Annotated in this window: 59 protein-coding genes and 2 pseudogenes (1 of these 61 only partly in view); 48 read left to right on the forward strand and 13 right to left on the reverse strand. The window is 39.2% G+C overall.

Going from position 1 to position 57,486, the window contains the following annotated elements; genetic code table 11:
- Both QM406_RS00825 and QM406_RS00830 read right to left on the reverse strand, forming a co-directional pair.
- Positions 1-70: pseudogene (locus QM406_RS00825) on the reverse strand (transposase); the annotation flags it as partial.
- 204 nt (positions 71-274) lie between these two features.
- Complete coding sequence (locus QM406_RS00830) at positions 275-517, reverse strand: helix-turn-helix domain-containing protein (protein WP_228111173.1); 243 nt, start codon at positions 515-517, stop codon at positions 275-277.
- 96 nt (positions 518-613) lie between these two features.
- On the opposite strand from QM406_RS00830, the gene QM406_RS00835 reads away from it, so the two are divergent.
- From QM406_RS00835 to QM406_RS00845, 3 genes are read left to right on the forward strand one after another with little or no spacing between them, the layout of a single operon-like run.
- Positions 614-1,525, forward strand: coding sequence for a hypothetical protein (locus QM406_RS00835; RefSeq protein ID WP_414273138.1), 912 nt, complete (start codon positions 614-616; stop codon positions 1,523-1,525).
- An 18-nt stretch (positions 1,526-1,543) separates the two neighbouring features.
- A complete protein-coding gene (locus tag QM406_RS00840; RefSeq protein ID WP_281334805.1) occupies positions 1,544-1,975 on the forward strand; it encodes a hypothetical protein in 432 nt (143 codons plus the stop codon).
- A gap of 47 nt (positions 1,976-2,022) precedes the next feature.
- Positions 2,023-5,745, forward strand: coding sequence for a G5 domain-containing protein (locus QM406_RS00845; RefSeq protein ID WP_414273139.1), 3,723 nt, complete (start codon positions 2,023-2,025; stop codon positions 5,743-5,745).
- A 69-nt stretch (positions 5,746-5,814) separates the two neighbouring features.
- Here the strand turns inward: QM406_RS00845 and QM406_RS00850 are convergent, their stop codons facing one another.
- Genes QM406_RS00850 through QM406_RS00865 form a run of 4 tightly spaced genes read right to left on the reverse strand, consistent with a single transcriptional unit; the run spans position 5,815 to position 8,776 of the window.
- On the reverse strand, positions 5,815-6,681 hold the full coding sequence (locus QM406_RS00850; protein WP_414273140.1) for a cysteine ABC transporter substrate-binding protein: 867 nt from the start codon (positions 6,679-6,681) through the stop codon (positions 5,815-5,817).
- An 18-nt stretch (positions 6,682-6,699) separates the two neighbouring features.
- Positions 6,700-7,458, reverse strand: coding sequence for an amino acid ABC transporter ATP-binding protein (locus QM406_RS00855; protein ID WP_049525881.1), 759 nt, complete (start codon positions 7,456-7,458; stop codon positions 6,700-6,702).
- Entirely contained in the window at positions 7,459-8,136 is a 678-nt protein-coding gene (locus QM406_RS00860) for an amino acid ABC transporter permease (protein ID WP_414273141.1), read from the reverse strand. It abuts the gene before it with no gap.
- Positions 8,096-8,776, reverse strand: coding sequence for an amino acid ABC transporter permease (locus QM406_RS00865; protein WP_000384100.1), 681 nt, complete (start codon positions 8,774-8,776; stop codon positions 8,096-8,098). The genes QM406_RS00860 and QM406_RS00865 overlap by 41 nt, the downstream gene beginning before the upstream one ends.
- Before the next feature lie 217 nt (positions 8,777-8,993).
- Here QM406_RS00865 and lctO point away from each other — a divergent pair, with 217 nt between their 5' ends.
- From lctO to QM406_RS00895, 6 genes are all read left to right on the forward strand, one after another.
- The gene (gene lctO / locus QM406_RS00870; protein WP_075232218.1) at positions 8,994-10,130 is read left to right on the forward strand and encodes an L-lactate oxidase; all 1,137 of its coding nucleotides are present in this window, start codon (positions 8,994-8,996) and stop codon (positions 10,128-10,130) included.
- 272 nt (positions 10,131-10,402) lie between these two features.
- Positions 10,403-10,798: a CopY/TcrY family copper transport repressor gene (locus QM406_RS00875; RefSeq protein ID WP_315639683.1), complete on the forward strand. Its 396-nt coding sequence runs from the start codon at positions 10,403-10,405 to the stop codon at positions 10,796-10,798.
- A 10-nt stretch (positions 10,799-10,808) separates the two neighbouring features.
- The gene (locus QM406_RS00880) at positions 10,809-11,180 is read left to right on the forward strand and encodes a cupredoxin domain-containing protein (protein WP_004252344.1); all 372 of its coding nucleotides are present in this window, start codon (positions 10,809-10,811) and stop codon (positions 11,178-11,180) included.
- 9 nt (positions 11,181-11,189) lie between these two features.
- Entirely contained in the window at positions 11,190-13,412 is a 2,223-nt protein-coding gene (locus QM406_RS00885; RefSeq protein WP_414273142.1) for a heavy metal translocating P-type ATPase, read from the forward strand.
- A 217-nt stretch (positions 13,413-13,629) separates the two neighbouring features.
- Positions 13,630-15,405 carry a pyruvate oxidase gene (gene spxB, locus QM406_RS00890; RefSeq protein ID WP_049503130.1) on the forward strand — a complete coding sequence of 592 codons (1,776 nt, stop codon included), beginning with the start codon at positions 13,630-13,632 and terminating at the stop codon, positions 15,403-15,405.
- Positions 15,406-15,660: 255 nt separating this feature from the next.
- Complete coding sequence (locus tag QM406_RS00895) at positions 15,661-16,008, forward strand: VOC family protein (RefSeq protein ID WP_414273143.1); 348 nt, start codon at positions 15,661-15,663, stop codon at positions 16,006-16,008.
- Positions 16,009-16,185: 177 nt separating this feature from the next.
- Here QM406_RS00895 and QM406_RS00900 read toward each other — a convergent pair whose 3' ends face one another.
- Positions 16,186-16,530 carry a lipopolysaccharide assembly LapA domain-containing protein gene (locus QM406_RS00900; RefSeq protein ID WP_049503129.1) on the reverse strand — a complete coding sequence of 115 codons (345 nt, stop codon included), beginning with the start codon at positions 16,528-16,530 and terminating at the stop codon, positions 16,186-16,188.
- Positions 16,531-16,852: 322 nt separating this feature from the next.
- Between QM406_RS00900 and QM406_RS00905 the strand changes: the two genes are divergently transcribed.
- The 3 genes and pseudogenes from QM406_RS00905 (at position 16,853) to manA (ending at position 18,568) form a co-directional block, all read left to right on the forward strand.
- Positions 16,853-17,113, forward strand: coding sequence for a SemiSWEET family transporter (locus tag QM406_RS00905; RefSeq protein WP_025170330.1), 261 nt, complete (start codon positions 16,853-16,855; stop codon positions 17,111-17,113).
- A gap of 234 nt (positions 17,114-17,347) precedes the next feature.
- Positions 17,348-17,503 (forward strand): annotated as a pseudogene (locus QM406_RS00910) (family 1 glycosylhydrolase); the annotation flags it as partial.
- A 120-nt stretch (positions 17,504-17,623) separates the two neighbouring features.
- The gene (manA, locus tag QM406_RS00915) at positions 17,624-18,568 is read left to right on the forward strand and encodes a mannose-6-phosphate isomerase, class I (protein WP_414273144.1); all 945 of its coding nucleotides are present in this window, start codon (positions 17,624-17,626) and stop codon (positions 18,566-18,568) included.
- A gap of 42 nt (positions 18,569-18,610) precedes the next feature.
- Here the strand turns inward: manA and QM406_RS00920 are convergent, their stop codons facing one another.
- On the reverse strand, positions 18,611-19,951 hold the full coding sequence (locus tag QM406_RS00920; RefSeq protein ID WP_371607577.1) for a sodium-dependent transporter: 1,341 nt from the start codon (positions 19,949-19,951) through the stop codon (positions 18,611-18,613).
- A 231-nt stretch (positions 19,952-20,182) separates the two neighbouring features.
- On the opposite strand from QM406_RS00920, the gene QM406_RS00925 reads away from it, so the two are divergent.
- On the forward strand, positions 20,183-20,923 hold the full coding sequence (locus QM406_RS00925) for a MerR family transcriptional regulator (RefSeq protein WP_371607576.1): 741 nt from the start codon (positions 20,183-20,185) through the stop codon (positions 20,921-20,923).
- 120 nt (positions 20,924-21,043) lie between these two features.
- Here QM406_RS00925 and QM406_RS00930 read toward each other — a convergent pair whose 3' ends face one another.
- The 4 genes from QM406_RS00930 to QM406_RS00945 are packed head-to-tail and all read right to left on the reverse strand — an operon-like array spanning position 21,044 to position 24,150.
- Complete coding sequence (locus QM406_RS00930; protein ID WP_371607624.1) at positions 21,044-21,460, reverse strand: 8-oxo-dGTP diphosphatase; 417 nt, start codon at positions 21,458-21,460, stop codon at positions 21,044-21,046.
- A gap of 49 nt (positions 21,461-21,509) precedes the next feature.
- The gene (locus QM406_RS00935) at positions 21,510-22,031 is read right to left on the reverse strand and encodes a DUF1697 domain-containing protein (protein WP_075227125.1); all 522 of its coding nucleotides are present in this window, start codon (positions 22,029-22,031) and stop codon (positions 21,510-21,512) included.
- A 50-nt stretch (positions 22,032-22,081) separates the two neighbouring features.
- Positions 22,082-23,248 carry an NAD(P)/FAD-dependent oxidoreductase gene (locus QM406_RS00940; protein ID WP_414273145.1) on the reverse strand — a complete coding sequence of 389 codons (1,167 nt, stop codon included), beginning with the start codon at positions 23,246-23,248 and terminating at the stop codon, positions 22,082-22,084.
- A gap of 56 nt (positions 23,249-23,304) precedes the next feature.
- Complete coding sequence (locus tag QM406_RS00945; RefSeq protein WP_414273146.1) at positions 23,305-24,150, reverse strand: DegV family protein; 846 nt, start codon at positions 24,148-24,150, stop codon at positions 23,305-23,307.
- Positions 24,151-24,274: 124 nt separating this feature from the next.
- Here QM406_RS00945 and QM406_RS00950 point away from each other — a divergent pair, with 124 nt between their 5' ends.
- The 24 genes from QM406_RS00950 (at position 24,275) to QM406_RS01065 (ending at position 41,247) form a co-directional block, all read left to right on the forward strand.
- Positions 24,275-24,832: a TetR/AcrR family transcriptional regulator gene (locus QM406_RS00950; protein WP_000840874.1), complete on the forward strand. Its 558-nt coding sequence runs from the start codon at positions 24,275-24,277 to the stop codon at positions 24,830-24,832.
- Between the two features lie 18 nt (positions 24,833-24,850).
- Positions 24,851-25,318, forward strand: a complete 468-nt coding sequence (locus tag QM406_RS00955; protein WP_000136981.1) for a deoxycytidylate deaminase — start codon at positions 24,851-24,853, stop codon at positions 25,316-25,318.
- Positions 25,319-25,405: 87 nt separating this feature from the next.
- Positions 25,406-26,035: a uracil phosphoribosyltransferase gene (upp, locus tag QM406_RS00960; protein WP_414273147.1), complete on the forward strand. Its 630-nt coding sequence runs from the start codon at positions 25,406-25,408 to the stop codon at positions 26,033-26,035.
- Positions 26,036-26,059: 24 nt separating this feature from the next.
- Positions 26,060-26,413 (forward strand): DNA topoisomerase I, encoded by a 354-nt coding sequence (locus QM406_RS00965; RefSeq protein ID WP_075232209.1) that lies wholly within the window; start codon positions 26,060-26,062, stop codon positions 26,411-26,413.
- 129 nt (positions 26,414-26,542) lie between these two features.
- Positions 26,543-27,133 carry an ATP-dependent Clp protease proteolytic subunit ClpP gene (gene clpP, locus QM406_RS00970; protein WP_075232208.1) on the forward strand — a complete coding sequence of 197 codons (591 nt, stop codon included), beginning with the start codon at positions 26,543-26,545 and terminating at the stop codon, positions 27,131-27,133.
- Positions 27,134-27,208: 75 nt separating this feature from the next.
- A complete protein-coding gene (locus tag QM406_RS00975; protein WP_414273148.1) occupies positions 27,209-27,478 on the forward strand; it encodes a YlbG family protein in 270 nt (89 codons plus the stop codon).
- 86 nt (positions 27,479-27,564) lie between these two features.
- Positions 27,565-28,722 (forward strand): ABC transporter substrate-binding protein, encoded by a 1,158-nt coding sequence (locus QM406_RS00980; protein ID WP_075232207.1) that lies wholly within the window; start codon positions 27,565-27,567, stop codon positions 28,720-28,722.
- A 115-nt stretch (positions 28,723-28,837) separates the two neighbouring features.
- Positions 28,838-29,707: a branched-chain amino acid ABC transporter permease gene (locus QM406_RS00985; protein ID WP_075232206.1), complete on the forward strand. Its 870-nt coding sequence runs from the start codon at positions 28,838-28,840 to the stop codon at positions 29,705-29,707.
- A gap of 3 nt (positions 29,708-29,710) precedes the next feature.
- The gene (locus QM406_RS00990; RefSeq protein WP_075232205.1) at positions 29,711-30,667 is read left to right on the forward strand and encodes a branched-chain amino acid ABC transporter permease; all 957 of its coding nucleotides are present in this window, start codon (positions 29,711-29,713) and stop codon (positions 30,665-30,667) included.
- Positions 30,667-31,431: an ABC transporter ATP-binding protein gene (locus QM406_RS00995; protein ID WP_075232204.1), complete on the forward strand. Its 765-nt coding sequence runs from the start codon at positions 30,667-30,669 to the stop codon at positions 31,429-31,431. Before QM406_RS00990 ends, QM406_RS00995 begins: the two co-directional genes overlap by 1 nt.
- Complete coding sequence (locus tag QM406_RS01000) at positions 31,431-32,141, forward strand: ABC transporter ATP-binding protein (RefSeq protein ID WP_075232203.1); 711 nt, start codon at positions 31,431-31,433, stop codon at positions 32,139-32,141. Before QM406_RS00995 ends, QM406_RS01000 begins: the two co-directional genes overlap by 1 nt.
- A 301-nt stretch (positions 32,142-32,442) precedes the next feature.
- Complete coding sequence (locus QM406_RS01005; RefSeq protein ID WP_075232202.1) at positions 32,443-33,099, forward strand: CBS domain-containing protein; 657 nt, start codon at positions 32,443-32,445, stop codon at positions 33,097-33,099.
- Between the two features lie 129 nt (positions 33,100-33,228).
- Positions 33,229-33,519, forward strand: a complete 291-nt coding sequence (gene rpsF / locus QM406_RS01010) for a 30S ribosomal protein S6 (RefSeq protein ID WP_049530661.1) — start codon at positions 33,229-33,231, stop codon at positions 33,517-33,519.
- Between the two features lie 11 nt (positions 33,520-33,530).
- Positions 33,531-34,001, forward strand: a complete 471-nt coding sequence (ssbA, locus tag QM406_RS01015; protein WP_414273149.1) for a single-stranded DNA-binding protein SsbA — start codon at positions 33,531-33,533, stop codon at positions 33,999-34,001.
- Positions 34,002-34,033: 32 nt separating this feature from the next.
- On the forward strand, positions 34,034-34,273 hold the full coding sequence (gene rpsR, locus QM406_RS01020) for a 30S ribosomal protein S18 (RefSeq protein WP_000068664.1): 240 nt from the start codon (positions 34,034-34,036) through the stop codon (positions 34,271-34,273).
- Between the two features lie 626 nt (positions 34,274-34,899).
- A complete protein-coding gene (locus tag QM406_RS01025; protein WP_004244450.1) occupies positions 34,900-35,403 on the forward strand; it encodes a GNAT family N-acetyltransferase in 504 nt (167 codons plus the stop codon).
- Between the two features lie 80 nt (positions 35,404-35,483).
- Entirely contained in the window at positions 35,484-36,884 is a 1,401-nt protein-coding gene (locus tag QM406_RS01030; protein ID WP_414273150.1) for a bifunctional Cof-type HAD-IIB family hydrolase/peptidylprolyl isomerase, read from the forward strand.
- A gap of 1 nt (position 36,885) precedes the next feature.
- Positions 36,886-37,248: a S1 RNA-binding domain-containing protein gene (locus QM406_RS01035; protein ID WP_000689622.1), complete on the forward strand. Its 363-nt coding sequence runs from the start codon at positions 36,886-36,888 to the stop codon at positions 37,246-37,248.
- A 48-nt stretch (positions 37,249-37,296) separates the two neighbouring features.
- A complete protein-coding gene (locus QM406_RS01040) occupies positions 37,297-38,043 on the forward strand; it encodes a tRNA1(Val) (adenine(37)-N6)-methyltransferase (protein ID WP_414273151.1) in 747 nt (248 codons plus the stop codon).
- Positions 38,033-38,317, forward strand: a complete 285-nt coding sequence (locus QM406_RS01045) for a GIY-YIG nuclease family protein (RefSeq protein WP_414273152.1) — start codon at positions 38,033-38,035, stop codon at positions 38,315-38,317. Before QM406_RS01040 ends, QM406_RS01045 begins: the two co-directional genes overlap by 11 nt.
- 345 nt (positions 38,318-38,662) lie before the next feature.
- Positions 38,663-39,598 carry a manganese-dependent inorganic pyrophosphatase gene (locus tag QM406_RS01050; RefSeq protein ID WP_414273153.1) on the forward strand — a complete coding sequence of 312 codons (936 nt, stop codon included), beginning with the start codon at positions 38,663-38,665 and terminating at the stop codon, positions 39,596-39,598.
- A 53-nt stretch (positions 39,599-39,651) separates the two neighbouring features.
- Entirely contained in the window at positions 39,652-39,978 is a 327-nt protein-coding gene (locus tag QM406_RS01055) for a DUF2568 domain-containing protein (RefSeq protein WP_414273154.1), read from the forward strand.
- A gap of 122 nt (positions 39,979-40,100) precedes the next feature.
- Positions 40,101-40,613, forward strand: a complete 513-nt coding sequence (locus QM406_RS01060; RefSeq protein ID WP_414273155.1) for a YiiX/YebB-like N1pC/P60 family cysteine hydrolase — start codon at positions 40,101-40,103, stop codon at positions 40,611-40,613.
- Positions 40,597-41,247, forward strand: coding sequence for a DUF1803 domain-containing protein (locus QM406_RS01065; RefSeq protein ID WP_414273156.1), 651 nt, complete (start codon positions 40,597-40,599; stop codon positions 41,245-41,247). Before QM406_RS01060 ends, QM406_RS01065 begins: the two co-directional genes overlap by 17 nt.
- A 34-nt stretch (positions 41,248-41,281) precedes the next feature.
- Here the strand turns inward: QM406_RS01065 and QM406_RS01070 are convergent, their stop codons facing one another.
- The gene (locus tag QM406_RS01070) at positions 41,282-42,727 is read right to left on the reverse strand and encodes a UDP-N-acetylmuramoyl-L-alanyl-D-glutamate--L-lysine ligase (RefSeq protein ID WP_414273157.1); all 1,446 of its coding nucleotides are present in this window, start codon (positions 42,725-42,727) and stop codon (positions 41,282-41,284) included.
- A 105-nt stretch (positions 42,728-42,832) separates the two neighbouring features.
- Between QM406_RS01070 and QM406_RS01075 the strand changes: the two genes are divergently transcribed.
- The 11 genes from QM406_RS01075 to greA form a co-directional block, all read left to right on the forward strand.
- A complete protein-coding gene (locus QM406_RS01075; protein WP_414273158.1) occupies positions 42,833-44,455 on the forward strand; it encodes a putative polysaccharide biosynthesis protein in 1,623 nt (540 codons plus the stop codon).
- A gap of 201 nt (positions 44,456-44,656) precedes the next feature.
- A complete protein-coding gene (locus tag QM406_RS01080) occupies positions 44,657-46,615 on the forward strand; it encodes a peptide ABC transporter substrate-binding protein (protein ID WP_414273159.1) in 1,959 nt (652 codons plus the stop codon).
- Between the two features lie 145 nt (positions 46,616-46,760).
- Entirely contained in the window at positions 46,761-47,855 is a 1,095-nt protein-coding gene (locus QM406_RS01085; RefSeq protein ID WP_414273160.1) for a cystathionine gamma-synthase, read from the forward strand.
- 4 nt (positions 47,856-47,859) lie between these two features.
- A complete protein-coding gene (locus QM406_RS01090; RefSeq protein WP_414273161.1) occupies positions 47,860-49,026 on the forward strand; it encodes a MalY/PatB family protein in 1,167 nt (388 codons plus the stop codon).
- Positions 49,027-49,117: 91 nt separating this feature from the next.
- A complete protein-coding gene (locus tag QM406_RS01095; RefSeq protein ID WP_414273162.1) occupies positions 49,118-52,204 on the forward strand; it encodes a DEAD/DEAH box helicase in 3,087 nt (1,028 codons plus the stop codon).
- 58 nt (positions 52,205-52,262) lie between these two features.
- A complete protein-coding gene (locus QM406_RS01100) occupies positions 52,263-52,859 on the forward strand; it encodes a cystathionine gamma-synthase (protein ID WP_414273163.1) in 597 nt (198 codons plus the stop codon).
- A gap of 11 nt (positions 52,860-52,870) precedes the next feature.
- Complete coding sequence (gene murC / locus QM406_RS01105; protein ID WP_049503371.1) at positions 52,871-54,205, forward strand: UDP-N-acetylmuramate--L-alanine ligase; 1,335 nt, start codon at positions 52,871-52,873, stop codon at positions 54,203-54,205.
- An 8-nt stretch (positions 54,206-54,213) separates the two neighbouring features.
- A complete protein-coding gene (locus QM406_RS01110) occupies positions 54,214-54,729 on the forward strand; it encodes a GNAT family N-acetyltransferase (RefSeq protein WP_414273164.1) in 516 nt (171 codons plus the stop codon).
- A complete protein-coding gene (locus tag QM406_RS01115) occupies positions 54,726-55,220 on the forward strand; it encodes an N-acetyltransferase family protein (RefSeq protein WP_414273165.1) in 495 nt (164 codons plus the stop codon). The genes QM406_RS01110 and QM406_RS01115 overlap by 4 nt, the downstream gene beginning before the upstream one ends.
- Positions 55,221-55,295: 75 nt before the next feature.
- Positions 55,296-57,113 (forward strand): endolytic transglycosylase MltG, encoded by a 1,818-nt coding sequence (gene mltG, locus QM406_RS01120; protein ID WP_414273223.1) that lies wholly within the window; start codon positions 55,296-55,298, stop codon positions 57,111-57,113.
- A 354-nt stretch (positions 57,114-57,467) separates the two neighbouring features.
- On the forward strand, positions 57,468-57,486 hold the 5' end (the start) of the coding sequence (gene greA / locus QM406_RS01125; RefSeq protein WP_000818756.1) for a transcription elongation factor GreA. The gene runs 464 nt beyond the window's last position; only the first 19 of its 483 coding nucleotides appear in the window; its start codon is at positions 57,468-57,470; its stop codon lies beyond the right edge, outside the window.

The following is a 57,486-nucleotide window of genomic DNA, read 5'->3' on the forward strand; positions in this document are numbered from 1 at the left end:
GCTTCTCTAAGCTATATCCTTGTTTTCTAAGTTCATAGACCTGAACTTTATCATCATAAGTTAATTTCATAATAAAAACACCCCAAAAGTTAGATTTTTTTCTGTCTAACTTTTGGGGTGCAGTTCAGAAAAGCTTGATGTGATGCGTTTTTATTGTGGAAATGTTTTTCGAAGTTTCTAGTCCAATTGAGTTTTTGTTCTGATTATTGGATTTATATTGTGAACAATGTCATAGAAGGTAGATTAAGTAAATGTTCCAATACAAGAATAAATATTAAAATTTGATAAATGTGTTACTAATATTTGAATCGGGAGTTTCTTCGATAAATTCAACGATATCATTTGGAAGACAATCTAAAATGCGACATAGCTTTTCTAGAGTTAGTAAAGTTATGTTTTTGTTTTTCTTTAAGCTGTCAAGAGTTTTGTTATCAACTCCGGATTTTAATAACTTATATTGAGAAACTTCTTTTTTCTTCATTGTAGCCCAGAGTGGGTTAAAACTGATTATCGTCATCAACTCCTTTTATTTAATTATAAGAAAAAAGTATCTGACTTCATATTGTGTATATATCCACAATATGATAAAATAACTAGGAAAGGAGAGTTATAGATGAATAAGAGTGATATTATTTCTCAAGAGGAGAATGAGTTAGATTATTTTTTAGGAATTATTCCGGATGAATATAAGTCAGATTTGTTTGATGAATGGACTATTTGGGAAGCTTATGTAAAAGGGCGGTTACCAAATAAACATTGGTCTGAAGTTTTTGATAATGGGACATACCATTCACTTGATGTCATTACTGCAGAAGGAAAAAAATATGAATATTATCCTATCGCTAATCCGCAATCATACCAGACTGTTTTACAAGAATATCTTTCGACAATAGAAGAGCCTAAACGTAGTAGAAACTTAATAGTTGAAGCTGCTATTTGGTCTAAAAGAGTAGAAGACCTGACTAAGTATTTTTATATAGTAGATGGAAAACATGTTTCTCTTATCAACCCGAAATTAAGTGTTTTGGGATGGATTTTCAGAATTTTAGGTTCATTGTTCTTAGTTGCCTATATAGATAGACTTGGTGAATTTTCTAGTTCTGGTTTAGGAATCTTAAGTAAACCTTTTGAATACTCCCTTTGGGTGGGAGCATGGGTTCTGCTATGGTCTCCAATTTATTTTGCTTATCAACGAGTGAAGCATGAAAAACCAATAGCAAATCAAGTAAAAGAACATAAGGATGAAGTTGCTCAAGCTAGAAACTATTGTATAGAGAAATTGAATAGTATCCCATTTGTTTATGCAAGGCAACAAGCAGGATTAGATATTCATTTTGATGCTTTTGCTTATATGGTTAATGTAATTGATCAAGGTAGAGCCTATGACCTAGGACAAGCGCAAAATATGTATGAAGATTTGATAAGGACAGAGCAATTAAATTATCAGTTTCAAGAATTACAAAGAAAAGTTGATTACAATAACAAAATGACAACAATTAATACATTTACAAATTTAATGAAATAATAGATTAGGAGAAATAAGATGTTTGGAAAACCGAAATATGAAAGTGATATTGATCAAACAGATAGAGATATGTGGTGGGGTTTTGCCATTTTTATAACTGTAATGTACTTTTTAGTCAAAGCAACTTACTATGTCGCATTGCCGTTTTATACTTTATTTACTCAGTTATTTGAAGAAAAAATCCAACAGAAAGAATATTTAAACTGGATGCGATTTTTGCCTTTGACTTGGTTTATGAGTGGAGAGACCAAAGAAATGAGACGAGCTGCTGTGAGCTGTACTATACTGCCGATTTCGCTACCTTTATTTTTAATTTTTAATTATCTATATAGTATTAAAGTAATTGGCGATAGCTTTTCCATTTTTATTCTGATTTTATTTACATGCAGCATAGGAGGTATTATAGGTACTGTTCGAAATTATCGTTTTTCTAAAAAATATATTAGATAGTGTAGGTATGTTAAAGAGAGAATCATTGAAAAGTCAGGAAAATAAAGATGGATAGACAAAATACTAACGAAAAAAAGACTTTGAAAAAAGGTAGAAGAGGTTGGGTAATCTCAGCAGCAATTGTCGCACTTTTAGGAATTTTAGCTGGAACTGTTGTGTTGCAAAATCAATCGAGTCAAAACCAAGGAAAATCTGAAAGTGTTACTGTTTCAGATTCTTCTTCAAAAGAAAAAGAATACTCAACAACTGATACTATTAAAGAAACAGAGAAGAGTTTCCCACCTAAAGTAGATGCCAAAGAGGAATTGTCCAAAGTATTTGTAGCTACTAAAGAAGTTGGTGTTGAAGATTCGATTAAATCTCTCGATAAATCATATGAAAAATTATCAGAAATAACGAAGGTAGAGGAAAAGCTTAAGTCACAGGTAACAAATGAAGGTGAAGAAGCAGTTAAGCAAGTTTCTAGACAAGAGGTAGGTAATAAAGATAATAAAATACTGGAAAAATCTGATAGCTTAACTAAAAAAGTTGAGGTAGAAAAAACGACATTAGAAAAAGGGAAGCTGGTTGTTCGACCAGAACTTCCATCACTTGTAGTTACAGATGACAAAGGTATTTCAGCTGTTCAACAAGAGCTACCAGAATTGGTAGTTAGTGACAAAGGAACACCAGAAGTTCAGCCTAAACTACCTGAGTTGGTAATTAGCGAAAAAGGTACTCCTGAAGTTCAACCTAAATTACCTGAGTTGGTAATTAGTGAAAAAGGCACTCCTGAAGTTCAACCTAAATTACCTGAGTTGGTAATTAGTGACAAAGGAACTCCAGAAGTCCAACCCAAACTACCTGAATTGGTAGTTAGTGAAAAAGGCACTCCTGAAGTCCAGACTAAACTTCCAGAGTTGGTGGTTATCGAAAAAGGAACTCCTGAAGTTCAAGAAAAATTACCTGAAGCTAAGCCGGAAAAAGATAAGGTCTTAGATAAGAAGGAAGAGAAAAAAGAAGTTGAAACTAAAGTTACAACTCCAACTGTTCCAGAAAACAAAGACCAAACAACTGGTACTCCAACTAAAGAAGAAAAAACTTTAGAAGAGAAAAAAGATAAGGTTGAAGGTAATAACCAAGCAACTTTACCAGGAAACAAAGAACAAGTTGAAACTGGTAAAACTAATACTGTAGTTGGTGAAAAAACAACTGAAGAAGTTATTAAACCTGCTACTCCAGCAAAACCAGAAGTGCCTGCTAAACCAGCAGAAGATGGAAAACCAGCTGTAGAAGCTCAGCCAGCCATTCCAGCTCAGCCTGAAGTTAAAAAAGTTGTAACTACTCGAACTGAAGTAGAAACTTCTGTAATTGAACCTGGAGTCCAACATGTCCCAGATGCAAATCTTAATGTTGGTGAAACTCAAGTTGTTCAAGAAGGTGTTGCAGGAAAAACAGAAACAACTTACACAATTACCATTGAAAATGGTGTAGAAGTTAGTCGTGTAGCAACAGGAACTCAAACAATTCCTGCAGTTGATAAAGTTATCCATGTTGGTGCTAAAACTTCTAAAGAAGTAGTTCGTACTACAAAAGAAGAGGTAGTTCGTACTCCTATTCTTCCTGGTACAGAATACGTTCCAGATGAAAACTTAGATGCTGGAGTAGAAAAAGAAGTGAGAGCTGGTCAATCTGGTGAAAAACTTGAAGTCTATACTGTAACACTTGAAGATGGTGTAGAAATTGGTCGTACTCTTGTTTCTTCTACTCAAAAAGATGCAAAAAACAGAGTTGTTCATGTAGGAACAAAAGTTTCTAAGAAAAATCTTGAAACAGTAACTCGAGAAACTCACAAAGTTGAACATAAAGTTACTAGCAGCACAAATCCAGACCTTCCAAAAGGCGAGAAAAAAGTAATTCAAGTTGGCAAGGATGGTTCTTATGAACTTGTAACTATTGTTGTCACTACTCCAGATGGAAAAGAAGTTTCTCGTGATGAAAAACGAGAAAATGAAGTTCCTGCAGTTTATGAAATTGTTGAAATCGGAACCGGTGAAAATGTTGAAACAAGCCGCACTTCTCGAACAGTTGAAGTAAATTACGAAACTGAAGAAGTTAAAGATGAGACACTAAATGAAGGGAAACGTGTAGTAGAAACTAAGGGTCAAAAAGGTTCTTATACAGAAACTACAATTGTTTACGGAAATGGTCGTTCATCTGTAGTGAAAAGTGATGAGGTCAAACCTGTTAAAGAAGTTGTTCGAGTTGGAACACATAAAGTTTTGACAGAAAACAAAACTCGAGTTGAGCGTAAAGCTGGAGAAAACTTCAAGACTGTAGAAGTTAAAAGTGACAAGCTTTTCTCTGATCAACGAGTTGTTAAAACTAAAGGTAAAAACGGTGAGATTATCGAAAACTACAAAGACTACTATGAAGATGGTAAACTTGTTAAGAGTGAACTAGTCAATACTGAAACTGTTCCAGCAGTTGATGAAGTAGTCGAAGTTGGAACCAAAGATCGTTACACTTATGCTAACGAAGACAAAGTTATTACCGCTGTAGGTGAAAAACGAGTAGCAGATTCTAATCTTTTTGAAGGTGATGAAACTGTTGAAGATGCTGTAAATGGTAAAGAAACTTACAAAGTTAAGTACAGTAATGATGAAAATCAAAACCGTACAGAAGTCAGTCGTGAACTAATCAAAACTGTCCCTGCAAAACAAAAAGTTGTTCATTATGGAACTAAGAAATTGATGTCTAAAGTTACTGAAGAAGAAACTGAAACAATTTCTCATGGTTATCGAACAGAAAATGATGCTACCCTTTTCGAAGGTGAATCTCGTACTGAAGATGGAAGTGACGGTTATAAACGTTACCGCAAAGTTATTTCAGTAAACAACAAAACCGGTGAACGAACTGTTAAAAGTCGTGAGCTAGTTGAAACTAAGGATGCAGTTGATACCATTACCTTTAATGGTACTAAGAAAAAACGTGTCGCTGATCCAACAGATGTCATTGTTCCAACAAGTGATGACAATTATGATATTGATGGCACATGGAAAGATATTAAGAGTTTAGGTGAAAACGGTTTAGATCCGAACAATGAAGATCACCGCAGTGCTAAGTATCTACACGATAATCTTTCTCAAGCTGATAAAGATCGTGTGGCTGTTGATGAAACAGATGACGGAGATGATCTTCCTCGAGACATGGGACTTGTCTCAGTTTGGAAAGCATCACGCCTTTCTCAAGCAGAACTTGACAAGCTTGAACAGATTATAGATAATCGTAAACTTAATGAACACTTCATGGAACTTCTTAATGAAGAACGCACTCGTAAAGGCTTGACTCCTGCAACAATCGCAGCAGATGATAGCGAATTAACTCGAGTTGCTAATATTCGTGCAAATGAAATGGCAGATCATGGATCTTTACGTTATCAAGGTAAGAAGGAAGGTAAGCATAAACGTCCTGACGGTTCTCGTTGGTCAACTGCTTATGATCCAGATTTCTATAAAAAAACGAATGCTATGACTGAAAACGCAGCAGAAACGACTGTTGTCTGGGATATTGTTAGCCTTACAAATGAAAAGGCATTAGCTCACAATTTCTATACAATTTGGAAGAATTCACCAGGTCATTATGCAGCTATGATGATGGGTGATGGTTATAGTCCAGCAGATAAGAACGTACAGTTCCGTGTAGCTCTGGGATTCGCAAATCACTCACTTACTTCAGATAATCCAACAAATGTTGTTGCAATGATGGAAATTGCATCTATGATGGACTAGATAAAAAACGAACAAGATAGAGATTCTGATTAGCAGAATTCTAGTCTTGTCCGTTTTTCTTTTTAAAATTTAGTCAACTTTTCCGCCTTCAACAACAAGGTCATCTGCTTTAGCAGCATCACCGTAGGTTGGGTGAAGTGTTTTTTCATAGGCTTTGTGGAAGAAGTTTTCCTTACCTAATTTTTCGATTTCTTGGTTGATGTAGTCAAGTAGTTCTTGGTTACCTTTTTGAACTGCTGGTGCAATAGTATCTGGATCACCTAGAGAAGAAATTCCTACCTCATATCCTTTATTTTCAAGCGCCCAAGCTAGAACTTCAGTATTGTCAGTAGAGAAGGCATCTCCACGTCCATCAAGAAGGGCTTGGTAGGCATCGCTATATTGGTCGTATTTTTGGAGTTTTACTTCTGGGTGCTTTTTCTCAAAGTAAGTTTCAGCAGTAGTTCCTTTTGTAACGATCAAGGTTTTGCCTTCAAGTTCTTTAACGTCCTTGATGACTTTATCTTTTGGTGACACAACACCAAGAGAAACTTTCATGTAAGGAAGGGCAAAGTCAACTTGTTTCTTACGTTCGTCAGTAACTGTGAAGTTGGCAAGGGTGATATCAACCTTGTTAGAAATCAAGTATTCAGCGCGGTTGGCAGCATCGACAGAAACGTATTTGACCTTTACACCAAGGTCTTGTGCTAATTGATTCCCTAGTTCGATATCGTAACCTTGGTAAGAACCGTCGTTGTCAACATAACCAAATGGTTTTTTATCTCCAAATACCGCGATTCGAAGTTCGCCACTTTTCTTAATTTCATCAATGGTGCGAGCTTTGGCAGTTGCCTTCGTAGATGAAGCATCAGAGCTTCCACCTGAACTACAAGCTGTGACAAAGATAAGCGCAAATGCTAGAGCAAAAACAGTTAGAATTGGTTTAAGTAGTTTCATAATAATCTCCTTTATTCATTATAGATATGAGCCAAACTGGCTAAAGTCAAAGACGTTTAAAAATTCTTGTGCTCGTTTGGTTTGTGGATTTGTGAAGAATTCTTGAGCAGTTCCTTCTTCAGCAATCTTCCCTTGGTCTAGAAAGATAATGCGATCCGCAATGGCTTGGGCAAACTGCATTTCGTGGGTTACCAGAATCATGGTACGACCTTCTTGTGCCAAGTCATTGATGAGTTCTAGAACCTCACGCACCATTTCTGGATCCAGTGAAGCAGTCACCTCGTCAAAGAGGATAATTTCTGGATGCATAAGGAGGGCACGGACGATCGCAACCCGTTGCTTTTGTCCACCAGATAATTGGCGAGCGAAGCTATGTTGTTTATCTAGAAGTCCGACACGTTCCAGTAGTTGTAGAGCTTCTTCAGTAACCTCTTTTTTGTCTCTCCCTTGAGCCTTGATAGGGCCTAGGATGAGGTTTTGAAGGACATCCAAGTGAGGAAAGAGTTCATAACTTTGAAAGACCATACCGATCTTTTGGCGAACTAGGTGAAAATCTTTTTTATTTTCAACGATGGACTGGCCATCCAGCAGGATATCTCCTCCTTGAATACTTTCTAAACCATTGAGACAACGAAGGAGGGTACTTTTCCCACAACCAGATGGTCCTAGGATGACGACCACTTCCCCCTTTTTAATATCTAAAGAAAGTCCTTGGAGGATAGGATTGTCTCCGAAGGATTTTTTTAGTTCCTTGATTTCTAAAATAGTTTCAGACATTTAATTCCTCCAATGTTTTTCTAGATGAGTAGATAGTTTGGAAATAGGGAAGCAAACTGCGAAATACAAGACTAGGATGGTTCCATATATCCAAAAGGAAGCTGTTGGGATAGTTAAACGATTGCTATCGATAATTTGTTGTCCAACCTTGGTAACCTCAACAACTCCAATCAAAACAACCAAGGATGTCGTTTTGATCATACGAGTGACAAGATTGATGGCTTGCGGTAGAAGCCTTCTCAAAACTTGCGGGATAATGATATGGTAGTAGAGTTGCACTTTAGTTAAACCAAGCGCTTGTCCGCTCTCAAACTGATGTTTTGGGAGAGAAGTAATAGCTCCACGAACCAAGTCACCCATCTCAGCTGTACCCCACAGGGTAAAAACGATAATAGCCGAAGTCTCACCTGAGATATTGATATTAAAGTTTCGAGCTAAGCCGAAGTAAACGATGAAAAGGAGCACTAGCTGGGGCATGATACGGATAAATTCTAGATATAAGCGTGTCAAGAAGCGGATTGCTCTAGAATGAGAGGTCATGATAATTCCCATAACCGTTCCGAAAATCATGGATAAGAGGACAGACAGGATAGAAATCCCAATCGTGACGCCCAATCCCTGTAAGATTCTCAGGAGATTATTTCCCTGAAAGAGTACTTGCATTCCCGAATCCTGCATGACGGAGCCTCCTTTCTATCCAACTAAAGACTAGTGAAATAGGTAGAAGCATGATAAGGTAAGCAACCACCAACATGGCTAGTGCGATATCTGTCTCATAGTAGAGACCAATCAAATCCTTAGCAACATACATTAGGTCAGCAAGGGCGACTGCCGAAAAGACAGAAGTTTCCTTGATGAGGAAAATAACATTGGCGCTAAAGGATGGTAGAGCCACCGCAGTCGCTTGTGGAAGAACTACGTAGCGAAAAACCTGAAATGGAGTAAGCCCAATGGCTAAACCAATTTCATGCTGGGTTTGACTGACTGCTTCTAGCCCGCTTCGGAAGGATTCTGCCATGTAGGAACCACCTAAAAAGATGAGCCCGACTGTTGCACAGACTTCTGAAGAAAGAACAATCCCTATTCGAGGTAGACCGAAGTAGAGAAAGAAAAGTTGTATCAAAAGGGGTGTATTTCGTGAAAGTTCGATATAGGCTGTTGCCAACTGGGAGAAAACAGGAAGGCGGTAATGCCGGATGACACTGACGATGAGCCCTAGCAAAAAAGAACCTAGAATTCCCCAAACTGCAATATGCAAGGTCAGAAAGAATGCCTTTTGATAGAGTGGTAGATATTGTTCAACAATGGACCAATCCAAAAGTAGAACCTCCCATCTAGGAAAATGATACAGTTATTGTAGCATTAAAAGAAAGCTTTGGATAATATGTATTTTTTATTGCCGTTATAAGGATTTTTTATCATAGACATAAAATTTCTGAAATTTCCAAACAAAATATTTGAAAAGTTTTGAAAAAAGAGTTAAGATGTTTTTGTAATATACAAAGTAAGCGCTTACTTATTAAGGAGGATATTTTATGTCATATAAAACAAGCAATGCAGAAGGTCATGTAGATTTCATCAATACCTATGATTTAGAGCCCATGGCGCAACAAGTTATTCCTAAAGCAGCATTTGGCTATATCGCTAGTGGAGCAGAAGATACCTTTACTTTACGGGAGAACATCCGTGCCTTTAACCACAAACTCATCGTTCCGCATACGCTTTGTGATGTGGAAAATCCAAGTACAGAGATTGAATTTGCAGGTGAAAAATTGTCTTCACCAATCATTATGGCGCCTGTTGCGGCTCATAAATTGGCAAATGAACAAGGTGAAGTAGCTACTGCGCGTGGTGTACATGAGTTTGGTTCTCTTTATACAACCAGCTCTTACTCTACTGTAGATCTTCCAGAAATTACAGAAGCTCTTCAAGGGACACCTCACTGGTTCCAATTTTACTTTAGTAAGGATGACGGTATCAACCGCCATATCATGGACCGTGTGAAGGCTGAGAGGTATAAAGCGATTGTCTTGACAGCAGATGCTACTGTAGGGGGCAATCGTGAGGTGGACAAGCGTAATGGCTTTGTATTCCCAGTTGGTATGCCAATCGTAGAAGAATATCTACCTGAAGGTGCTGGTAAGTCAATGGACTTTGTCTACAAATCAGCTAAACAACGCCTGTCTCCACGAGATGTAGAATTCATCGCTGAATACTCAGGCCTACCCGTTTACGTTAAAGGTCCCCAATGCCGTGAAGATGTTGAACGTTCTCTTGCTGCAGGTGCATCTGGTATCTGGGTAACCAACCACGGTGGACGTCAAATCGATGGTGGCCCAGCCGCCTTTGACTCACTTCAAGAAGTTGCTGAAGCAGTTGACAAACGTGTACCGATTGTCTTTGACTCTGGTATTCGTCGTGGTCAACATGTCTTTAAAGCCTTGGCTTCAGGAGCAGACTTGGTAGCAATTGGGCGTCCTGCTATTTATGGTTTGGCTCTTGGTGGTAGTGTTGGTGTTCGTCAAGTATTTGAGCACTTGAATGCAGAATTGAAGACAGTCATGCAGTTATCCGGAACTCAGACTATTGAGGATGTCAAACACTTCAAGCTCCGTCACAATCCATACAACCCAACCTTCCCAGTTGACCCACGTGACTTAAAATTGTATTGATAAAAGAAATTTCCTCCACTAATGTGGAGGTTTTTGCTTGTGTTTTATACTCTTCGAAAATCTCTTCAAACCGCGTCAACGTCGCCTTGCCGTACTCAAGTACAGACTGCGGCTAGTTTCCTAGTTTGCTCTTTGATTTTCATTGAGTATTAATCACTTTTGTCATGAAGAATAAAAAAAGAGAAAGATTTGAATTTTATAATTGACAAATGTAGATTTTAAGAGTATACTGATAATTGTAATTGACAAATGTAGATTTTGGAGGTGTGCTGATGCAGATTTCGGATGCAGAATGGCAGGTCATGAAGATTATCTGGATGCAGGGAGAACAGACAAGCACTGATCTTATAAAAGTATTAGAGAAAAGGTTCAGTTGGTCCAAATCCACGATCCAGACACTCTTGGCTCGTTTGGTGGAGAAAGAATGTTTGACTCGAGAAAAACAGGGCAAGTCCTTTGTCTATTCGGCCCTTTTAACGCTAGATGATAGTAGGGGCTTAATGGTTCAGGATATCAAAGACAAGCTTTGTTCTCGCAGAATAAAGCTCTTGCTAGCTGATTTGATTGAAGAATGTGACTTTACCCTAGCTGACTTGGAAGTTTTGGAGGAAGTGATTGCTGAGAAAAAAGCAAGTGCTGTGGCAGAAGTAAGATGTAATTGTATGTAAAGGAGACGCTATGTTAAATCTATTTGTATCTATTGTTGTTTTAGGAATGATTGCTTTTATCCTCTTTTGGTTTTTCAAAAAACCGCAAGAAGATGCTAAGAGAGCCCAGCAAAAAAATGGCTATCAAGAAATTCGAGTGGAAGTCATGGGGGGCTATACTCCAGGAACCATTATCCTCAAAAAATCGCAACCTGCTCGCATTATTTTTGATCGAAAAGATCCTTCACCTTGCTTGGATCAAATCGTTTTTCCAGACTTTGGTGTGCATGCAGATCTGCCTATGGGAGACCAATATGTAGTTGAAATCACTCCTGAAGAAGCAGGTGAGTATGGTTTCTCTTGTGGCATGAATATGATGCACGGTAAGATGATTGTAGAATAGGAGAATGATATGACAGAAATTGTAAAAGCAAGCCTTGAAAATGGCGTTCAAAAAATCCGTATCACGGCAGACAAAGGCTACCATCCAGCCCACATTCAACTGCAAAAAGGGATTCCTGCTGAGATTACCTTTCATCGTGTGACACCTTCAAACTGTTATAAAGAGATTCTCTTCGAAGAAGAAGGGATTCTAGAACCAATCGCTCAAGACGAGGAAAAAGTCATTCGCTTTACGCCTCAAGACTTGGGCGAGCATGAATTTTCATGCGGCATGAAGATGCAAAAGGGGAGTTATACTGTAGTTGAGAAGACTCGAAAATCTCTATCACTTTTTCAGCGTTTTTGGATTACTAGTATCTTTACTGTGCCTCTTGTGATTCTCATGATTGGGATGTCTACAGGAGGAATTAGTCACCAAGTCATGCGTTGGGGAACCTTTTTAGCCACAACACCCATTATGCTGGTAGCTGGAGTTCCATATATCAGAAGCGCCTGGGCTAGTTTTAAAAAGCATAATTCCAACATGGATACCTTGGTTGCTCTGGGAACCCTAGTGGCCTATTTCTATAGCTTAGTTGCCCTCTTCACTGGTCTGCCCGTTTACTTTGAAAGTGCTGCATTTATCCTCTTCTTCATTCTTTTGGGGGCAGTTTTTGAGGAAAAAATGCGAAAAAATACTTCGCAGGCAGTCGAAAAATTATTAGACCTACAAGCAAAAACAGCAGAGGTTTTGCGTGATGATGTTTATGTTCAAATCCCTCTAGAACAAGTCAAAGTTGGGGATCTCATTCGCGTTCGACCAGGTGAAAAAATTGCCGTTGATGGTATTGTCTTAGAAGGTGAAACGAGTATTGATGAATCAATGGTTACTGGGGAAAGTATTCCAGTCGATAAATCAGTTGGAGATGCTGTCATTGGTTCAACCATCAATAATAGTGGTACGATCATCTTTAAAGCTGAAAAAGTTGGTTCTGAGACTATGTTGGCTCAAATTGTGGACTTTGTGAAGAAAGCGCAAACGAGTCGCGCCCCTATTCAAGATTTGACAGATAAGATTTCAGGGATTTTTGTACCAGCAGTTGTCATTTTAGGACTTCTTACTTTTTGGATCTGGTTTGTTTTCCTAGGTGAAAGTTTTGTGACTTCACTTCTCTATGGAGTTGCTGTTTTGATTATTGCCTGTCCTTGTGCACTAGGACTTGCGACACCGACAGCACTCATGGTTGGAACAGGACGAAGTGCCAAGATGGGGATTCTTCTCAAAAATGGTACAGTTTTACAGGAAATCCAAAAAGTCCAAACGGTTGTTTTTGATAAGACAGGAACCTTGACCGAAGGGAAGCCAGTAGTGACAGATGTTATTGGTGATGAAAAAGAAGTGCTAAGTTTGGCTGCTTCACTGGAAGATGTATCTCAACACCCGCTAGCTCAAGCTATTGTTAATCGTGCATCTGAACTAGGAATTAGCCTTTACCCAGTGGAAAACTTCCAAGCCTTGCATGGAAAAGGTGTGACTGGGATTATTAATAGTAAACAAGTCTTGCTTGGGAATGCCAAACTCTTAGATGATCTTGCTATTCCACATGATTATCAAGAACGATTTGATTTGCTTGAGAAAGAAGCGAAAACAGTTGTCTTCCTATCCGTGGATGGTGAGCTAAAAGGCTTAATTGCCTTGCAGGATGTCCCTAAGGAAAATGCCAAAGAAGCTATTGCTAAATTGAAAAAACGTGGTCTTAGAACGGTCATGCTTACCGGAGATAATGCTGGAGTAGCCCATGCGATTGCAGAGCAAATTGGAATCGAAGAAGTGATCGCAAATGTCTTGCCAGAGGAAAAGGCACATGAAATTCACAAGCTTCAAAAGAATGGCAAATTGGCCTTTGTTGGAGATGGTATCAATGATGCGCCGGCCCTCAGTGTAGCGGATGTCGGAATTGCCATGGGCTCTGGGACAGATATTGCCATTGAATCAGCAGACCTTGTTCTTACAACCAACAATTTATTAGGATTGGCACGTGCTTTTGATATGAGTAAGAAGACCTTTAATCGTATTCTACTCAATCTTTTCTGGGCTTCTATCTATAACCTCATTGGTATTCCGATTGCAGCAGGAGTGTTTTCTGGTCTTGGTTTGGTACTCAATCCAGAACTTGCAGGATTGGCCATGGCCTTTAGTTCAGTATCTGTTTTAATCAGCTCTCTCATGCTTAATTTTACTAAAGTCGATTAAAAAGGCGGTCTTAACCGCTTTTTTCTATTCTAAAACAGATTTTCAAAACGCTTCCAAACTGTACTGTAATAGAGAATGAAAGTTTCTGAGCATATACTTAGAAATCTAAAATCAAATGTGATAAATTAGGATTGTAAATTTACTGAATCGTTTTCAAATAACATATAAAAGCGTTTTTTGTAAATATATGAAATTATTTTGAAGGAGAGTTATCATTATGACTCAAGGGAAAATTACTGCATCTGCAGCAATGCTCAACGTATTGAAAACATGGGGCGTAGATACTATCTACGGTATCCCATCAGGAACACTCAGCTCATTGATGGACGCTTTGGCTGAAGACAAAGATATCCGTTTCTTGCAAGTTCGTCACGAAGAAACAGGTGCTCTTGCAGCGGTTATGCAAGCTAAATTTGGCGGATCTATCGGTGTTGCAGTTGGTTCAGGTGGACCTGGTGCAACTCACTTGATCAACGGTGTTTACGATGCAGCTATGGATAACACTCCATTCCTTGCTATCCTTGGATCACGTCCAGTTAACGAATTGAACATGGATGCCTTCCAAGAATTGAACCAAAACCCAATGTACAACGGTATCGCTGTTTACAACAAACGTGTAGCTTACGCAGAGCAATTACCAAAAGTTATTGACGAAGCTTGCCGTGCTGCCGTTTCTAAAAAAGGTCCAGCTGTCGTTGAAATTCCAGTAAACTTTGGTTTCCAAGAAATCGACGAAAACTCATACTACGGTTCAGGTTCATACGAGCGTTCATTCATCGCTCCTGCTTTGAACGAAGTTGAAATTGATAAAGCTGTTGAAATTTTGAACAACGCTGAACGCCCAGTGATCTACGCTGGTTACGGTGGTGTTAAAGCTGGTGAAGTGATCACTGAATTGTCACGTAAAATCAAAGCACCAATCATCACAACTGGTAAAAACTTTGAAGCTTTCGAATGGAACTACGAAGGTTTGACAGGTTCTGCTTACCGTGTTGGTTGGAAGCCAGCCAACGAAGTGGTCTTTGAAGCAGACACAGTTCTTTTCCTTGGTTCAAACTTCCCATTTGCTGAAGTTTACGAAGCATTCAAAAACACTGAAAAATTCATCCAAGTGGATATCGACCCTTACAAACTTGGTAAACGTCACGCTCTTGACGCTTCTATCCTTGGTGATGCAGGTCAAGCAGCTAAAGCTATCCTTGATAAAGTAAACCCAGTTGAGTCTACTCCATGGTGGCGTGCAAACGTGAAGAACAACCAAAACTGGCGTGATTACATGAACAAACTCGAAGGTAAAACTGAGGGTGAATTGCAATTGTACCAAGTCTACAATGCAATCAACAAACATGCTGATCAAGACGCTATCTACTCAATCGACGTAGGTGACACTACTCAAACATCTACTCGTCACCTTCACATGACACCTAAGAACATGTGGCGCACATCTCCACTCTTTGCGACAATGGGTATTGCCCTTCCTGGTGGTATCGCTGCTAAGAAAGACAATCCAGATCGCCAAGTATGGAACATCATGGGTGACGGTGCATTCAACATGTGCTACCCAGACGTTATCACAAACGTTCAATACGACCTTCCAGTTATCAACGTTGTCTTCTCAAATGGTAAATATGCCTTCATCAAGGACAAATACGAGGACACAAACAAACACTTGTTTGGTTGTGACTTCCCTAATGCTGACTATGCGAAAATCGCTGAAGCGCAAGGTGCTGTAGGATTCACTGTGAACCGTATCGAAGACATCGATGCAGTTGTTGCAGAAGCTGTTAAACTCAACAAAGAAGGTAAGACAGTTGTGATCGATGCTCACATCACTCCACATCGTCCACTTCCAGTAGAAGTACTTGAGTTGGATCCAAAACAACACTCAGAAGAAGCTATCAAAGCCTTCAAGGAAAAATACGAAGCAGAAGAACTCGTACCATTCCGCCTCTTCTTGGAAGAAGAAGGATTGCAATCACGCGCAATTAAATAATTCCTCTCATCGAAAATAAAAGATAAATTTGTAGACTTCATTCTGAGGTTTACTTCCGACGATTTCATCATTGAAACCTTAATTTTCAATGATGGAATCTAGTGTGGATCCTAGAAAAAGTCCCAAAGGATTTTTCATAGTTTGATGAGCAAAGATTTGCCATCAAACTTGGTTCCACCTTGTTTATTCTTTGATTTTCATAGAGCGAAACTTGAAAAGATCGGAGCAATCCGGTCTTTTTATGGAGAATAGTAAATGAATTTAAATCAATTGGATATTATTGTTTCAAATGTTCCCCAAGTCTGTGCTGAATTAGAGTGTATTTTGGATAAAAAGTCAGATTATGTTGATCAAGGCTTTGCTCAGTTCACGATTGGCAGTCATTGTCTAATGTTGTCCCAAAATCATTTGATTCCTTTGGAAGATTTTCAGTCAGGTATCATTCTTCACATTGAGATTGAGGATCTAGAGCAGAATTACCAACGTTTAAAAGAGAGAGGTGTCGAGATTTTACACGGTCCTTGTGAAACGGATTGGGGAACAGAGTCCTTATTAGTTAAAGGTCCTGCTGGTCTAGTGCTTGATTTTTATCGTATGAAATAAGGGGCTTAGTCATTTGAAGATAACCTTAACTATTCTTAAAACAGAATGTGAGAATATGAACTATTGAAAGATCGGAGCAATCCGGTTTTTTTTCTGTTATGCGATTTTCAGTCCGTCTCGTTCCATTAGGTGCGAGACAAAAAACCACCCGCTGACGGGTGGTTATGATTTCTACACTTATTGTTTGGCTTCCTGTTTTAATTGTTGCACCTGTTCCTTGTACTGGAGAAGCTCCTTGTCTTTTTTATGGATAGTCGTTTCTGCTTCAGCAATGCGGCTTTTCAGCTCTTGAGTCTTGCCATGGTGATAGCTAAAACCAATAGCACTACCAACAATGATCCCGATTACTAGACAAGTAAAAATCACCAAAATCAAGGGAGCAGATAGTTGTGTAAAGACAAGACTGACAGTTACTGTTTGACGATTGAGCAGACCAAAGGAGATCACAATGACTAATAAGATCAAACCGCCAATTAGATAAGCCTTATCTTTCAGTGACAATTCATTAAATTTTTTTAGCATAAGTTCCTTTTCTCCTGACTATGTTGATAGAAAATTACACACCATTTAGGTATTAACAAAATTCATTTTACTAGAAAATTTCGATACTGTCAATAATTTCTAACAGCTTATTTACCATCAATCGATTCATTGAAAAGGAGTATTCATTTTCTAATATTTGATTGACTAAACAGATCGGAGCAATCCAGTCTTTTTTCTGTTCCCTCTTTCTTCTCACAAGATTGTGATAGTTTACATCTTTATAACAAAAGCTTCAAAGTCTTGATTGTTTTGAAAGAAGATTATAAAATAAGATTCAGTAAAAATGAAATAGGTTTTGAAAATAACTGAAAAACAAATGAAAATGTTAGGTTGGGTAGCGACCTTTATGTCTGTTATGATGTATATGTCTTACTTCCCACAAATCATGGACAATCTGGCTGGTCAAAAAGGAAATTTCATTGAGCCCTTGGTTGCAGCGATCAACTGTAGTCTATGGGTCTACTACGGTCTTTTCAAAAAAGAAAGAGATATCCCCCTTGCAGCAGCGAATGCACCAGGTATTATTTTTGGCCTAGTAACCGCTATCACAGCTTTGATTTAAAAGGAACAGAGGAGACTAGTTTTCAGTCTTCTTTTTTTGTTTCCGGGGAGGCTATTTGCTTTTTCGAGAGGATAATTTTTTAAAAAACAATCTGATCAACTTAAATAGTAGAATAGTATCAGTATGTCACAGTATTTTATAAGAAAAGGTTTCAGAATGAGCTATAATATAAGTAAATGAACAAGCAAATAAGAAAGTTGAGTAGACTTATGACCGAAAAACTGACTTTTCCGGATGGTTTCGGCTGGAACAGGCGAAATGAACAAGCGCTATGGCTTTATCTATGTGGATCGAGATAACGCAGGAAATGGGACTCTCAAACGTAGCAAGAAGAAATCCTTCTACTGGTACAAGGATGTCATTGCCAGCAATGGTGCAAGCATTGAGTAGAGCACATTTGTTCACTATTTTTATAAAATCTTCTCCCTAATTTATAAGATGTGAAAAAGAGTTCAATTCGAACTCTTTTTTTGCTATAATGAGGGGAGAAAAATCAGACAGGAGATTGACATGTCAGAACCATTATTTTTACAATCAGTTATGCAAGAAAAAATTTGGGGAGGTACCAAGCTACGTGATGAGTTTGGTTACGACATCCCAAGTGAAAAAATCGGAGAATACTGGGCCATCTCAGCTCATCCAAATGGCGTTTCAAAGGTTGCAAATGGACGCTACGAGGGAACAGACCTAGCTACTTTGTATGCGGAACACCGTGAATTGTTTGGCAACCGTCCAGAACCTGTATTTCCACTTTTGACCAAAATACTCGATGCTAACGACTGGCTTAGCGTCCAAGTTCACCCAGACGATGCTTATGGACTAGAGCATGAAGGCGAACTTGGAAAAACAGAATGTTGGTACATCATCTCTGCGGATGAAGGTTCAGAGATTATCTACGGGCATAATGCCAAGTCAAAAGAAGAACTCCGTCAGCAAATCGAAGATAAAAACTGGGATGCCTTGTTAACAAAAGTTCCTGTAAAAGCTGGAGATTTCTTCTATGTTCCAAGTGGAACCATGCATGCTATTGGAACAGGTATCTTAATCCTTGAAACGCAACAGTCTAGTGATACAACCTACCGTGTCTATGACTTTGACCGCAAGGATGATAATGGTAACTTGCGCGAGCTTCATCTTGAAAAATCCATCGATGTTCTAAATATTGGTGAGCCTGCTAACAGCCGTCCTGTAACCGTTAAAGCAGACGATTTGCGTTCAACTCTCCTTGTATCCAATGAATTCTTCGCAGTCTACAAGTGGGAAATCACTGGAAAAGTTGACTTTGAAAAAACAGCTGAGTATAGCTTGTTGAGTGTCTTAGCTGGTCAAGGGAAACTAACTGTGGACAGTAAAGATTATCCAATTCAAAAAGGTAGCCACTTTATCTTACCAAGTGATGTTGAAACTTGGACACTCGAAGGACAAGATTTGGAATTGATTGTTAGTCATCCGTAAAAAGAAAGGACTTGAGGAAAAAACTCAAGTCCATTTTTATAGTTACATAAACTGGGCGATAAAGACCACGATGATGATAATTGGGATGATAAAACGAAGAAGGAAGAGCCAGACTTGGAAAAGTCCTTGTTTCCACGGTGTTTCATCAAGCTGGAGTTCCTCCATAGCCAATGCTTTTTTGAAGACATAGCCTGTAAAGAGGGACAAGCAGAGTGCACCAAATGGCATGAGGAGATTAGAAACCAAGAAGTCCATGGCATCAAAGAAGGTCTTCCCCAAGATTTGAACGTCTGCCATGACTCCGTAGGATAGGGCTGAAGGGATACCAAATACAAAAGTTAAAACACCTAAAATCATACTCCACTTAGCACGTCTACGATTGTCCTGATTGGTGATGTTGCCTACATTGATTTCCAGCATCACGACAGAAGAAGTTATCGTAGCAAAGAGGAAGAGCAAGAGGAAGAGGATGTAGAAAATACTTCCAAAAGGCATCTTGTCAAAGAGTTGTGGCAAGACAATAAAGAGGAGACTTGGACCACCTTCAGACTGGATGTTAAAGGCTGACATAGCTGGGAAAATAGCTAATCCTGCCATGATGGATACAGAGATGTTCATGGCAACGATGGACATACCTGATTGGACTAGGTTGGTTTTCTTATCCAAGTAAGAAGCATAGGTCAACATAGCTGTAACCCCGAGGGATAGAGCAAAGAAAGATTGTCCCAGAGCATAGAGGAGTCCGGCGCTTGTCAGTTTTGAAAAGTCAGGTTTGAGGAAATAAACTACACCTTCCATGGCATTTGGCAAGCTGAGAGAGCGCCCAATGATAATGACAAAGATGATAAAGAGCAGGGGCATCATAACTTTCGATGCTCTTTCAATCCCTTTTTGAACTCCCTTAGATACGATAAAGATGTTGAGGAAGATGAAGAGGGCTTGGGAACCGAGGGCAATCCATGGATTTGAAATAATGTCTGTGAAGAGCTGGGCATAATCACTGCTAATCCCAACCTGGAAGGCTTTAGCAATAGCGATACCTAGATAGACTAAAACCCATCCTCCAATAACACTGTAAAAGGATAAGAGGATGAAAAGGGCAAAGGCACCGATCCAACCGATAAAATTGTAGTTCTTATTATCGCCCAATTTTCCAAAGGTTTTGATTGCTGACACGCCAGCGCTCCGACCAAGGGCAAACTCCGCCAGCAAAAGCGGGAAACCAATTAAAATCGTTGAGATGAGAAAGACCAGTAAAAATCCTCCACCACCATTGGCAGCGGTCATATAAGGGAATTTCCAAACGGCCCCAAGACCAATAGCAGAACCAGCAGATGCAAGGATAAAGCCTAGCTTAGATCCCCATTGCGATTTTTCAGACATTGTTAAACTCCGATCTATTTTTTAAAATAAGAAAAGGCTACTTGAGTTGTCAAATAGCCTTCTCTCAATGGCTCTTTATGAGCTTTTTATTTGATTGATAGACTTGATTATCCTATCATGTTTTTTCAAGTCTGTCAAGAAAGCGATTTTCATGTTTTTATAAAAAATATGATAAAATACTTGACTCTCCCCAAAGGGGAGGGTATATACTATTTATGTGAGGAGGAAATCATGTACCATATCAAAGAAGCTGCGCAGCTTTCAGGCGTCTCTATCAAGACCCTTTACCATTATGATAAGATAGGACTCTTGGTCCCATTAAAGTCAGAAAATGGCTATCGAACCTACAGCCAAGAGGATTTGGAACGACTACAGATTATCCTCTATTACAAGTATCTAGGCTTTTCTTTAGAAAAAATAGCAGAGCTATTGAAGGAAGAAAAGATGAACTTGTTACCACATTTGACGAGACAGTTGGATTACCTGACTCGAGAAAGACAACATCTGGATACCTTAATTTCAACCTTACAGAAAACTATCCAAGAACAAAAAGGAGAAATAAAAATGACCATTCAAGAAAAATTCACTGGATTTAGCTATCAAGACAATCAAAAATACCACCAAGAGGCAGTAGAGAAATATGGCCAAGAAGTCATGGACCAGGCTCTCGAGCGTCAAAAAGGACGAGAGGATGAAGCTACAACAGCCTTTAATCAAGTCTTTCAAGCCTTGGCTCAAAATCTACAATCTGATCTGCCGATAACAGCATCTGAAAACCAAGAGGAAGCAGCCAAGCTCTTGCAAGCCATTCGTACCTATGGATTTGACTGCTCTATGGAAGTCTTCGGTCATATCGGCCAAGGCTATGTCTATAATCCAGAGTTTAAGGAAAACATTGACAAGTTTGGACCTGGAACAGCCCAGTACACTTCAGACGTCATTGCCCACTATGTAGGCACACAAACTCGATAAAACTCAAAGACTAAGCTAGGACTGACAAAGCCAGTAACAGAATTTTAATTGGAGGACACAGACCTAGCTTGAAGATTAGACAAGCTAAAAATCGGCGGAGAGACCTCTGCCGATTTACTGTTATTTGAGTTGGTAAGACCAGTCTTCCCTATCCTTATAGTAAAAGAACTCACTGAGGTATTCTTCCAAAAAAACACGAAGCATATCAGACATATCCTCAGTAGTCAGTTTAAGATGAGATAGATTTTCAAAATCTTCCCACCAGACTTTTCCTTCGTCTGAAGATTGGAGCTCACCAGTAAAGTGTTCAGTTTTGTATAAGAGGACGACATAGCGATAATCTGCATCATCATACCAATCTTTGATACCACAGAGTTGAGGTTTAGAAATGGTAAGACCAGTTTCTTTCTCCACTTCACGAATGACAGCATCGACAAAGGACTCGCCACGTTCAACATGACCACCAGGAAAAGTAATGCCAGGCCAGTCAGGACTAACTCGGTCTTGGACCAGAATCATGTCTCCATTTTTAATCATGCACATATTGACAAATTCGACTGATTATCTTCTGTTCATCTTATTTTTCCTATTTTGTTAGTAATTTTTCTACCACGTTTAACTTTCGCATGGTCAGATCAACGCCGAACAGCTTTTCGAGATAGTTGGTATTAAGCTTTTTTCGTTTTGCAGTTCTAGGGAGATAGAGGTAAAGACAATGGTTGCCGATACAAATTTCTTCTTCACCATAGTCAATATTCAATTTTTCTAATGGTAGACTTTGGATAGCATTCTGGAAAAGAATTATATGTATACGGTCATAAAGATAGTGTTCTCCAAACGGATTTTCTTGGACAATTTTTGTAAAATCACTCTTATTTTTAATGACCATTTTCAAGTCGGCTCCGATTTTTTCTTTTATTAGAGTATGGACTTGTTCTCGTATTTCTTCTATGGCTAAGTCGCTTTCAAGAATAATATTTCCACTTTGAATATAAGTTCGAACGTGTTGAAAACCAACCTCTGTTAAGATATCTACCAGATAAGACATTTTAGGGATAGCATTTTGTCCATTCGGTGTAACACCTCTCAGTAAAATAATATGTTCCAAAATAGCTCCTTTCTTATCCAATATCTTTAGATACTATATCATTTATAGTTCTAGTTTGAGCCTGCCACCCAGCCGGTGCAGAGGGCGGAAGTGATGTTAAATCCCCCCGTATGGGCATTGATATCTAGTACTTCGCCAGCAAAGTGGAGTCCAGGCACTAGCTTACTTTCCAGCGTTTTAGGATTGATTTCCTTGAGACTAACGCCACCTTTAGTTACAAAGGATTTAGCTAATGACATTTTGCCAGTTACAGGGATTTTAAGAGCCTTGATGGACTGGACAAGTTGGTCGCGTTCCTTTTCTGTTAGTTGTTTGACTTTTTCAGGATATCCTTGGACAAAAAATTCTGCCAAGCGTTCAGGGAGCAAGGTTTTTAAGGCATTTTTCAAGGATTTTTCACGGTTCTCTTCTAAAAAGTCAACTAATTCTCTCTCAGAAAGTTGTGGCAAGACATCTAAAGAGAGAGTTTCCCCACCCTTGACAAAGCTAGACATGCGTAGTGCAGCAGGACCTGACAAACCAAAGTGGGTAAAGAGCAGGTCATGGGTGATGACGTGCTTACCATAGCTTAGGGTCACATCGTCTAGGGAAATTCCCTGCAAGGCCTTATGCGGGAAATCAGTCAACAATGGGCTTTCAGCAGCTTCGAGTTCGGTAATAGTGTGTTTGAAATGGCGGGCGATTTCGTGACCAAAACCAGTAGAGCCAGTAGAAGGATAGGATTTTCCACCAGTTGTGACAATGAGTTTATCACAAGTAAAGGCTTGGTCTGCTGACTTGAGGACAAACTGGTCGTCAATCTTTTTAACAGAAACAATCTCTGTTTGAGTGGCAACTTGCCCACCTAGCTCAGTGATTTTCTTTTCCAAAGCTTCGATAATGGTCCGAGATTTGTCGCTGGCTGGAAAGACGCGGCCATGGTCTTCGACCTTGAGTTTTACGCCATTTTCAGTAAAAAAGTTGATGATATCATGGTTATCAAACTGGGAAAAGACACTGTATAGAAAGCGACCATTCCCAGGGATGCCAGCTAATAGGTCATCTAGAGTTCCATTGTTGGTCACGTTACAGCGACCACCACCAGTACCAGCTAATTTTTTTCCGAGTTTTCGATTCTTTTCAGTGAGAAGTGTTTTCTGCCCATAAAAGCTACTGGAAATGGTAGCCATCATACCAGCAGGGCCTCCCCCGATTACAATAGTGTCAAAATGTTTCATAAAAGTATTGTACCATAAAAAAACAAGAGATGATAAGTCATCTCCTGTTTGATTTATTAGTCAATTTCATATCCCATGAGGAGTCCACCTTCTTCTGCATAAAAACTGCAGAGCCCAGAGGTTGGGATAATCTTAATTTCAGCTTGTGGGAATGTTTCACGCACACGTTCAGAGAGCTGTTGGCAGAATTTATCATTACTGCGGTGAGCCATGACGATACGCCCACCAGCGTAACCAGCCTTGATTAACTCTTCATAAGCAGCTTGGAGGGACTTCTTAGCACCACGGGCTTTTTGGAGGAGTTCCAAGGTTCCAGTTTCACTTGCTTCCCCGACCATACGAATATTAAGGAGCCCAACAACTGTACCGATTAGCTTACTCAAGCGACCATTCTTAACGAGGTTATCAACCTTAGCGAGGACGAATAGTAACTTAGTTTTTTCTTGGTAGGCAGTAATAGCTTTAACCACTTCTTCAAAAGAAAGTCCTTGGTCAATCAAATCATTGATTTTCTCTACGATTAGATCAACTTCCCCACCAGCAGATAAACTATCAATGACATGAATCTGAGTATCAGGATGTTCTTCGAGATAGAGATTCTTAGCTAATTGAGCGCTGTTTTGACTACCAGAAAGAGTTCCGGTAATGGTCACTACAAAAATATGGTTTGCACCTTCGAATGCTCGCAAGTAATCATCAGGGCTAGGACAAGCTGATTTTGAAGCTTCAGAAGTTGCATACATGGTTTCCATCATTTTGTCAATATCAAGACTAGCATCGTCAATAAAGACTTGATCAGCTACTTGAATGGTTAAGGGAACACTGATGAATTCAGTATCAATTGCTGGATTTGCCAGTTGACGATAATCACAACCAGAGTCAGCTACAATCTTCCAAGTCATAGAAATTCTCCATCTTTATCACTTATACATTGACAAAGGTTCTGTCTTTTTTTACAATTATATCATGAAAAATCTTAAAACAAAAGTCTCGTCACTCTGTTGTCACAAGTAGAAAGGAAGTGTTATGGCCGAACGAAGAATTTCTGAAAATTCACTTGAAAATCTCAGAAAATCAAACAAAGAATCCAATTTACTGACCAGAGAAGCTATCGAAACAGCTCTTTTGCAACTTTTGGAGAAAAAGGAGTTGACAAAGATTAGCATTTCCGAATTGGTAAAACGAGCTGGTGTTTCTCGTGCCGCCTTTTATCGAAACTATGACTCCAAAGAAGAGATTTTAGAAAGCGTCTTTAAACGCAGTGTCCATAATATCATGGAGCAGCTCAGTCATTATGATGTCAAAACAGATCTCTATCTGGTTTGGGTTCATCTCTTTCGTGAAGCCAGAAAAGAAGCCAAGGTTATTCAGCTTGCCTTGGACTACCACTTGGAAAAAATCTTTGTGCAAGCCATGCAAGAGTTTTTAGAAAAATACTATGGAAAATCAAAAGGAGTCAGCTCTTACCTGCATTCTTTTTGGAGTTCTGCCATCGTATCAGTTTTGCTTAAATGGATCAAGGATGGAATGAAGGTTCCTGCTGAAAAAATCGCAGATTTACGCCTACCATTTTTCAAAAAATAGATCAGAAGGAGAGAAGTTATGACAGAAAAAAGACTGGCTTGGGATGAGTATTTTGCTGCTCAAGCCTTATTGATTGCCAATCGTTCAACCTGTAAACGCGCCAAGGTAGGAGCTGTTTTAGTCAAGGATAATAAGGTTATTTCAACAGGTTATAATGGCTCTGTATCAGGAACGGAGCACTGTATTGACCATGACTGTTTGGTGATTGAGGGCCACTGTGTCCGCACTCTTCATGCTGAGGTTAATGCTATTTTACAAGGGGCAGAGCGTGGCGTTCCAAAAGGATTTACAGCTTACGTTACTCATTTTCCTTGTCTCAACTGCACCAAGCAATTGCTTCAGGTAGGATGTGAGCGTGTCGTTTATATTAACCAGTACCGTATGGACGACTACGCCCAGTATCTCTATCGTGAAAAAGGGACTGAGTTGACCCACTTACCGCTTGAGACAGTACAAGCAGCTCTTCAAGAAGCTAACTTGATTTAAAAATTAAAAAAAAAGATGGTTTAGAAGGATTTTTAAACCATTTTTTGATATAATAAGAAGAATAAATTGAAAGAAGGAATTCAGAAAATGGGAAAACTTGAAGTCATTAATCATCCACTCATTCAACACAAATTGTCAATCTTGCGTCGTACAGACACTTCTACAAAAGCTTTTCGTGAGTTAGTAGATGAAATTGCTATGTTGATGGGATATGAAGTACTTCGTGATCTTCCGCTTGAAGACGTTGAAATCGAAACACCTATCACAAAAACAGTCCAAAAACAATTGGCTGGTAAAAAATTGGCAATTGTTCCAATCTTGCGTGCAGGTATCGGGATGGTCGATGGGCTATTGAGCTTGGTTCCAGCAGCCAAAGTTGGACATATTGGTATGTACCGTGACGAAAAAACTCTTCAACCAGTAGAATACTTGGTAAAATTACCTGAAGATATCGACCAACGTCAAATTTTTGTGGTTGACCCTATGCTTGCAACAGGTGGTTCTGCAATCTTGGCTGTTGATTCCCTCAAAAAACGTGGAGCATCAAACATCAAATTTGTCTGCCTTGTATCTGCTCCAGAAGGTGTAAAAGCTCTTCAAGAAGCTCACCCAGATGTAGAAATCTTTACAGCAGCTTTGGATGAACGTTTGAACGAACATGGCTATATCGTTCCAGGTCTTGGTGACGCAGGAGACCGCTTGTTCGGTACTAAATAAGAATAAAGAATAGAGAAATTTGACATGGGAATCGATTGGGAAGAGATTTTAGGTGTAGAAGAGAATATCGCCGAGTCTTACGATGATTTAGTTAATGAAGCCATGGATGATTATCTAGATGAATCAGATGAATGGCAACGTAGTAATAATGGCCATTATGTCGTTGGTGTTTGGAATGGGAAGAAAGTTCGTTTTAAACATAAATGGTGTAATCATGAATTTTCTGAACAAGAAATAGATGATTTATTAAGTGGCAAAGAAATCCGCTTTCGATGTACTGTGACTAAAAATGAGCAGGATGTTATTGGGAAATTGGAGCATTTAGAATACAAGGGAACTAAGTATGTAGGTTTTTCTCCTTCTAATTGGAAAAAGTAATTTTCATCACTTAATTTAAAAGTATATATGAAAATATATCAAAAATTTGACCTTTTTTGACCAAGGTATTATAATAGTCATAACTTCAGTCATGTGACTAACAAAAATAAAAGTTAAAAGGAGAAATCAATGATTCCTGTAGTAATTGAACAAACAAGTCGTGGGGAACGTTCCTACGATATCTACTCTCGTCTTTTGAAAGACCGCATCATCATGCTGACAGGTCCAGTTGAAGACAATATGGCAAACTCAGTTATTGCTCAGTTGCTCTTCTTGGATGCTCAAGACAGCACTAAAGATATCTACCTCTATGTTAATACACCAGGTGGATCAGTTTCAGCTGGTTTGGCAATTGTAGATACTATGAATTTCATCAAAGCAGACGTACAAACGATTGTTATGGGTATGGCTGCCTCAATGGGAACTATTATCGCATCAAGTGGTGCTAAGGGCAAACGCTTCATGCTTCCAAATGCAGAGTACATGATTCACCAACCGATGGGTGGTACTGGTGGTGGTACGCAACAGACAGATATGGCTATTGCGGCTGAGCACTTGCTTAAAACTCGTAAGTCTTTGGAGCAAATTCTTGCAGATAATTCTGGTAAATCAGTTGAGCAAATCCATGCAGATGCTGAACGTGATTACTGGATGAGCGCTCAAGAAACACTTGAATATGGTTTCATTGATGAAATCATGGCTAATAATTCTTTGAATTAATCTTTTGAAGCAAACTCGACTGAGTTTGCTTTTTTTGATATAATAGTAAGAAGATTGTTAGAAGGAAGTTGTAATATGTTTCAAAAAGAGAATCGGTCTGGTCTGATTATCTACCTATACTATAATCGTGATGCAAAAAAACTCGATAATTATGGTGATATTTGTTACCACTCTAAAAAACACCGTTATCTGCAACTTTATGTTCCAACAGAAGAAGTGGAAGAACTGGTTAGCCGTTTAGGAAAAGAGAAATTTGTCAAAAAAGTGAGACAATGTCATATCCAAGAATTGGGAACTCCCTTTGTTGGTAGTCTCTACAGAAATAACGAAAACGTTATCATGTAAAATTTTAGATAAATGTGTTGACAATTTTCTGATAATTCGGTATATTCTTAACATGCTATTTATTTAAGAAATAAGGAGACAAAAAGATGAAGAAAAAATTTGCCCTATCGTTTGTGGCGCTTGCAAGTGTAGCACTTCTTGCAGCCTGCGGAGAAGTGAAGTCTGGAGCGTCAAACGCTGCTGGTAACGAAATCGACAAAGAACTAAAAATCGGTTTTAATTTTGAAAAAACTGGTGAAGTAGCAGCCTACGGTAGCGCTGAACAAAAAGGTGCTCAATTGGCCGTTGATGAAATCAACGCAGCTGGTGGTATCGATGGAAAACAAATCGAAGTTGTAGACAAAGATAACAAATCTGAGACAGCTGAAGCGGCTACCGTTACAACAAACCTTGTTACCCAATCAAAAGTGAACGCTCTTGTAGGACCTGCAACTTCAGGTGCCACTGCCGCAGCGGTTGCCAATGCTGGTAAAGCAGGTGTACCATTGGTAACCCCATCAGCAACTCAAGATGATTTGACAAAAGGTCAAGATTACCTTTTCCGTGCAACCTTCATCGATAGCTTCCAAGGACAAATCATTGCTAAATACACAACTGATAACTTGAAAGCGAAGAAAGTCGTTCTATACTACGATAACTCATCTGACTATGCTAAAGGGATTGCTGAAGCCTTCAAGAAATCTTATAAAGGTGAAATTGTAGCGACAGAAACGTTCCAATCTAAGGATACAGATTTCCAAGCCGCACTTACAAAAATCAAAGATAAAGACTTCGATGCCATTGTCCTTCCAGGGTACTACACTGAAACTGGTAAAATTGTAAACCAAGCACGTGGTATGGGAATCAAACAACCAATCATCGGTGGTGATGGATTTAGTGATGCTAAATTCGTTGAACAAGCAACACCTGCTGCAGCTACAGACATCTACTACGTAACTGGATTCTCTACTGAAGGTGAAATGACTGATAAAGCCAAGAAATTCGTAGAAGCTTATAAAGCGAAATACAACGAAGAACCTTCAATGTTTGCAGCCTTGGCATATGATTCAGTTTACATGATTTCGGAAGCATCTAAAGGTGCTAAGAACTCTGTCGAATTGAAAGACAACCTTGCGAAGTTGAAAGACTTGGAAGGTGTTACTGGTACAATGTCTATTGACAAAGACCATAATCCGGTTAAATCTGCACTTATGATTGGCTTAAAAGATGGTAAAGTTGAGTCAGTTGAGTCGGTTAAACCTTAATCTAGTAGATATCGTAAATGGGGAATGAGCTTCTACTCACTCCCTGTTTCGGTGTTTATGAAAGGATTATTTTTTTATAAAATTCTAAAAATATAAATTAGAAAGAGTGAACCATATGCTTCAACAACTTGTAAATGGTTTAATCTTGGGTAGTGTCTATGCGCTGCTAGCCCTAGGTTATACTATGGTTTATGGAATTATCAAGCTGATTAACTTTGCCCACGGTGATATCTATATGATAGGTGCTTTCATGGGTTATTTTTTGATTAATTCCTTGCAATTAAATTTCTTTGTTGCCTTGATTTTATCAATGGCAGGCACAGCAATTCTTGGTGTTATCATTGAGTTTCTAGCTTACCGCCCATTACGTCATTCAACTCGTATCTCTGTATTGATTACAGCGATTGGGGTTTCCTTCTTACTTGAGTATGGGATGGTTTATCTAGTCGGAGCCAACACACGTGCCTTTCCTCAAGCAATCCAAACAGTGCGTTATGACTTAGGTCCAATCAGTCTGACCAATATTCAATTGTTGATTTTGACTGTCTCACTTGTTTTGATGGTTCTTCTGCAACTCATTGTACAAAAAACAAAAATGGGGAAAGCCATGCGTGCTGTATCTGTAGATAGTGATGCTGCTCAGTTGATGGGAATCAATGTAAACCGTACTATCAGCTTTACATTCGCTTTGGGTTCAGCCCTAGCTGGTGCAGCGGGTGTCTTGATTGCACTTTACTATAACTCTCTTGAACCATTGATGGGGATGACTCCAGGTATTAAATCATTCGTGGCTGCCGTTCTAGGTGGTATCGGAATCATCCCTGGTGCGGCTCTGGGTGGCTTTGTTATTGGTCTTTTAGAAACATTTGCTACCGCCTTCGGAATGTCAGATTTCCGTGATGCTATCGTGTATGGAATCTTGCTCTTAATCTTGATTGTACGTCCAGCTGGTATCCTCGGTAAGAATGTGAAAGAGAAGGTGTAAACAATGAAAGAAAATTTAAAAGTTAATATTTTATGGTTGCTCCTTTTATTAGCAGGCTATGGCTTAATCAGCGTACTTGTTTCAGCTGGAGTGCTCAATCTCTTTTATATTCAAATTTTAGAGCAAATTGGGATTAACATCATACTTGCAGTTGGTCTTAACCTTATCGTAGGTTTTTCTGGACAATTTTCTCTAGGGCACGCAGGATTTATGGCTATTGGTGCCTATGCGGCTGCAATTATTGGTTCTAAATCTCCAACCTATGGAGCCTTCTTTGGAGCTATGCTTCTTGGAGCACTTATCTCAGGATTAGTGGCTTTAGTCGTTGGGATTCCAACTCTTCGTTTGAAAGGGGACTATCTTGCAGTAGCAACCCTAGGTGTTGCTGAGATTATTCGAATCTGTATTGTTAATGGTGGTGAACTAACTAATGGTGCAGCTGGTATTCTAGGTATTCCAAACTTTACTAACTGGCAAATGGTATATTTCTTTGCTGTGATTACAACAATTGCAACACTTAATTTCCTTCGTAGTCCAATCGGTCGTCTAACTTTATCCGTTCGTGAAGATGAAATCGCTGCTGAATCAGTTGGGGTAAATACAACCAAAATCAAAATTATTGCTTTTGTATTCGGAGCGATGACTGCAAGTATTGCAGGTTCGCTTCAAGCAGGATTTATCGGTTCTGTTGTGCCTAAAGATTATAGTTTTATCAACTCTATCAACGTCTTGATTATTGTTGTATTTGGCGGTTTGGGATCCATTACAGGAGCGATTGTTGCTGCCATTGTTCTTGGTATTTTAAACATGCTTCTACAGGATGTAGCAAGTATTCGTATGATCATCTACGCCCTAGCCTTGGTACTTGTAATGATTTTCAGACCAGGTGGTCTTCTTGGAACATGGGAATTAAGTCTATCTAGTTTCTTTAAAAAAACTAAGAAGGAGGAACAAAACTAATGGCATTACTTGAAGTAAAACAGTTAACCAAGCATTTTGGTGGTCTAACGGCTGTTGGAGATGTAACTCTTGAATTGAATGAAGGTGAACTTGTTGGCTTGATTGGACCGAACGGAGCTGGTAAAACAACTCTCTTCAACCTCTTGACAGGTGTGTATGAACCAAGCGAAGGAACAGTAACCTTGGATGGTCACTTGTTAAATGGCAAGCAGCCCTATAAAATTGCTGCTCTTGGTTTAGGACGTACTTTCCAAAATATTCGTCTCTTTAAAGACTTAACTGTATTAGACAATGTTCTGATTGCATTTAGTAATCATCATAAACAACATGTTTTTGCAAGTTTCTTGCGCTTACCAGCTTTTTATAAGAATGAAAAAGAATTGAAAGCTAAAGCCTTAGAATTACTAAAAATCTTTGATTTGGATGGAGATGCTGAAACTCTCGCTAAAAATTTAGCCTATGGTCAACAACGTCGCTTAGAGATTGTGCGTGCCCTTGCTACAGAACCTAAAATCCTTTTCTTGGATGAGCCTGCAGCGGGTATGAATCCACAAGAAACTGCAGAATTGACTGAGTTGATTCGTCGCATCAAGGATGAATTCAAGATTACTATTATGCTGATTGAACATGATATGAACTTGGTTATGGAAGTTACGGAGCGTATCTATGTTCTTGAGTACGGTCGTTTGATTGCTCACGGGACACCAGATGAAATCAAGAGTAATAAACGTGTTATCGAAGCTTATCTTGGAGGTGAAGCCTAATGTCTATGTTAAAAGTTGAAAACCTCTCAGTACACTATGGTATGATTCAAGCTGTACGTGATGTGAGCTTTGAAGTAAATGAAGGAGAAGTTGTTTCCCTTATCGGTGCAAACGGTGCTGGTAAAACAACCATCCTTCGTACCTTATCAGGCCTTGTTCGTCCAAGTTCTGGTCGGATTGAATTTTTAGGACAAGAAATCCAAAAGATGCCCGCACAAAAAATTGTGGCATCAGGACTTTCTCAAGTACCAGAAGGACGTCACGTCTTCCCTGGTTTGACAGTTATGGAAAACTTGGAAATGGGAGCCTTCCTTAAGAAAAATCGTGAAGAAAATCAAGCAAATCTGAAAAAAGTATTTTCACGTTTCCCGCGTTTGGAAGAACGTAAAAACCAAGATGCAGCTACCCTATCAGGTGGTGAACAGCAGATGCTTGCTATGGGACGTGCGCTTATGTCAACGCCTAAGCTTCTTCTCTTAGATGAACCATCAATGGGGCTTGCTCCAATTTTTATCCAAGAAATTTTTGATATCATCCAAGATATTCAAAAACAAGGTACGACCGTTCTTTTGATCGAGCAAAATGCCAATAAAGCACTTGCCATCGCAGATCGAGGCTATGTTCTTGAAACAGGAAAAATTGTCCTATCAGGAACAGGAAAAGAACTCACCGCATCAGATGAAGTCAGAAAAGCATATCTAGGTGGCTAAACTAGTCTGGGAGACTAGTTTAGGTTGCGGATAAAAATTGCGCCAGCAATCCACATTTAGTCCGAGGGACCTTTTTAGTCGGCAGATAGAGATTGCTTGGCAATCATCAAATCCAGTGGATTGTTTTAGTCTGCGGGAAAGATTGTCGAATAAATTGCATAATCATAAGATTGAGGGCCCTAATATAGGGCTCTTTTTATAGTATTTCAGAGTTTTCAGAATCTTGAAAAAGAGATGAAAGCGTTTGAATGATTTTCTTAAAAAGTGTATAATAAAGCTATAAACATAAAGGAGAGTTCCTATGGCAGTTAAAGATTTTATGACACGTAAGGTGGTATATATTAGCCCAGATACGACTGTAGCACATGCAGCAGACTTGATGCGCGAGCAAGGTTTGCATCGTCTTCCTGTTATTGAAAATGATAAATTAGTTGGTCTAGTAACAGAAGGAACAATTGCTGAAGCCAGTCCATCAAAAGCAACGAGTCTTTCAATCTATGAGATGAATTACTTGCTAAACAAAACAAAAGTAAAAGATGTCATGATTCGGGATGTAATCACTGTTTCAGGCTATGCAAGTTTGGAAGATGCAACCTACCTTATGCTAAAGAATAAAATTGGAATTTTGCCAGTTATGGATGATGGACAACTATACGGCGTCATTACTGACCGTGATGTATTCAGAGCATTTCTTGAAATTTCTGGTTATGGCGAAGAGGGAATCCGTGTTCGTTTTATCACAGAAAATGAAGTTGGGGTACTTGGAAAGATTGTTTCTTTAATCGTTGAGGAAAATCTTAATATCTCTCACACTGTTAATATTCCACGTAAAGATGGTAAGATTGTTATCGAAGTTCAAATTGAGGGAACGGTTGATCTAGCTACCTTTAAACAGAAATTTGAATCTGAGAATATTCAGGTTGAAGAAATTACACAAACTTCTGCAAAAAAACTGTAAAAAATAAAATAGAAGCAGTTTTTCACTTGCGAAAAAAATGTTTTTCTAGTATAATAGTTTATTGTGAGCAAACCTCACTTACCCCTTGCAATGTCTTGGGGTCATTAGACCAAAAGGAGGAACATATCAATGGCTAAATACGAAATTCTTTATATCATTCGTCCAAACATTGAAGAAGAAGCGAAAAACGCTTTGGTAGCACGTTTTGACTCTATCTTGACTGACAACGGTGCAACTGTTGTTGAATCAAAAACATGGGAAAAACGTCGTCTTGCATACGAAATCCAAGATTTCCGTGAAGGACTTTACCACATCGTTAACGTTGAAGCAAACGACGACGCAGCTCTTAAAGAGTTTGACCGTCTTTCAAAAATCAACGCTGACATTCTTCGTCACATGATCGTCAAACTTGACGCGTAAGAAGGTAGATTATGATTAACAATGTTGTACTTGTAGGGCGTATGACTCGTGACGCTGAGTTGCGTTATACCCCATCAAATGTAGCAGTTGCGACTTTTACTCTTGCAGTAAACCGTACATTTAAGAGTCAAAATGGCGAACGTGAGGCTGATTTTATCAATGTCGTTATGTGGCGCCAACAGGCTGAAAATCTTGCTAATTGGGCTAAAAAAGGCTCACTTATCGGGGTGACAGGCCGTATTCAGACTCGTAGTTACGATAACCAGCAAGGACAACGTGTCTACGTGACGGAAGTCGTGGCTGAGAATTTCCAAATGTTGGAAAGCCGTAGTGTGCGTGAAGGACATACTGGTGGAGCTTATTCTGCACCAAGTTCAAACTATTCAGCACCTACTCAATCAATACCTGACTTTTCACGTGATGAAAATCCATTCGGAACAACAAATCCTTTGGATATTTCAGATGATGATTTACCATTCTAATGGACAATTAATACTATAAAGGAGAAAAAAACATGGCTCAACAACGTCGTGGCGGATTCAAACGCCGTAAAAAAGTTGATTACATCGCAGCAAACAAAATTGAATATGTTGATTACAAAGATACTGAGCTTCTTAGCCGTTTCGTTTCAGAACGTGGGAAAATCCTTCCTCGTCGTGTAACTGGAACTTCAGCTAAAAACCAACGTAAAGTAACAACAGCTATCAAACGCGCTCGCGTAATGGCTTTGATGCCTTTCGTAAACGAAGATTAAAAAAAGGGGTCCAGTGGACCTCTTTTTCATGAGCTTGAAAACAAGAAAGCGAATTAAGACCCCGACGGGTCTTTTTTTCACGAGCATAGAAATGTGAAAGCGAGTTGAGGTCCAGTGGACCTCTTTTTCATGAGCTTGAAAATAAGAAAGCGAATTAAGACCCCGACGGGTCTTTTTTTCACGAGCTTTGAAATGAGAGAGCGAGTTTGGGTCCAGTGGACCTCTTTTTCATGAGCTTGAAAACAAGAAAGCGAATTAAGACCCCGACGGGTCTTTTTTTCACGAGCTTTGAAATGAGAGAGCGAGTTTGGGTCCAGTGGACCTCTTTTTCATGAGCTTGAAAACAAGAAAGCGAATTAAGACCCTTACGGGTCTTTTTTTCACGAGCATTGAAATGAGAGAGCGAGTTTGGGTCCAGTGGACCTCTTTTTCATGAGCTTGAAAACAAGAAAGCGAATTAAGACCCTTACGGGTCTTTTTTTCACGAGCATTGAAATGAGAGAGCGAGTTTGGGTCCAGTGAACCTCTTTTTCAGACCCTTATGGGTCTTTTTTCACGAGACAGTTTTTTTCTGACCTTGGCGTGCTATAATGGTAATAGAAAGAGTGAAGGTGGGTAAGTTAAAGATGAATTGTACGATTAGAAATATGATTAAGTCTGATATTGAATCCTTATCTCATGGATTTATGAATCAAGGTTGGCCTGGTAGAGAGGAAATTTTGGCTAGATATTTTCTGGAACAGGAAAGTGGGGAGAGAGAAGTCTTAGTTGCAGAGATTGATGGTGCTGTAGCGGGCTACGTTACCATTTTGCCCTCTGCTAAACATGGTCCTTTTGCAGAAGTCTATCCAGAATTATCAGATTTTAATGTGTTTGAGCCTTTTCGAAATCAAGGGATTGGGAATCAACTGCTAGAAGAAGCAGAAAAACGAGTCAAGTTTGTCTCGAGTAAGGTCACTCTTGGTGTAGGTTTGCACTTAGGCTATGGCCCTGCCCAGAGATTGTATATCAGACGGGGCTACATTCCAGATGGGACAGGTGTCTGGTATCGAAATCAACCCTTGGAAATGAATGCAACTAGCCAAAATAATGATGATTTGGTTTTGTATCTAGTAAAGGAATTCGGATAAGAGACAAGGATTTTATTGGGGATGTGGGATTCCTCTACTTTATGGTATAATGGAAAGAGTGAATTGAAGGAGGTAATGAGATGGATGCGAAATTAAGATATAAGGCAAAAAAGATAAAGATTGTTTTTTTTGATATTGATGATACTTTGCGAAACTCAAGGACTGGTTTTATCCCAACCTCAATTCCAACAGTATTTCAACAATTACGTGAAAAAGGTATTTTGACTGGGATTGCGACTGGTCGTGGGATTTTCGGTGTCGTGCCAGAGATTCGCGAACTTAAACCTGACTTTTTTGTTACTCTGAATGGTGCCTATATTGAGGATAAAAAAGGCAATGTGATTGATAGTAACAAAATCTCTAAAGATAAGATTGAAAGCTATATTGCTTGGACTAAGGAAGTGGGGATTGACTATGGTTTAGTTGGTAGTCATACTGCTAAACTCTCCACTAGAACTGAGTTGATTAGTGAGGCTATTGATCCAATTTATCCTGACTTGGATGTTGATCCTGATTATTATGAAAAAGAAGACATCTATCAGATGTGGACTTTTGAGGATCAGGGAGATGACCTGACTTTGCCTGAAAGTTTAGCATCGACTTTGCGTATGGTACGCTGGCATGAACATTCGTCAGATGTGGTACCAATTTCAGGTTCAAAAGCAGCTGGTGTAGCAAAAGTTGTAGAACATTTAGATCTTAAACCTGAGAACGTGATGGTTTTTGGGGACGGACTGAACGATTTAGAGCTCTTTGATTATGCAGGCATTAGTGTCGCTATGGGTGTCTCTCATGACAAAATCAAAGAAAAAGCAGATTATATTACAAAAACATTAGAAGAAGATGGCATTTTCGATGCCTTAGAAGGATTTGGTATGGTAGAAAAAGAATTACAGTTTCCACAAGTAGACATTGAAGCAGTAGATGGTCCGATTGCGACTATTAAGACAAATCATGGAGACTTGCGTATTAAGCTTTTCCCTGAGCATGCACCAAAAACAGTTGCCAACTTTATTGCTCTGTCTAAAGACGGTTACTATGACGGTGTCATTTTCCACCGTATTATTAAAGACTTTATGATTCAAGGTGGAGATCCAACTGGTACTGGTATGGGTGGCGAATCAATCTATGGTGAGTCATTTGAGGATGAGTTTTCAGAAGAACTTTACAATGTCCGTGGAGCCCTTTCTATGGCTAATGCTGGGCCAAATACAAATGGTAGCCAGTTCTTTATCGTGCAGAATCAACACTTGCCATATTCTAAGAAAGAAATTGCTCGTGGTGGTTGGCCAGAACCAATTGCGGAAATTTATGCAGAACAAGGTGGAACTCCTCACCTTGATCGTCGTCATACTGTATTCGGTCAACTTGCGGATGAAGCTTCTTATGAAGTTCTGGATGCAATTGCAGGTGTAGAAACAGGTGCAATGGACAAGCCAGTTGAAGATGTCGTTATCGAAACGATTGAAATCGAGGACTAGGATGAAAATAGGTGATAAGCTAACAGGGCGAATTACAGGGATTCAGTCTTATGGAGCCTTTGTGGAGTTAGAGACTGGTATCACAGGCTTGATTCATATTTCTGAAATTCGTACAGGATTTATTGAGAATATCTATGATGTACTGAAAATCGGTGAAGAAGTTCAAGTCCAGGTTGTCGATTTGGACGAATATACAGGAAAAGCAAGTCTTTCTATTCGGACTTTGGAAGAAGAGAAACATCAATTACCGAGACGGAGACGTTTTTCAAGTGACCGTGTCAAATACGGATTTGCTCCTTTGGCTCGCATGATGCCTATCTGGACCAAGGAAGCTATCTCTAATCTAAATAAGAAAAAGTCTTAATTGATTTTTCTCTCTTGAAATGTTAATATAGTTTGTTATAATAGAAGTATGGTAGAAGAATTATTAAAACCAGGAGAGAGAATCAATCAGCTCTTTTCTACAGATATCAAGATTATTCAAAATAGAGAGGTTTTTAGCTATTCGGTGGATAGTGTACTTTTGTCACGCTTTCCTCGCTTTCCTAAAAATGGCTTAATAGTGGATTTTTGTGCGGGTAATGGAGCTGTTGGATTTTTTGCCAGTAGTCGTACTAAGGCGAAAATTCTGTCTGTTGAAATCCAGGAACGATTGGCGGATATGGCAGACCGGTCAGTCCGATTAAATGGCTTAGAAGAACAGATGCAGGTCATTTGTGATGATTTGAAGAATATGCCTGCTTACATTCAGGGGAGTAAGGTTGATTTGATTTTGTGCAATCCTCCCTATTTTAAGGTGGACCCAAATTCTAATCTGAACGAGAGTGAGCACTATTTGTTGGCTCGGCACGAAATTACGACCAATCTCAAGGAAATCTGCCGTAGTGCCCAAAGTATTCTCAAATCCAATGGGCGTTTAGCCATGGTCCATCGTCCTGATCGATTGTTAGATATTTTAGACACCCTTCAACAACACAATTTAGCTCCAAAGCGTCTGCAATTTGTATACCCTAAACGGGAGAAGGAAGCCAATATGCTTTTGATCGAGGCTATTAAGGACGGCTCCACTAGTGGTTTTAAGGTTCTGCCACCACTCATTGTTCATAATGATGATGGTTCCTATACTCCAGAAATTCAAGAAATCTATTATGGATCATAAAGCTTATATGTATGTAGTTGAGTGTCGGGATGGTTCCTACTATACTGGTTATACAACGGATGTCAAAAAAAGAATAGCTGTTCACAATAGTGGTAAGGGAGCCAAGTACACACGAGCTCGGTTGCCAGTAAAACTTATCTATGCTCAAGGTTTCGATAGTAAAGAAGAAGCCATGTCAGCCGAAGCTCTTTTTAAACGCAAGACACGTCCGCAGAAAATAAACTATCTAAAGGACAATCAAGATAAGAATTTAGCCAATATTTTCGAGATTTAGTGAGAGTGGGACAGAAATCGTTAATTCGTTAGAATTCGATTTCGTCGTCCCACCTCCGCACAATTGAGTAGGGCTGTAAAAGATGATGATACTCTTCGAAAATCAAATTCAAACCACGTCAGCTTCGACTTGCCGTACTCAAGTACAGTCTGTGGCTCGCTTCCTAGTCTGCTCTTTGATTTTCATTGAGTATGAAATCAGCGTAGTAGAGCCCACTCAATCACTGCGTCTTGCTCGACAATCCAAAGACAATTGAGAGGCTAGGACTTTTGTCCCAGCCTCTTACTTTTGTCAAAAATTGAAAAAAATGCTACAATAGAGTGAATAAAGAAACGAGGTATAATCATGTCTAAGATTCTAGTATTTGGTCACCAAAATCCAGATTCAGATGCCATCGGGTCATCTGTAGCCTTTGCTTATCTTGCAAAAGAAGCTTATGGCTTGGATACAGAAGCAGTAGCTCTTGGGACTCCAAATGAAGAAACAGCCTATGTATTGAACTATTTTGGTGTAGAAGCACCACGTGTTATCACATCTGCTAAAGCAGAAGGGGCAGTGCAAGTTATCTTGACGGACCACAATGAATTCCAACAGTCAGTTTCAGATATTGCTGAAGTAGAAGTTTACGGTGTGGTAGATCACCACCGTGTGGCTAACTTTGAAACTGCAAGCCCACTTTACATGCGTTTGGAACCAGTTGGATCAGCATCTTCTATTGTTTACCGTATGTTCAAAGAGCATGGTGTAGCTGTGCCAAAAGAAATTGCAGGTTTGATGCTTTCAGGTTTGATTTCAGATACCCTTCTTTTGAAATCTCCAACAACTCACCCATCTGATAAAGTGATTGCGCCTGAATTGGCTGAATTGGCTGGCGTGAACTTGGAAGAATACGGTCTTGCTATGCTCAAAGCTGGTACCAACTTGGCAAGCAAATCTGCAGAAGAATTGATCGACATCGATGCTAAGACTTTTGAACTCAACGGAAACAATGTCCGTGTGGCTCAAGTGAATACAGTTGATATTGCTGAAGTATTGGAACGCCAAGCTGAAATCGAAGCTGCCATCCAAGCCGCAAATGCAGCTAACGGCTACTCTGACTTTGTCTTGATGATTACAGACATCGTCAACTCAAACTCAGAAATTTTGGCTCTTGGTTCTAATATGGACAAGGTAGAAGCAGCCTTCAACTTCAAACTTGAAAACAACCACGCTTTCCTTCCAGGTGCTGTTTCACGTAAGAAACAAGTGGTACCACAATTGACTGAAAGCTTTAATGGGTAATATTTAAGAAATATTTGGAACTGTTAATTTGACTATTTATAGAAGGTGATAGCATGATGAGATTGATTGAAGGGCTACGCTTTTTGGTTGAGGTTGTGGCAATCCTTGGTCTTTTCTCCGTATCTGTAATACAAATTTCTTGGCTGGAAAAATTCCTATTTTTTCTTCTAGCAGTTCTATTAATCTTATTTTGGGCGCGATATATGGCTCCAAAATCTCCACATGCTTTTAAAAAATGGCGTCGCCTCGTTGCTGAGACATCGATTTTTATTTTAGTTAGTGGTAGTTTTTGGTATTTGTATGGATTGCAAATAGGAATCCTCTACTTAGCTCTGTCTTTTGTAAGTTTAGTGCTACTTTATTATTTTCAGCTAGAGTGATTCTTGGAATATAGTTAATGAATTATTTAAATGGTAATTTTTTAACTAGAGATTGACACGAGAAAACTATGTTTTCTATATAGCTAAAGGAGTTTCGGCTCCTTTTTTGCTAGGAGAGAAGTATGTTAGAAAATGGCGATTTGATTTTTGTGAGAGATGATTCGGATATAGGACAGGCCATCCAGGAATCTACTGGTCACTATAGCCATGTGGCCATCTTTTTGGACGGACAGGTTTATCATGCAACGGTTGAAGGAGGTGTCATTGCACAATTACCTGAAGATTTCTTTGAACACGGGAAAGTATATGACCTCTATAGCTATCCGAAAATCGATAGCAAAGAAGTCAAGAAGCTGGCAGAGAGCCTTTTTGGAGACCCCTACAATGCTTCCTTTTATCCAGATAGGGATGGTTTCTATTGTTCCCAGTATATAGCAGAAATTCTCCCTATTTTTGAGACCATTCCCATGAAGTTTGGGGATAATACACAGGAAATCAGTGATTTCTGGAGAGAATATTATCGAGATTTGGGGCTTCCTGTACCTCTGAATCAGCCTGGCACCAATCCCAGTCAATTAGCAACATCTCATCTTTTAGTTTGTAAAGAAAGGAATCTTCATGATTCAGATTTTTAATCCATCACGTTTGACACGACAAGCATTTTTTAAAGACTTGGTTGACTATCTTGACCAGCATGATGAAGTTATCCTCCGCGAAATCAAGGCTCAGTTTCCAGAGGTTCCAGTTGACAAGTATTTGGAGGAATATATTAAAGCGGGTTTGATTTTGAGAGAAAATAAACGCTATTATCTCAATCTCCCATTTCTAGAATCTACAGAATCTCTTGAACTAGACCAAGAAATCTTTGTGAGAGATGATAGTCCAATCTATCAAGAAATCCTGGAGAAAGATTTTCAGACCGAATTGCGCAATCAAACCAATGCAGCTATCTTAGAAGAGCATACAGATTTTGCAAGAGAAAAGATGACCTTGTCTAATTACTTTTATAAGGTCAAACACCAGTATCCACTGACGGAAGAACAGCAGGCGCTCTACGGAATTTTAGGGGATGTCAATCCTGAGTATGCCCTCAAGTACATGACTACCTTTTTACTCAAGTTCCTCAAAAAAGATCAACTCATGCAGAAACGACGTGATATCTTTGTTGATAGTTTAGTCTTATTAGGTTACATCCTTCAAAATGAAGATGGGAAATACGAGTTAGCTGTAGAATTTGACAAAGAAAGACTCATATTTATAAAAAAATAAAGGCTAGGAAATTTCCTAGCCTTCTTTTAATTTATTATAGATAACGTTCAGCGATGGCTGCATCTCCAGGGTAGTCTTCCTTCTTGCCTTGGACGATTTGGTAGCAGTCTGCTCCTTTACCAGCGATAATCACAGCGTCCAGTTCTTGACTTGTAACAGACATAGCAGCCTTGATAGCTTGCTCGCGATCGACAATCTTTTCTACAGGATGGTTGATATAACTACTGATTTCATCTGCAATATCCAGTGGATCTTCATAGTTTGGATCATCAGCTGTTAGAAAGACTTGAATTTCAGGATGTTGATCGAGGAGAAGTCCGAAGTCCTTACGACGGCTTTCTCCCTTGTTTCCAGTTGAACCAAGTACTAAAGCAATCTTTCCAGTTTGATGAGTTTCAACGACAGAAATAAGTTTTTTAAGACTGTCACCATTGTGGGCGTAGTCGATGAAAACTTTTGCACCATTTTTCTGAGTGAGAACTTCCATACGACCAGGTACGCGAGTAGTCGCAATCCCTTTTTTGATGTCTTCAAGACTAGCACCTAGACGAAGACAAGCAAGTCCTGCAGCAACAGCATTCTCTTGGTTGAAATGTCCAATTAGTTGGATGTCATAATCTCCTGCTAATTTACCAGTAGCTGAGAAGTTAAAGGCTTTGGAGTTTTCAATCTGGTTATTTGACTGGCTACCGTAGAAGTCATGCTCTTGGTTCACAACTTGTTCTTTCAGAATAGAGAAGTGGTCCATATCGCTATTAATGACAACTGCTCGGCTATTTTTCATTAAGAGGCGTTTATGATAGAAGTAATCTTCAAAAGTCGGATGTTCAATAGGACCAATATGGTCTGGTGTGATGTTGAGAAAAACTCCCACGTCGAAAGTTAAACCATACACTCGATTTACCAGATATGCTTGGCTGGAAACTTCCATTACCAGATGAGTTCTACCATTTTTAACCGCTTGAGCCATCATATCAAAGAGATCAATATTTTCAGGTGTTGAGAAGGAAGATTTGAAGAAAGTTTTGCCGTCTAAAGTTGTATTCATTGTCGATAAGAGGGCTGTTGGGTAGCGTTGGGACAAGATATGATAGGCAAAGTAAGCCGCTGTTGTTTTTCCTTTAGTGCCAGTGAAAGCAAGGATTTTCAGTTTCTCCTGAGGGTTGCCATAAAATTCCATGGCAATCAAACTCATGGCCTTTTTGATATTGTTAACAACAATAACAGGAATACCAACTTCATAATCCTGTTCAGCCACGTACCAATTAAGCCCTTGTGCGATAGCTGAAAATAGATATTCTTTTTTAAAGGCAGCTCCTTTTGCAAAAAATAGAGTATTTTCTTTGGTTGTTCGGCTATCGTAACTGATGCTGTCAAAAATAACATCGTTGTAGTTGTAGTGGTAATGTCCTTGGTCGATAATCTCACGGAAGAGACCATCTTTCTTTAAAATATCTAATATAGTTTCAATCTTTATCATACTTTCTATTGTAAACCGAAAGTCTGAATTTTACAAGTAACAAGGAAAAGTTTATAATGGAATATAAGGAACATTTCCTAGTTATTAAAATTGAATGAGGAAGTTATGTCTAACGAAAATAATCATCAGCAGGCCCAGATGTTACGCGGAACTGCCTGGCTAACGGCTAGTAACTTTATCAGTCGCCTGCTTGGGGCCATTTACATCATCCCTTGGTATATCTGGATGGGGACTTATGCTGCTAAGGCTAATGGTCTCTTTACTATGGGTTACAATATCTATGCTTGGTTCTTGTTGATTTCGACAGCAGGTATCCCTGTGGCAGTCGCAAAGCAAGTTGCCAAGTATAATACCATGCATGAGGAAGAACATAGTTTTGCCCTGATTCGGAGTTTCCTAGGCTTTATGACAGGACTTGGTGTGATCTTTGCTTTAATCTTGTATCTCTTTGCCCCTTGGTTAGCAGACCTTTCGGGTGTTGGTAAGGAGCTCATCCCCATTATGCAAAGTCTAGCTTGGGCGGTCTTGATTTTCCCATCCATGAGTGTGATTCGTGGATTTTTCCAAGGGATGAATAATCTTAAGCCTTATGCCATGAGCCAAATCGCTGAACAGGTCATTCGTGTTATCTGGATGCTCTTAGCAACCTTTATCATCATGAAGCTGGGTTCAAAAGATTATATATCAGCAGTTACCCAGTCTACCTTTGCGGCCTTTGTGGGAATGGTAGCTAGTTTTGCAGTCTTGATCTATTTCCTATACAAAGAAGGAATGCTTCAAAAAGTTTTTGAAACTCGAGATAAGATTGATAGTAAAGGTCTCTTGATTGATACCATTAAGGAAGCTATTCCTTTTATCTTGACTGGTTCGGCTATTCAGCTTTTCCAAATCTTGGACCAAAATACCTTTATCAATAGCATGAAGTGGTTTACCAACTATAGTAATGAAGACTTAATTGTCATGTTTTCTTATTTCTCTGCCAATCCTAATAAAATTACTATGATTTTGATTTCGGTTGGAGTTTCGATCGGTAGTGTAGGATTACCACTTTTAACTGAGAACTATGTTAAGGGTGATTTGCAGGCAGCTGCTCGGTTGGTGCAAGATAGTATCACCATGCTCTTCTTATTCTTACTTCCAGCAACTGTTGGAGTAGTCATGGTAGGAGAACCCCTCTATACAGTCTTTTACGGTAAGCCAGATAGTTTGGCTATGGGCTTGTTTGTTTTTGCAGTCTTACAGTCAACTATTCTTGGTTTGTACATGGTCTTATCCCCTATGCTTCAAGCCATGTTTAGAAATCGCAAGGCAGTTCTTTACTTTGTCTATGGATCCATTGTTAAGATTGTTTTACAATTACCATCGATAGCGATTTTCCATAGTTATGGTCCTTTAATTTCAACGACAATTGGTCTCATCATTCCAAATGTCTTGATGTACCGAGATATCTGTGAGGTGACAGGTGCACGTCGAAAGATTATTCTGAAGAGAACAATCTTAGTTACTATTTTGACTTTAGTCATGTTTATTCTGGTAGGCCTCTTACAATGGATTCTTGGATTTGTTTTCCATCCAACTGGACGTTTCTGGAGCTTCATCTATGTCGCCCTAATCGGAACAATCGGTGGTGGTCTCTACGGAGTCATGTGTCTCTATACTCGTCTCTTGGATAAGGTTATTGGACAGGCTCAAGCAGATCGTCTACGGGCACGTTTAAAACTATCATAAAGATTTATAAATAAAATGAATAATTTGAACTTTCAACTCTAAAAAAGTTTAAATTGTTCATTTTTTTATTTAAAAAATAGGATAAAATATAAAATTAGTAGAAAAAAATCTATAATTTGGTAAAAATTAGATAAAATTGCTTGACTAAAAAAAACAATAGCTGTATAATGATACAAATATTTAAATTTGGAGGTTCTGGAAATGAAAAAGTCTAAGGCAAAATATCTGACGCTGGCAGGCCTTGCCCTAAGTGCCGGTCTACTATTGGCGGCTTGTAGCAACTCAGCTAGTTCAACTAAAACATACAACTATGTCTATCCTAGCGATCCGTCTAGTTTGAACTATCTTGCAGAAAACCGTGCAACAACCAATGACATCGTTACCAATTTGGTAGATGGGTTGATGGAAAATGACCAATACGGTAACTACGTTCCATCCTTAGCAGAGGATTGGAGTGTTTCTCAGGACGGTTTGATATACACTTATAAACTTCGTAAAGATGCTAAGTGGTATACCTCTGAAGGTGAAGAATATGCTCCAGTAACTGCCCAAGATTTTGTAACTGGTTTGAAATATGCTGCTGATAAAAAATCCGAAGCTTTGTACCTGGTTCAAGATTCTGTAGCAGGTTTGGATGACTATATCAACGGTAAAACAACTGACTTTTCAACTGTCGGTGTTAAGGCGATTGACGACCAAACAGTTCAGTACACTTTGACACGACCAGAATCTTATTGGAATTCTAAAACAACATCAACCATTCTCTTCCCTGTCAATGCAGACTTCCTGAAATCAAAAGGGGATGATTTTGGTAAGGTGGATCCTTCTAGCATTTTGTACAATGGACCTTTCTTGATGAAATCCTTTGTTTCAAAATCTGTTATCGAATTCAAGAAAAATCCCAACTACTGGGATGAAAAAAATGTCTTTGTGGATGATGTGAAATTGGCCTATTATGATGGTAGTGACCAAGATGCACTGGCTCGTAACTTTGTAGAAGGAGTCTACAGCTACGCACGTCTCTATCCAAATAGCTCAAGCTTTGAAGGAATTAAAGAGAAGAACAAAGATAACATCATTTATAGTATGCAAAATGCAACTTCTTATTACTTGAACTTCAACTTGGACAGAAAATCTTATAACTTCACGTCTAAATCCTCAGATATCGAAAAGAAATCAACTCAAGAAGCAGTTCTGAATAAAAACTTCCGTCAAGCCTTCAACTATGCATACAACCGTACAGCCTATGGAGCACAATCTCAAGGGGAGGACGGAGCAACGAAGATTATTCGTAACCTAGTTGTACCTCCAACATTTGTAAGTATCAACGGAAAAGACTTTGGCGATGTTGTTTCAGAAAAGATGGTCAACTATGGCCAAGAATGGCAAGGAATCAACTTTGCAGATGCACAAGACCCATACTACAATCCTGACAAGGCTAAGGCTAAGTTTGCAGAAGCTAAGAAAGAATTGGAAGCTAAGGGTGTGCAGTTCCCAATCCACTTGGATGTATCAGTTGACCAATCAGCTAAAAAAGGTGTACTTGAAGCAAGCTCTTTGAAACAATCCATCGAATCTGTCTTAGGGGCTGAGAATGTGGTTATCGATATTCAACAATTATCAACAGACGACTATGATAACTCTAGCTACCTAGCTCAAACCGCAGCTCAAAAGGATTTTGATATTTATAATGGTGGTTGGAGTGCTGACTACTTGGATCCATCAAGTTATCTTGATATCCTAAATGTTAATAATGGGGGTATGTTGCAAAACATTGGTCTAGAACCAGGTGAGGTAAATGACAAGGCTAAGGCGGTTGGACTGGATACTTACACTCAAATGCTAGAAGAAGCGAACAAGGAGCAAGAACCAGCAAAACGTTATGAAAAATATGCTGAAGTTCAAGCTTGGCTCGTTGATAGCGCTCTTGCAATTCCAAACGTTTCTCTTGGTGGAACACCGACCTTGAGAAAGACAGTTCCATTCTCATCGCCATTCTCACAAGCAGGAAATAAGGGTGTCGAATCATACAAATATCTCAAGTTGCAAGATAAGACTGTAACGGCTGATGAGTATGAAAAAGCTAAAGAAAAATGGCTAAAAGAAAAAGAAGAATCTAACAAAAAAGCCCAAGAAGAATTAGCTAAACACGTTAAATAATCAGTCAGTGCAACAGGAAAAACGATAGTTTCTCAGGAAGCTATCGTTTTTGTATAGTTTGAAACTATAACTAGCTCTTGAAAACAAGAAAACGAAGGATACAAAATAAGTGGTACAATAGTTACTATAGATTTGGAGGTATTGTATGAGTAAATCATTTCACATCAACACAATTTTAGCACAAGCAGGGATCAAGTCTGATGAAGCAACAGGTGCTTTGGTTACACCTATTCACTTTTCAACGACTTATCAGCACCCAGAATTTGGTCAATCAACGGGATTTGACTATACCCGTACCAAAAACCCAACTCGTAGCAAGGCAGAGGAAGTCTTGGCAGCTATTGAATCAGCCCACTATGCTCTAGCAACTAGTTCAGGTATGTCTGCGATTGTGTTGGCCTTTAGCATTTTTCCAGTAGGAAGTAAGGTTTTGGCTGTCCGTGACCTTTACGGTGGTTCTTTCCGTTGGTTCAATCAAGTGGAACAAGAAGGACGTTTCCACTTTACCTATGCCAACACAGAAGAAGAGCTAATTGCAGAGCTAGAAAAGGATGTGGATGTACTCTATATCGAAACGCCAACCAATCCTTTGATGTTGGAATTTGATATTGAAAAATTGTCAAAATTAGCTCATGCTAAGGGTGCTAAAGTTGTCGTGGACAATACCTTCTATAGCCCGATTTACCAACGTCCAATTGAAGATGGAGCAGATATTGTCCTGCATTCAGCGACAAAATACCTTGCAGGCCATAATGATGTTCTAGCTGGTGTAGTTGTGACAGATAATGCTGATTTATATGAAAAACTCTTTTACAATCTCAACACGACAGGGGCTGTTTTGTCACCATTTGATAGTTATCAATTGATTCGTGGTCTTAAGACCTTGTCACTTCGTATGGAGCGCTCAACAGCTAATGCTCAAGAAATCGTAGCCTTCCTAGAACAATCACCTGCTGTCAAAGAAGTCTTGTATACAGGACGTGGGGGGATGATTTCCTTTAAAGTAGCTGATGAGAAGCGTATTCCTCATATCTTAAATACTTTGAAAGTATTCTCTTTTGCTGAAAGTCTGGGTGGTGTAGAAAGTCTGATTACCTACCCAACTACTCAAACCCATGCAGACATTCCTGCAGAGGTTCGTCATTCTTATGGACTGACTGATGATCTCTTGCGCTTGTCTATTGGTATTGAGGATGCTAGAGATTTGATTGAAGATTTGCGTCAAGCCTTGGAAGGATAAAACTATGGGAAAATATGATTTTACGACCTTGCCCAATCGTTTTGGACATCATACCTACAAATGGAAAGAAGCAGAGACTGACCGAGAAGTATTGCCAGCCTGGATTGCTGATATGGACTTTGAAGTCTTACCTGAGATTCGTCAGACTGTCCATGACTATGCTGAGCAATTAGTCTATGGCTATACCTATGCTAGTGATGGCTTGATTGAAGCAGTTCAAGACTGGGAAGAAAAACACCATGCTTATCGTTTTGATAAGGATGCTCTAGTCTTTATCGAAGGAGTAGTACCAGCCATTTCAACAGCCATTCAAGCCTTTACCAAAGAAGGTGAAGCAGTGCTCATTAACACACCGGTATATCCACCTTTTGCTCGGAGCATTAAGCTTAATAATCGTCGATTAATCACCAACTCTCTAGTAGAAAAAAATGGACTTTTTGAGATTGACTTTGACCAACTGGAGAGGGACTTTGTCGAAGAAAATGTGAAACTCTACGTTCTCTGCAATCCTCATAATCCTGGTGGACGTGTTTGGGAGAAAGAAGTCTTGGAAAAGATTGGACAACTGTGTCAAAAACATGGGGTCTTGCTGGTATCTGATGAGATTCACCAAGATTTAGCCTTGTTTGGAAATAAACACCAGTCATTCAATACGGTAAATGAAGATTTTAAAGGATTTTCACTGATTTTAAGTAGTGCTACCAAGACCTTTAACATTGCTGGGACCAAGAATTCTTACGCCATTATCGAGAATCCAAAGTTGAGAGTGGCTTTCCAAAAACGCCAGCTGGCTAATAATCAACATGAAATCTCAGGTTTGGGATATTTGGCAACAGAAACTGCCTATCGCTATGGGGAGGATTGGTTGACAGAACTCAAGGAACTGATTGAGAAACACATCAATTATGCAGTGGATGTATTTGGCAAAGAAACTAAAATTAAGGTCATGAAACCTCAAGGGACCTATCTCATTTGGCTTGATTTTTCAGCCTATGACCTGACTGATGAAAAATTGCAAGAGCTTTTGAGAAATGAATCCAAGGTTATCCTCAATCGTGGTTTGGATTTTGGGGAGGAAGGAAGTCTCCATGCCCGCCTCAATGTAGCCATGCCGACATCTGTCTTGGAAGAAGTTTGTCAACGAATTCTAACCACTTTCGCTAACCTTTAACAAGCTAGCCTTCTGGGGGAAAAGTACCCTAGAAGGCTATTTTCATAGGAAGAAATGTGGTATAATTAGGAGATAAAGAAAAGGGGAACATATGGCTAAATTGATTCCAGGGAAGCTTCGAATGGAGGGAGCTCAACTCTACGAAACTAGTCAGATTAAAATTATCAAAGAGAAAGACCATCGTCTCTATGCGCGTGTAGCAGATGAAGAAATTCGCTATAGCCTGGATGATGATTTGGTTTTTTGTGCTTGTGATTTTTTCCAAAAAAGAGGGTTTTGTGTGCATTTGGCAGCACTAGAGCATTACCTGAAAAATGATCCGATTGGTCAGGAACTCTTGGGAAATCTGGAAAATGTGCACGAACAGAAAGAAGAAGTTGAAACTCAGGTTACTTTTGGAGGAAAGTTTTTAGAATCCATTCAAATTCCTAGTCTTTCTGAAATCTATCAGTTGTCTGCTCAGGGGCAGATTGAAGCAGGGACTAATCGCATTATTTGGACTTTGAGAGTCGGTCTTATCCAGACGCAGAAATTTTATGTAATTCGAGATATCCCCCTTTTTCTGAAGGTGTTAGAAACTAGTAAACCCTATATGATTGGAAAGTTATATGAAACTTCCTTGAATATTCGTCAGTTTGATGAAAGTAGCCAATTTGTTCTGAATTTCCTTCAAGGAATTGTAGAAGATGAGGTTGAAAATGCCCTCTTTTTCCAAAATCAAGGTCGTCATCTCTATTTCCCGCTGTCTTTTTTTGAGCAGGGTGTTAGTCTGCTGATGGGCTTAGATGCATTCCAATTTGACCATCAGATTTCAAGCTACCCTCATCTTGTATTTCAAGATTTTGATGGTCAAGCAGGCTTATTTACCTTTAAAATTGAAGAAAAATCCAACTATTATGAGATGGAAATTGTCCAACAGGTAGGACTCAATTCATTTTATAAGGGACAAGTCTTGTTTACAAAAGGTACATTTTATCTTCTGTCTAAAGAACAAGCTAGACTTATAGAAAAATTAAAAAAAGTATCTATCGATAAAAGTGGTAGAAAGATTTTACAATTTGATACTAGTGATCGAGATCTTTTAGCTTCGACCTTGTCGCAGTTTAAAGACATAGGAGAGGTAAAAGCCCCTGATGCGTTTCAAATTCAGTCTTTCCGACCTTCGTTCTACATGGAAGGAGAAGAGGACGGTTCTATTCGTTTGGATATGCAGTTTCAATATGAAACTTGCTTAGTAAGGAATCGCAATGAACTGGAGAGTCTTCCATTTGCTAGTGATATTCAACTAGAGAAAGAGATTTTTCAACTAGCCCTATCAGCTGGATTTGAAGCAGATTTTCGTTCATGGCGTCAAAGTTTGAAATCTGATGCAGTTCATGCCTTCTTTCAGGAAGTATTACCATCCTTTGCAGCGCTTGGAGAATTAAAGATTTCTGAGAGTTTGCAAGACCTTTATCAGGTTCAGAAGCCTCAAGTACACATCTCATCCAAGGGAAGCCTATTAGAAATTCAATTTGATTTTCAAAATATAGATCAAGAAGAAATCGATCGAGCGATGAAAGCGCTAGTTGAGAAGCAGGATTATTACATCAGCTCTTCGAATCAGGTTTACTATTTCGATGATCAGACCAAGCGTATCCGTCAGAATTTAGAAGAATTAGGGATAGAGGACCTACAAGATGGAGCTTTTCGAGTTCGTAAATCCCTAGCTTATACTCTATCTCATCTATTTAAGGACCAGGATCAAATTTCTTTCACCGAAGAATTTCGCAATCTGGCCCATGATTTGACGCATCCAGAAGATTTTCCGATGAAAGTGCTGAATATCCAAGCAGATCTCAGGGATTATCAGAAAAAGGGAATTCAGTGGCTGCAGATGCTCCATCATTATAGCTTTGGCGGTATTTTAGCAGATGATATGGGGCTTGGGAAAACCTTGCAAACCATTGCCTTTTTAAGTAGTCAGGTTCAAGCAGATACTAGTGTCCTAATCCTTGCTCCATCTGGCTTAATCTATAACTGGGCTGATGAATTTCAAAAGTTTGCTCCAGATTTGGATGTCGCGGTCGTGCATGGCTTAAAATCTCATCGAGAGTCAATTTTGGCAGAAAATCATCAGATTTATGTGACAAGCTATGCTACTTTCCGTCAAGATAGTGAAATTTATCGAGACCTATCTTTTGATTTTCTTTTTCTAGATGAAGCTCAAGTGATGAAAAATGCACAAACGAAGATTGCTCAAAGTTTACGACGATTTGTGGTTCCATCTGTCTTTGCACTATCAGGAACACCGATTGAAAACCATCTGGGAGAACTCTGGTCGATTTTTCAGATTGTCTTACCAGGTCTCTTACCTGCTAAGAAAGAATTTATGAAACTATCAACGGAGAGGGTGTCTCAATTTATCAAACCCTTTGTCATGAGACGAAAGAAAGAAGAGGTTTTGACAGAGTTGCCTGACTTGATTGAAGTCGTCTATAAGAATGAACTGGAGGATCAACAAAAAGCTATCTATCTTGCTCAACTGCAACAGATGCAGGAGCGTTTGGGACAGGTAAGTGATTCGGAATTTCAACGGAATCGCGTCGAAATTTTAACAGGTCTCATGCGTCTGCGTCAGATTTGTGATACGCCTGCTCTCTTTATGGAGAATTATCAAGGAGAGAGTGGGAAGTTGGATAGTTTAAGAGATTTGCTGGTTCAGATTGCTGAAGGTGGACATCGTGTACTTATCTTCTCTCAATTTAGAGGCATGCTGGATCGTATTGAGCAAGAGCTACCTGACTTAGGTCTGACATCCTTTAAAATTACTGGTTCAACGCCTTCTCAAGAACGTCAGGAAATGACCAAAGCCTTTAATCAAGGTGAGCGCGATGTATTTTTAATTTCCCTAAAGGCTGGCGGGGTCGGTCTCAATCTCACTGGTGCCGATACAGTCATTTTAGTAGACTTATGGTGGAATCCTGCAGTTGAATCGCAGGCTATCAGTCGCGCCCATCGTATGGGGCAAGAGCAAGCTGTTGAAGTTTATCGCCTTGTGACTCGAGGTACAATTGAAGAAAAGATTCAAGAATTACAAGAGAAAAAGAAAAATCTTGTTTCTGAAATCTTGGATGGAACAGAGTCTCGTGGCAGTCTGAGTCTAGCTGAAATACGAGAAATTTTAGGGATTTCATGAGCCTATACTTGAAAAATCAAGACATTACGCTATAATGGAGTATTGAAAGGAAATAAATATGACACAAAAACGATTTCCAATAGTGGCAGATGATGAAGTCATGTTGACAGAAATGCCAGTTATGAATCTCTACGATGAGTCTGATTTCATCAGTAATATAAAAGGTGATTACCAAGACAAAAACTACTTGGAATGGTCTCCAATCACTGAAGACAAAAAGCAAGAGGAAGTCAAACCTCTTGTAAAACCGATTGAGAAAAAAGAAAAATCCTATGCTGAATTAGCGCGTGAAGAAGCGCGCGCGGATTTGAAAAAGAAGCGCTCGGCTAGATATTTGACTCAGGATGTAAGTCATACGAGACGTCAACCGAAGACAAGCCATGTGCGTCCAGCAAATCAACCGACAGCACCTTTTCAAAAGGAAAATCCAGGAGAATTTGCGAAATATAGTCAGAAGTTAGGTCAGTCTCACTATATTTTAGCAGAAACCGTTTCTCAAGTGGAACATCCAATTTCAGATGGTGAAACAAGTCATTCCAAGAAAAACAATTATGACTTTTTAAAGAAAAGCCAAATTTATAACAAAAAAAGTAAACAAAAAGAACAAGAACGTCAAGTGGCACAAGAGCTCAACTTGACTAGAATGAGCGAATAGAGGGGAAGAAAATGGCAAAAACCTATCATTTTATCGGAATCAAAGGATCAGGTATGAGTGCCTTGGCTTTGATGTTGCATCAAATGGGGCACAAGGTGCAAGGTTCTGACGTTGAAAAGTACTACTTTACACAACGTGGACTAGAGCAAGCAGGGATTACAATTTTACCGTTTGATGAAAAAAATCTTCAAGGAGATTTAGAAATTATCGCTGGTAATGCCTTCCGTCCAGATAACAATGTTGAAATCGCTTATGCTGACAAAAATGGTATCAGCTATAAACGTTATCATGAGTTTCTTGGTAGCTTTATGCGTGACTTTATCAGTATGGGAGTTGCTGGTGCACACGGTAAGACTTCAACAACTGGGATGCTTTCTCACGTCTTGTCACACATCACTGATACAAGCTACTTGATCGGAGATGGTACAGGTCGTGGTTCTGAAAATGCCAAGTATTTTGTCTTTGAATCAGACGAGTATGAGCGCCATTTCATGCCATATCATCCAGAGTACTCTATCATTACTAACATCGATTTTGACCACCCAGACTATTTCACAAGCTTGGAAGATGTCTTCAACGCCTTCAATGATTATGCCAAACAAATTACTAAAGGCTTGTTCGTTTACGGTGAAGATGCTGAGTTGCGTAAGATTACGGCTAATGCTCCGATTTACTACTATGGTTTTGAAGCAGAAGGTAATGACTTCGTAGCAAGTGACTTGCTTCGTTCTACTACAGGTTCAACCTTTACCGTTCACTTCCGTGGTCAAGAGTTGGGCCAATTCCACATTCCAACTTTCGGTCGCCACAATATCATGAATGCCACAGCAGTGATTGGTTTGCTTTATACTGCTGGCTTTGATTTGAATTTAGTGCGTGAACACTTGAAGACTTTTGGTGGAGTGAAACGTCGCTTTACAGAAAAGATTGTCAATGACACTGTTATCATCGATGATTTTGCTCACCATCCAACTGAAATCGTAGCGACTCTTGATGCTGCACGTCAAAAATACCCAAGCAAGGAAATCGTGGCTATCTTCCAACCGCATACTTTTACTCGTACAATCGCCTTGTTGGATGATTTTGCTCAGGCCTTGAATCAGGCTGATGCGGTTTACCTCGCACAAATCTATGGATCTGCTCGTGAGGTGGACCATGGTGATGTCAAGGTAGAAGACCTTGCCAATAAAATCAACAAGAAACATCAAGTTATCACAGTTGAAAATGTTTCTCCACTCCTAGACCATGACAATGCTGTCTATGTTTTCATGGGAGCTGGCGATATCCAAACTTATGAATACTCATTCGAACGTCTCTTATCTAATTTGACAAGTAATGTTCAGTAAGGAAGATCATGGAATTTCCAATTAAAATCAGGGAAGCACAGCAATCAGATATAAATCAGATTTGCTTGATCCAAGAAAGTATTTCAAACTCCCTAGAAATATTGAATAGAGAAATAATAGAAGAACGTATCCGCAAGCATGCGGGTACGTTTCTCTTAGCTAGCCTTAATGAAGAAATCATTGGTTATATCATTGGTGACGAACTCACTAAGTTCACTCAAAGTGATTCTAGGAAGCAGCTTGAAGCAGCAATTCCTGACACGAATGATTTTATCACTATTTTAGATCTCGCCGTCCATCCTGATTATCAAGGACAAGGATTTGGGACCTTATTGTTGGGAGCTATGAAGGAGTATACTTTTCAGAAAAATAGCCAAGGTCTCTATTTGCTGTCTAGGGATGAATTGCTGGCTTACTTTGAGATGAATGGATTTCTTGACCGAGGTTTAGCTGATGTGCCAACTAGTAGTGAAACTTATTTTCATATGTTTTGGGCAAATCCCTATTTTCAGGAGGAAAGATGATTATTAGACAAGCAAGGCTTACAGACCTTGATCGTATCCTAGAGATTGAGTTGGAAAATTTCTCTGCTGAGGAGGCTATTCCAAGATCTGTCTTTGAAGCTCATCTAAAGGAAATTAAGACCAGTTTTTTAGTAGCTGAAAAAGAGGGCGAAATACTAGGCTATATTGAGGGACCAGTAGTCCCTCATCGATATTTACAAGACCAGTCCTTTACAGAAGACATTAAAGATTATAGCCATCAAAAAGGTGGCTATATCTCTGTGACTTGTCTATCCATTGCTAAGAAAGCTCAAGCTTTAGGTGTCGGACGAAAATTATTGACGGCTTTAAAAGATCTCGCTCTTGAGCATGAGCGTGAGGGAATCAATCTAACCTGCCACGACTATCTCATTGGCTACTATGAGAAACATGGTTTTGTGAATGAAGGAAAATCCAAGTCGACTTTTGCTGGTGAAGAATGGTATGATATGGTCTGGGAAAACACGAATTAGGCATCAGAAAGGCATCTATGGTTGCTTTTCTTTAGTTTTTGAGATATAATATTATGGATTATCAACAAGGAGGTAATACCTTTGAGCGAAAATTCTCGAGAAGAAGAAAAGTTAAGTTTTAAAGAACAAATTTTAAGAGACTTAGAAAGATTGAAAAGAGAAGAAGAGGTTAACGCTACCGAGAGTGGTAAGGATGAGCTTTTCTCTGATTTCAGTAATCTTTCAAAGACAGATGAACTAGTGAAAGAGCCGTCTGTAGAAGACTTGATGGAAGATTCAGTTTCACTAGTGGATGAACTATTTGCTAATGCTCCAACAGTTCCACCACGTCCATCTTTGTCATCAGAAGAACCTGTTGAACCAGCTGTAGTTCCAGAAAAAGTTACACCTGCAGAACCAGCTGTGGCTCCAGAAAAAGTTACACCTGCAGAACCAGCTGTAGTTCCAGCAGAAGTTACACCTACAGAATCCGCAGTAGCTACAGAACCAGTAGTACCTACTGTAGATCCAGTTGAATCTCATGTACCTGCTCAGCCGGTTCAAGAAGAGAAAGAGTTCAATGCTAATTCGACAAGGATTCCAGTTTCTTATCGTACGAATCAGGCCAAACCAAGTCCTGCTCGAAAGAATATTAAACCTCAACTGAAACCAACAGTTCTTGCAAAAGAAACTCCAAGTCAAGAACCAGTTGCTCCAGTTGAAACTAGAACGGAGCTTCCTAGAAGAAGTCGTAAAGAATCAGTGAAACCAATCAAGAAAAAGAAAAAATCACGCTTGAAAGGATTTTTCGTAACAGTATTTGTTTTATTGATTTTACTAGGTGTGGGTGGATTCTTTGGTTACCGTTATGTCGAATCTGCACTCCAACCGGTTGATGCTAATTCAAAACAGTATGTTACGGTTCAGATTCCAGAAGGGGCCAATCTCCAGCAAATTGGTGACACTTTAGAAAAATCTGAATTGGTAAAACACGGTTTTATCTTTAGCCTTTATGCTAAGTATAAAAATTATTCTGATTTGAAATCTGGTTACTATAATTTGCAGAAGAGCATGAGTACAGATGATATCATCAAAGAATTGCAAAAGGGTGGAACGCCTCAACCTCAAGAAGTTGCACTTGCAAATCTTACAATCCCTGAAGGATATACCCTTGATCAAATCGCACAAACAGTTGGTCAGCTTCAAGGAGACTTTAAAGAACCTTTGACTGCTGATGCCTTCTTGGCAAAAGTGCAAGATGAAACCTTCATCTCTCAATTAGTTGCTAAGTACCCAACCCTTCTCGGAAGTCTACCAACTAAAGAAAGTGGTGTTCGTTATCGTTTAGAAGGGTACCTATTCCCAGCAACTTATGCTATCAAAGAAAGCACAACTATTGAAAGCTTGATTGATGAAATGGTGGCAACTATGGACAAAAACTTGTCAGCACATTACACTGCAATCAAAGAAAAGAACTTGACAGTGAATGAACTCCTCACCATCGCATCACTTGTGGAAAAAGAAGGATTGAAAACTGACGATCGCAAACTGATCGCTGGAGTCTTCTATAATCGTTTGAACCTTGGTATGCCACTTCAAAGTAACATTGCTATTCTCTATGCAGAAGGTAAGCTAGGACAAAATATTAGCTTGGCAGATGATGCAGCAATTGATACAACAATCAATTCACCGTATAATGATTATACGAACCTTGGCTTAATGCCTGGCCCAGTAGACAGTCCAAGTCTGGATGCAATTGAAGCAAGTATCAATCAAACTAAGAGCGACTATCTCTACTTTGTAGCCAACGTACAAGATGGTAAGGTTTACTTTGCAACGACACGAGAAGAACATGATCGAAACGTTGCAGAGCATGTCAACAGTAAACTGACACAATCAAGCAGTTCAAACTAACTCTTAGAACAAGATTTGCGATTAAATCCGTGAATGTAGAAGAGAAACTATCTTTTTACGGGAATAGCAAGTCACACCAGTCTTTCCGCTATGATTAGAAACGCCTGAAATTCACAAGTTTTAGGCGTTCGGAAATTACGAAAGTAAAACACCTACCTCTTATTTGAACCTGAGTCTAGAAGTGATAGAATCATTCGGTTTAGGCACAGATTTTAAAAGGTCGATACTGACTAAAATCATTCAAGGAAAGCTTTAAAAAGACTTTGTCTTCATTGTAAAATTATGTGGTTTACCACATAATTTTGCTTTACTACCTAAAGAAATATAAATTTAATCAAAAGAAAGTTGAGAAAAATGGCAGAAAAAACATATC

It is taken from the genome of Streptococcus infantis, assembly GCF_047465035.1.
Classification (GTDB): Bacteria; Bacillota; Bacilli; order Lactobacillales; family Streptococcaceae; genus Streptococcus; species Streptococcus infantis_T.

Bases quoted from the DNA above. Each gene is read 5' to 3' on its own strand.
- QM406_RS01085 (WP_414273160.1), top strand. From the start codon at position 46,761: ATGAGTAAATCATTTCACATCAACACAATTTTAGCACAAGCAGGGATC.
- QM406_RS01045 (WP_414273152.1), top strand. From the start codon at position 38,033: ATGGATCATAAAGCTTATATGTATGTAGTTGAGTGTCGGGATGGTTCC.
- manA (WP_414273144.1), top strand. From the start codon at position 17,624: ATGTCAGAACCATTATTTTTACAATCAGTTATGCAAGAAAAAATTTGG.
- QM406_RS00955 (WP_000136981.1), top strand. From the start codon at position 24,851: ATGACAGAAAAAAGACTGGCTTGGGATGAGTATTTTGCTGCTCAAGCC.
- QM406_RS01025 (WP_004244450.1), top strand. From the start codon at position 34,900: ATGAATTGTACGATTAGAAATATGATTAAGTCTGATATTGAATCCTTA.
- QM406_RS01115 (WP_414273165.1), top strand. From the start codon at position 54,726: ATGATTATTAGACAAGCAAGGCTTACAGACCTTGATCGTATCCTAGAG.
- QM406_RS01000 (WP_075232203.1), top strand. From the start codon at position 31,431: ATGTCTATGTTAAAAGTTGAAAACCTCTCAGTACACTATGGTATGATT.
- QM406_RS00875 (WP_315639683.1), top strand. From the start codon at position 10,403: ATGCAGATTTCGGATGCAGAATGGCAGGTCATGAAGATTATCTGGATG.
- QM406_RS00860 (WP_414273141.1), bottom strand. From the start codon at position 8,136: ATGCAGGATTCGGGAATGCAAGTACTCTTTCAGGGAAATAATCTCCTG.
- QM406_RS01050 (WP_414273153.1), top strand. From the start codon at position 38,663: ATGTCTAAGATTCTAGTATTTGGTCACCAAAATCCAGATTCAGATGCC.
- QM406_RS00985 (WP_075232206.1), top strand. From the start codon at position 28,838: ATGCTTCAACAACTTGTAAATGGTTTAATCTTGGGTAGTGTCTATGCG.
- QM406_RS00840 (WP_281334805.1), top strand. From the start codon at position 1,544: ATGTTTGGAAAACCGAAATATGAAAGTGATATTGATCAAACAGATAGA.
- QM406_RS01055 (WP_414273154.1), top strand. From the start codon at position 39,652: ATGATGAGATTGATTGAAGGGCTACGCTTTTTGGTTGAGGTTGTGGCA.
- QM406_RS01070 (WP_414273157.1), bottom strand. From the start codon at position 42,727: ATGATAAAGATTGAAACTATATTAGATATTTTAAAGAAAGATGGTCTC.
- QM406_RS00885 (WP_414273142.1), top strand. From the start codon at position 11,190: ATGACAGAAATTGTAAAAGCAAGCCTTGAAAATGGCGTTCAAAAAATC.
- QM406_RS00945 (WP_414273146.1), bottom strand. From the start codon at position 24,150: ATGACTTGGAAGATTGTAGCTGACTCTGGTTGTGATTATCGTCAACTG.
- QM406_RS00990 (WP_075232205.1), top strand. From the start codon at position 29,711: ATGAAAGAAAATTTAAAAGTTAATATTTTATGGTTGCTCCTTTTATTA.
- QM406_RS01075 (WP_414273158.1), top strand. From the start codon at position 42,833: ATGTCTAACGAAAATAATCATCAGCAGGCCCAGATGTTACGCGGAACT.
- QM406_RS00995 (WP_075232204.1), top strand. From the start codon at position 30,667: ATGGCATTACTTGAAGTAAAACAGTTAACCAAGCATTTTGGTGGTCTA.
- QM406_RS01005 (WP_075232202.1), top strand. From the start codon at position 32,443: ATGGCAGTTAAAGATTTTATGACACGTAAGGTGGTATATATTAGCCCA.
- QM406_RS01100 (WP_414273163.1), top strand. From the start codon at position 52,263: ATGACACAAAAACGATTTCCAATAGTGGCAGATGATGAAGTCATGTTG.
- ssbA (WP_414273149.1), top strand. From the start codon at position 33,531: ATGATTAACAATGTTGTACTTGTAGGGCGTATGACTCGTGACGCTGAG.
- QM406_RS01090 (WP_414273161.1), top strand. From the start codon at position 47,860: ATGGGAAAATATGATTTTACGACCTTGCCCAATCGTTTTGGACATCAT.
- QM406_RS00850 (WP_414273140.1), bottom strand. From the start codon at position 6,681: ATGAAACTACTTAAACCAATTCTAACTGTTTTTGCTCTAGCATTTGCG.
- QM406_RS01095 (WP_414273162.1), top strand. From the start codon at position 49,118: ATGGCTAAATTGATTCCAGGGAAGCTTCGAATGGAGGGAGCTCAACTC.
- murC (WP_049503371.1), top strand. From the start codon at position 52,871: ATGGCAAAAACCTATCATTTTATCGGAATCAAAGGATCAGGTATGAGT.
- QM406_RS01110 (WP_414273164.1), top strand. From the start codon at position 54,214: ATGGAATTTCCAATTAAAATCAGGGAAGCACAGCAATCAGATATAAAT.
- QM406_RS00880 (WP_004252344.1), top strand. From the start codon at position 10,809: ATGTTAAATCTATTTGTATCTATTGTTGTTTTAGGAATGATTGCTTTT.
- QM406_RS00950 (WP_000840874.1), top strand. From the start codon at position 24,275: ATGGCCGAACGAAGAATTTCTGAAAATTCACTTGAAAATCTCAGAAAA.
- QM406_RS01035 (WP_000689622.1), top strand. From the start codon at position 36,886: ATGAAAATAGGTGATAAGCTAACAGGGCGAATTACAGGGATTCAGTCT.
- QM406_RS00930 (WP_371607624.1), bottom strand. From the start codon at position 21,460: ATGATTAAAAATGGAGACATGATTCTGGTCCAAGACCGAGTTAGTCCT.
- QM406_RS00975 (WP_414273148.1), top strand. From the start codon at position 27,209: ATGTTTCAAAAAGAGAATCGGTCTGGTCTGATTATCTACCTATACTAT.
- QM406_RS00965 (WP_075232209.1), top strand. From the start codon at position 26,060: ATGGGAATCGATTGGGAAGAGATTTTAGGTGTAGAAGAGAATATCGCC.
- lctO (WP_075232218.1), top strand. From the start codon at position 8,994: ATGTCATATAAAACAAGCAATGCAGAAGGTCATGTAGATTTCATCAAT.
- QM406_RS00830 (WP_228111173.1), bottom strand. From the start codon at position 517: ATGACGATAATCAGTTTTAACCCACTCTGGGCTACAATGAAGAAAAAA.
- QM406_RS00895 (WP_414273143.1), top strand. From the start codon at position 15,661: ATGAATTTAAATCAATTGGATATTATTGTTTCAAATGTTCCCCAAGTC.
- QM406_RS00940 (WP_414273145.1), bottom strand. From the start codon at position 23,248: ATGAAACATTTTGACACTATTGTAATCGGGGGAGGCCCTGCTGGTATG.
- QM406_RS01040 (WP_414273151.1), top strand. From the start codon at position 37,297: ATGGTAGAAGAATTATTAAAACCAGGAGAGAGAATCAATCAGCTCTTT.
- upp (WP_414273147.1), top strand. From the start codon at position 25,406: ATGGGAAAACTTGAAGTCATTAATCATCCACTCATTCAACACAAATTG.
- QM406_RS01065 (WP_414273156.1), top strand. From the start codon at position 40,597: ATGATTCAGATTTTTAATCCATCACGTTTGACACGACAAGCATTTTTT.
- rpsR (WP_000068664.1), top strand. From the start codon at position 34,034: ATGGCTCAACAACGTCGTGGCGGATTCAAACGCCGTAAAAAAGTTGAT.
- QM406_RS01060 (WP_414273155.1), top strand. From the start codon at position 40,101: ATGTTAGAAAATGGCGATTTGATTTTTGTGAGAGATGATTCGGATATA.
- QM406_RS00920 (WP_371607577.1), bottom strand. From the start codon at position 19,951: ATGTCTGAAAAATCGCAATGGGGATCTAAGCTAGGCTTTATCCTTGCA.
- QM406_RS00855 (WP_049525881.1), bottom strand. From the start codon at position 7,458: ATGTCTGAAACTATTTTAGAAATCAAGGAACTAAAAAAATCCTTCGGA.
- QM406_RS00845 (WP_414273139.1), top strand. From the start codon at position 2,023: ATGGATAGACAAAATACTAACGAAAAAAAGACTTTGAAAAAAGGTAGA.
- QM406_RS01030 (WP_414273150.1), top strand. From the start codon at position 35,484: ATGGATGCGAAATTAAGATATAAGGCAAAAAAGATAAAGATTGTTTTT.
- QM406_RS00835 (WP_414273138.1), top strand. From the start codon at position 614: ATGAATAAGAGTGATATTATTTCTCAAGAGGAGAATGAGTTAGATTAT.
- QM406_RS00900 (WP_049503129.1), bottom strand. From the start codon at position 16,530: ATGCTAAAAAAATTTAATGAATTGTCACTGAAAGATAAGGCTTATCTA.
- QM406_RS01080 (WP_414273159.1), top strand. From the start codon at position 44,657: ATGAAAAAGTCTAAGGCAAAATATCTGACGCTGGCAGGCCTTGCCCTA.
- rpsF (WP_049530661.1), top strand. From the start codon at position 33,229: ATGGCTAAATACGAAATTCTTTATATCATTCGTCCAAACATTGAAGAA.
- spxB (WP_049503130.1), top strand. From the start codon at position 13,630: ATGACTCAAGGGAAAATTACTGCATCTGCAGCAATGCTCAACGTATTG.
- QM406_RS00925 (WP_371607576.1), top strand. From the start codon at position 20,183: ATGTACCATATCAAAGAAGCTGCGCAGCTTTCAGGCGTCTCTATCAAG.
- clpP (WP_075232208.1), top strand. From the start codon at position 26,543: ATGATTCCTGTAGTAATTGAACAAACAAGTCGTGGGGAACGTTCCTAC.
- QM406_RS00980 (WP_075232207.1), top strand. From the start codon at position 27,565: ATGAAGAAAAAATTTGCCCTATCGTTTGTGGCGCTTGCAAGTGTAGCA.